Raw genomic sequence first — 41574 nt, forward strand, 5'->3', positions numbered from 1 at the left:
TGCCAACGCCGTTGCCGCTGACGGCTTCGACAAAACCCCTGGTGCTGCTGCCATCAGCTAACGGATAGCGGAGGCATCACAGCCCGGCTTCGGCCGGGCTTAGTCGTTTCTGGGGGAAAGGAAATGTACACGTACATGATCGTTCCCAGGCGCAGCAAAGGAACGCAGCCCGTGACACTGTGAGGCTTGTCGGATCGCCGCACCGCCGCGAAGCTTTTGAAGCGGACGCAGAGCGTCCAGAAAGGCATTCCCACGCAGAGCGTGGGAACGATCCAAAGGCATTCCCACGCAGAGCGTGGGAACGATCCAAAGTCCATGTGGCGAGCGGGTTAGCCCGCTCGCCACAAGTACGCGGACATCTGACCATCGCATTTCACAACCCGGTACAGCACACTGTTCACCTGCACTTCCACCCAGCCCGCGGAACCCGAACCATGTCCGACGATATCCACTGCTACGAACCCGCCAACGGCCACGGCCTGCCTCACGATCCGTTCAACGCCATCGTCGGTCCGCGCCCCATCGGCTGGATTTCTTCGCAGGACGCCGAAGGTCGACTGAACCTGGCGCCCTACAGTTTTTTCAACGCCTTCAACTACATCCCGCCGATCATCGGATTCTCCAGCGTCGGCCGCAAAGACAGCCTGAACAATATCGAACAGACCGGCGAATTCGCCTGGAACCTCGCCACCCGTCCATTGGCCGAGGCGATGAACCAGAGCTGTGCCGCCGTGCCAGCCGCGGTCAACGAGTTCGAGCTGGCCGGCCTGACGCCCGCCGCCTCGAAGATCATTCGCGTGCCGCGGGTACTGGAAAGCCCGGTGTCCTTCGAATGCAAGGTCACCCAGATCATCCAGTTGCAACGCGCCGACCAGGCCCTGGTACCCAGTTGGCTGATTCTCGGCGAAGTGGTTGCCGTGCATATCGCCCGGCATCTGCTCAAGGACGGCATCTACGACACCGCCGCCGCCGAACCGATCCTGCGTGGCGGCGGTCCGGCGGACTATTTCCAGTTGGGCCCGCAAGCCCTGTTCAAAATGTTCCGCCCACGCACCTAAGACCCCGCCCATCAAGGTAGAGCGCGCGCTCCTGGAGCTGGCCGTTTTTGCAGTGAGGCGCAAACTTGTGGGAGCCGGCTTGCCGGCGATGGCGTCCGCACAAGCGGCGCCGGGCTCAAGGCCCTTATCGCCGGCAAGCCGGCTCCTACAAGGACCGCGCCCAGCAGAGGATCAGTTGCAAACCTGAGCGACAGCCCAGGACAACCCACCCTCGGCATCGACGTCGATCAGCCGCGCCAACGCCTGCTCGGCGGCCTGATCGGCTTCGAGAGCCGTCTTGAACGTCTGGTCTTCAAGGATTTTGTGGAAACGCGGGGCATCGAAACCACCCAGGGCCTTTACCGCAATTGCTGCGCTATAACCGGCCTCACCGCGAACTGCTGCTGAAACTGCTTCGAACTGTGCAAACTCTTTACGTGCCATGCCTGTCCATCCCGGCCAATTGATCGGCCGGCATTCTAAGTCAGCTGGCCAACTTCTGCAGGGAACCTGCGCTGGACAAATGAAAATCGCACTGGGCACGGGTCGCGGACACATCGCTGAAAGTGTGGAAGTCGAGGCTGTTGACCACCATGTCCTGCACCAGCTCGGCAAAGACCTGCATCGCCGGGGTGTTGAAATAGGCGGTCATCGCCGGTTGGTTGACCCAGAAACCGGATACCAGCCACAGATCGGCATCGGCCAGGGAGTGTTGCAGGGAAAACTGCAGGCAGCCGGGGGCCTGGCGGGAAGGTTCGATCAGGCTGCTCAGACGCGAGCCCAGCTCGGCGGAACGCCCTGGGCGTGCGCGAACAAAGGCCATATGACTGACGGGGATATGCTTGGACATGCTCGGCTCTCCCGAAGAGATAGTTGTACTCGCTCGATCAGCCGGGGGACTGACCGCGACAGGAGCAGAGATTAAGGCTTCAGGCGAGAGGTCGTTAGTCGATTCCTGTCGGGTTCTTGCACAATCCTGTCGGCGCGCGATGTTGGCGCTGCCAACCGCACGCTTCTGCTGTGCCAGACGATTCAGAGTTTTAAGCAAGCGCCCCCCTCTCGCCGGGCAGTCATCTGGCTGTCATAGAGGATCAAGGCAGGATCAGGCAAGAATTGCGCAGGATTCGGCTGGCGGTCCGACTTGCCCAAACTTAAGCTATGAGCCGTTGAAAGTGACACTCTCCGAGGGGATTCTCCATGCCATTGTCCGTACATCCGCAAGAACCGATCCCCCCGGAGATGGAAAAGCAGCGCCTGGAACTGGCCGATATCATTCGTCGCCACACCGGCGAAGATGGCAGCTATCAGACCGCGGTCGGCTCATTGGTACTGGGCCGGCACAGCCATCCCTACGACTTCGCCCCCGTACTCGCCCAACCGGCGCTGTGCGTCATGGCCCAGGGCCGCAAGGAAGTACGCCTGGGTGACGATCACTTTATCTATGACCCGCTGAACTACCTGGTGGTCTCGGTTTCCATGCCGATGAGCGGTCGGGTGATCAATGTCTCGCCAGAAGAACCGCTGCTGTCCCTGCGCCTGGATATCGACCCGGCCGAAATCAGTGCCTTGATCGCCGAAGCCGGTCCCATGGGCGTGCCCAGCCGGCCGACCGGACTCGCACTGTATGTCGAGCGCGTGGATACGCAGATGTTCGACGCGCTGTTGCGTCTCTCCCGGCTGATCGACAGCCCGAAGGATATCCCCATGCTCGCGCCGCTGATCCGCCGGGAGATTCTCTATCGCCTGCTGCGCAGCCCGCAGGGTTATCGCCTGTATGAAATCGCCGTCGCCAACAGCCAGGGACACCGGGTGAACCAGGCGATCAAATGGTTGAACGGCAATTTCGAGCAGCCGTTGCGTATCGACGACCTGGCGCGGGAAGCCAACCTCAGCGTGTCGACCCTGCACCATCGGTTCAAGGCCATGACCGCCATGAGCCCGCTGCAATACCAGAAGCAGCTGCGGCTACAGGAAGCCCGGCGGTTGATGCTCGCCGAAGGGTTGGACGCCTCGGCGGCGGGGTATCGGGTCGGTTATGAAAGCCCCTCGCAGTTCAGCCGCGAATACAGCCGGCTGTTCGGGGCTCCACCGTTGCGCGATCTGGCGCGACTGCGCCAGATCGTCTAGGCGCCAGCCCCGAGCATCCGACAGGCCTCGGCCGGAATCGTCACCGAAACCGCATGCCCCACGTCCAGGCCGATGCCCTGGCAGGGCGTGCTCAGCGCCGTGAGCGAAACGCCGGAACACTCGACGATGGTTTCAATCGTCGAACCGATATCCCGCACGAAGGTCACCGTGCCGAGCAGGCGATTGCTCCCCGGCGTCGCCTCGGGCGCGGACAGTTGCAGGTCTTCCGGACGCACCAGCATGCGCACCTGCTTGCCGGCCGAGAGCCCGGCGCTGCCCGGCACCTCGATGCTCTCGCCCCCCGGCAGGCCGACCCGGCCGCCGCCCAGCACGGTGGCCGCAAAGATATTGCCCGAACCGATAAAGTCGGCGACGAACTCATTGGCCGGGTGCCGATAGATCTCGATAGGCGTGCCCACCTGCTGCACCCGATGCTCGCCCAGCACCACCACGATATCGGCCATGGTCATGGCTTCACGCTGGTCGTGGGTGACCATGATGGTGGTGATGTTCAGGCGCTGTTGCAGTTGGCGGATTTCCACCTGCATCGATTCGCGCAACTTGGCGTCCAGCGCCGACAGCGGTTCATCCAGCAGCAGGATCTTTGGCCGTGCGGCAATCGCCCGGGCAATCGCCACCCGTTGACGCTGCCCGCCGGAGAGCTTGGATACCGGCCGGTCGATCATCTCGCTCAATTGAATCAGTTGCAGCAACTCGACCACCCGCGTCTGTTGCTCGGCCTTGCCGACCCCGCGCAGTTTCAGCGGATAGGCGATGTTCTCGCCCACGGTCATATGGGGAAACAGCGCCAGGGACTGGAACACCATGCCGAAGTTACGCAGGTGTGCCGGCGTCTGGCCGATGTCCTCGCCGTCCAGGCGGATCTCGCCGCCGCTGAGGGTTTCGAGGCCGGCGATCATCCGCAGCAAGGTGGTCTTGCCGCAACCCGAAGGGCCGAGGAAACACACCAGCTTGCCCTCGGGCAGATGCAGATTGACGTCCTTCACCGCGCAGGCCATGCCGTAGTGCTTTTCGACGTTTTCCAGAATCAGTCCAGTCATGTTGCTTACCTCAAGAAATCAGAAGGAAACGCCGCCTTCGCCCACCAGCTTCTCCAACGCCCAGATCAGGACGAAGTCGATCAGCACGATCAGCACGGCAAAGGAGAAAACAGTGGGGTCCAGGGACGAAACGGTGCGGCTGTACATCCAGATCGGCACCGTCATCACGTCGATGGTGTAGAGGAAATAGGTCACGGTGAATTCGTTGAACGAGACGATGAACGCCAGCAGCATTCCGGCGAGGATTCCCGACTTCATCAACGGCACCACCACATCGAGGATAGCCCTCTGCGGCGAAGCACCGAGCATCTGCGCGGCCTCCTCGACTTCACTGCCGATGGCCAGCATGGCCGCCGTGCAGTTCTTCACCACGAAGGGCAAGGCCAGGATCACGTGGGCGATGACCAGCCGCGAGAAGCTCATCTGGAACGGCAGGCTGTCGAACACCAGCAGCAACGCCAACCCCAGCACCACCATCGGAAACACCAGGGGCAGGGACATCAGTTGCAGAGCCACCGCCTTGCCGCGGAACTCGCAGCGCACCAGCGCATAGGCGGCGGGCACCGCCACCAGGGTCGCCAACACCATGGTCAGGCAGGCCACCAGCAGGCTGGTGGTCATCGCCTTGCCCAGGCTCAGCACATCGCTGGCATCCGGCGAGACGATGGTCTGCCAGGCCGCGCGATACCATTGCAGACTGTAGCTGCTGGGCGGGAAGTCGAGGTTCGAGGCACCGCTGAACGACATGACGATCATGGTCAGGATCGGCAGGACCGCCAGAAACAGAATGATCCCCGAAAGCATCCCGGCGAAGCGCCCGGTCTCCCCCGGCAGGATCGACAGGCGTTGGCGCGACAACAGGCTCATTGGCAGGACTCCAGCATCCGGCGTCGACGGCCGGTGACGTATTCGGACAGGGTCATGATCGCCAGCGTGGTGATGATCAGCACGACACCGGCCGCCGAGGCTGCCGGCCAGTTCATCAGCGGGGCGATCTGGTCATGGACCATCACCGCCAGCATCGGCACGCGCCGACCGCCCAGCAGCAAGGGCACGACAAAACTGCTGGCGTTGTAGGCGAACACCAGGGTCGCGCCGGTGATGATGCCCGGCAGGCTCATGGGCAGGACCACCTGGCGAAACACCTGGAAGCGGCTCGCACCAAGGGTCGCGGCGGCCTCTTCGTAGGTGCGCGCGACACCCCGCATGGCACTGGCGATCGGCAATACCGCCAGGGGAAAGGCGGTCTGTACCAGGCCCATCAATACACCGTTCTGGTTGTACAGCAGCATGATCGGACGCTTGATCAGGCCCAGGCCCAGCAGCGCCTGGTTGAGCATGCCGCCGGGGCCGAGGATCACCAGCCAGCCGTAGCTTTGCAGCAGCAGGTTGACCAGCAGCGGCAGGAGCACCGCGGCGAGAAAGATCCGCCGCAGCAACGGCGAGGTCAGGCGCGACATGGTGTAGGCCACGGGGATCGCCAGCAGCACCGCGATCACGGCGCTGAACAGCGCCAGGCGCAGGGTCAGCAGCAGCGACTTGAGGTAGTAGGGCTCCAGCAACTGCGCATAGCTGGCGAGGCTGAAACCGGTCCATTCGGCGCCCTTGGTGCCGACGCTCATGCGCAGCACCAGCAGGCTGGCAAGGATCAGCACGGCAAGAAACAGCATCGACGGCGAGAGGAAGAGCCAGGCCCGGGCGGTAGGCGAAATACCTGTTCGAGGGCGGGGCGGGGCCACGCCGACCGACCGGGTCAGAGGTTGGTGTTCCATAGAAAGAGTCTCGACTGAGAGAAATCATCAACAAGCCAGGTGTCTGGCGGACGCACCTGATCATCAGGATTGACATAATCCTTGTGGGAGCCGGCCTGCCGGCGATTGCGATGTCATATTCACCACCGCCATCGCCGGCAAGCCGGCTCCCACAGGTTTCGCGACGGGTCCAAAACCCGCACGAAACCTGCGTCTGGACCTCAGGAAGAAAAGATTTCCGTATACCGGCGGATCCACTGGTCATGCACCGTCGCCAGGAAGGCGTTGTCGTGCATGATGGCCTTATCGGCGATCTGTTCCGGCGTCAGGATGTATGGGCTCTTGCGCGCTTCGGCGGAGATGATCGCCTTGGCGTTGACCGGGCCGTTGAAGATATCTTCGGCCATCTTGCCCTGCACCAGCGGGTCGAGCGAATGGTTGATAAAGGCGTAGGCCAGGTCGGTATCGCCAGGGCGATTCTTCGGCATCACCGAGAGCATCAGGTCGGTGTAGAAGCCTTCCTTCATGCCGAACGTGGCACCCAGGCCGTAGGCCGGATCACGGATCTGCTTCGGAAAGAACGCCGGGGCATACAGACCGCCCAGGTCCAGCGAGCCGGTGCGGAACAGCTCGGCGATCTGGTTGGGGTTTTCCCCAAGGGTGACCACGCGGTCCTTGAGCTCGGCGAGTTTCTTGAAGCCCGGCTCGATGTTGTGCTCGTCACCACCGGCCAGTTTGGCGGCGATGATGATCAGGTCCATGGCCTCGGTCCAGTTCGGCGGCGGCAGGAACAGGTTGCTGGCGAAGTCCTTGTCCCACAGTGCCGCATAGCTGTCCGGCGCGTCCTTCACGGTGCGGGTGCTGTAGACCAGGCTGTTGCACCAGAGCAGGTAGCCGATGCCGTGGCCGTTGGCCCCGGTACGGTATTTTTCCGGCACGTCGACCAGGTTGGGAATGCGGTTCAGATCGGGCTTTTCCAGGAGCCCGGCAGCGGCCAGGCCTTCGGCGCCGACACCGGCCAGGGTGATGATGTCGTACTGCGGACGATCACCGCCGGCCTTGAGCTTGGCGACCATTTCCGAGGTACTGCCGGTGCGGTCGGCGATCACCTTGGCGCCGGTCTTGGCCTCAAAGGTCGCGGCGATATTGCGCAGTGCGGCAAGGCCGGTGTCATCGGACCAGGTCAGCAGCTTCAGGGTCTTGCCCTGGAAGCGGGTGTCGCTGGCATTGGCCCGGATAAACGGCATGCTCATGGCGGCCGCGGCCACCGAGGCGACGCCCACGGTCTTGATGAACTGCCTTCTGTTCAGGTCGTGCTGGCCCATTTCGGACTCCCTTTATTCTTTTAGGTATGAGGTCGGTCGCAACGCGTTCCGCCGGTCTTCGATCTCGCTGGAGCCCCCGTGGACCGTGGGTCGTAGCTGAGTCGGCGGGTTCATCCTGAGGTCGCCCGGAACCGGCAACAATCGAAAGTTTGTCATTGAAGCCATGCACCCGGCGCATGCCTCATTTCGAGGCATGCGTTGCCCTGTCAAGGACCAGGTCGAGGCACAAAAACACACAGGCACAACAACCCTCTGTGGGAGCCGGCTTGCCGGCGATGAGGCCCTTGAGGCTTACGCTGACTATTCGGCCGCCATCGCCGGCAAGCCGGCTCCTACAGGGTGTGCGGTGTCGTTAAAGTCCGCGGCCCTACAGGGCGCGGATCACGTGTTTGAGCTCCTGGAAGGCCTGCAGGCCCCAGGGCCCCAGCTCACGGCCGAGGCTGCTCTGCTTGTAGCCGCCCCAGGCGGTCTGCGGGAAGATCACCTGCGGCGCATTGATCCACACCAGCCCGGCCTGCAAGGCATTGGCGATCCGCTGGGCGGTCTCGTCACTGCTGCTGACCACGCTGGCCACCAGGCCGAACTCACTGTCGTTGGCCAGCGCCAGCGCCTCGGTCTCGCTGCTGAAACTGCGCACGCAAAGCACCGGGCCGAAAATCTCTTCACGCCACAACGCACTGTCCAGGGGCACTTCGGTGAAGATCGTCGGCCGCAAGAAATAGCCGCGCGCGAGTTCCGGCGGACGTCCGCCGCCACAGACCAGCCGGGCGCCGACACTCAGGCCACGGTCGATATGGCCCAGCACACGCTGGTATTGCGCCTGGTTGACCAGCGCGCCCATTTCCACCTCGGGGTCGAACGGGTCGGCCACGCGAATGGCATCGGCCCGTACGGCCAGGCGTTGCAGGAACTCATCGGCGATCTCTTCCGCCACCAGCACCCGGCTGGTGGCGGAACACATCTGCCCGGCATTGAAGAAGCCACCACCGCTGGCTAGCTCCACCGCGAGATCGAGATCGGCATCGGCCATCACCAGCAGCGCCGATTTGCCCCCCAGCTCCAGGCTCACGCCCTTCACGGTTTCCGCCGCCCGCTGCATCACCTGGACACCCACCGCATTGCTGCCGGTGAAGGAGATTTTCGCCACCCGCGGATCGGCCGCCAATGGCGCGCCGACGGCCAGGCCGGTGCCGCAGACCAGATTGAAGACCCCGGCCGGCAAGCCGCTGTCAGCGATGATCGCCGCCAGCTCGAGCTCCGGCAGCGGTGTGACTTCCGACGGTTTGAGCACCACGCAGCAACCGGCAGCCAGGGCCGGGGCCAGCTTCCAGGCGGTGGTGACCATCGGGAAGTTCCACGGCACGATCAGCCCCACCACTCCGCACGGCTCGCGGCGCACGTGGGCGGCAAAGGCATCGCTGGGCAACTCGACCGTTCTGTCCTGCTGCACGTCGAGGGTCTCGGCCAGGCCCGCGTAATACTCGAAGGTGGCAATCACATCATCGACATCAATGGCGGCCTCGAACAGCGGCTTGCCGTTGTTGCTCGATTGCAGGTGGACCAGGGTTTCGCGGCGCTCGCGCACGCCGTCGGCAATCCTGCGCAACACCGCGCCACGCTGTGTCCCGGTGGTCGCCGACCAACCGGCAAAAGCCCGGCTCGCCGCGCTTACCGCCTGCTCCACCGCCTGCTCATCGCCACCGGAAACACTGCCGAGCAAGGCCTCGGTGGCTGGATTGATCACCCGCAGCTGTTCGCTACCGGAGCGCCACTGGCCGTCGATGTAGAGACCGTCCTGATTCATGTGCGCTTTCATCACCAGGCCGCCCCTTCCATCCACAGACGCTGGTCGACTTCGATCAGGGTCGGTCCCTGGCGATCCGCGGCAGCCTCCAGGGCACTACGCAAGGTCTCGACGCCGGAGACGGCCTCGGCCACACACCCCAGGGCCCGGGCCACGCCGATAAAGTCCGGGGTATAGATATCCACGCCCACCGGGGTGATGGCGCGGTTGACCATGTACTTCTTGATCTCTTCGTAACCCTGGTTATTCCACAGCAGCACGATGATCGGGGTCCGCGCTTCCACCGCGCAGGCCAGTTCCGACAGGGTGAACTGCAGACCGCCGTCACCGATCAGGCACACCACCGGTGGCCGCTGGCTGCGCTCGCTGGCGCCGCCCAGCCAGGCGCCGATGGCTGCCGGCAAGGCATAACCGAGGGTGCCGTAACCGGTGGATGAGTTGAACCAGCGGCGCGGGTGCTCCGGGTTCAGGGTCAGGTTGCCGGTGTACACCGGTTGGGTCGAGTCGCCCACCAGCACCGCCTCGGGCAGCACCTCGAGAACGGTGTTGAGGAATTGCGTCTGGGCACGGGTCGACGCATCCCAGAGGCCGTCCAGTTCGGCGCGCAAGGCCGCCGTGCGTTGCGCGCCCCAATCGCCCTGGCGTTCAGCCAGGACCAGGCCTTCGACAGCCGCCAGCAGCGCCTCGGCCGCCGTGCGCGAGTCGGACACCAGCGCGACCTTGGGCGAATAGTTGCGTACAGTCTGGTCCGGGTCGATATCGATACGCAGCAGGGTACCGGGAATCTCGAAGCCGCCGGCAAAGGTGATGTCGTAGTCGGTTTCCGCCAACTCGGTGCCGATGGCCAGGACCACGTCGGCATCGGCCACCAGGGCGCGGGTGGCGACCATGGATTGGGTCGAGCCGATCAGCAGCGGATGGCGCGACGGCAGCATGCCCTTGGCATTGATGGTCAGGGCTACCGGCGCCTGCAACCGTTCCGCCAGGCGGGTCAGCGCGGCCGCCGCGTCGATGGCGCCGCCACCGGCAAGGATCAACGGATGACGCGCACCGGCGAGCAGTTCGGCCATGTCCGAGATCGCCGCGGGAGCGGCGCCGGCGGGGGTAATCCGCACGGGCCGGCTATCGAGCAGAGCGTCGGCATTTTCCACCAGCACATCGAGGGGAATCTCGATATGCACCGGACGCGGCCGCCCGGCCTGGAACAAGGCAAAGGCGCGGGCCAGCACCGCCGGCAGTTCGGCCGCCGACATCAGCGTATGGGAGAACGCCGCCACCCCCGCCACCAGGGCGCCCTGGTTCGGCAATTCATGCAGCTTGCCGCGCCCGCCCCCCAGTTGACTGCGCGACTGGACGCTGGAGATCACCAGCATAGGGATCGAATCGGCATAGGCCTGGCCCATCGCCGTGGTGATATTGGTCATTCCGGGGCCGGTGATGATGAAACACACCCCCGGCTTGCCGCTGGTCCGGGCATAACCGTCGGCCATGAAACCGGCGCCCTGCTCGTGACGCGGGGTGACGTGCTCGATGCTCGACGACGCCAGGCCACGATACAATTCCACGGTATGCACGCCGGGGATGCCGAACACCTGCTCGACCCCGTAGCCTTCCAGTAACTTGACCAATACTTCGCCGCACGTCGCCATCAGTTCCACCCTTCTTGTTCGTATAAGCCATGCTGTCGATGAGCACGGCGATAGGGTTATTGGAGCGTTTGGCCGATGGCGGGCACAAGGCAAAAATAGTCATACTAGGCATGTCCTGTCGTCATGCCTGAGCTGCCCTGCCATGAAACGTCCACCACCGCTGCCCGCCCTGCATACCTTCCTGGTCACCGCCCAGTGCTGCAACTTCACGCGCGCGGCCGAGTTGCTGCACATCACCCAGGGCGCGGTGAGCCGGCAGATCGCCGGACTGGAAAGCCACCTGGGCTATGCGCTGTTCCAGCGCCAGGCACGCGGCCTGAGCCTGACCGCCCAGGGTCGCGAGCTGTTTCCACGGATCCAGCAGGTGTTCAACCTGATCGACGAAGCGGTGGATCAGGTCGGCGCCCGCCGCGAAGCCCTGCAACTCAAGGCCCCGACCTGCATGATGCGCTGGCTGCTGCCACGCCTGTTGCAATGGCAGAAGGAGCGCCCGGACGTGCCCGTGGAGCTGACCACCACGGTGCAGCACGCCGTGGATTTCCGCCGGGAGGAATTCGATGCCGCCGTGGTCTATGGCGCGGCACCGGGCCCTGCGGTGGCCTCTCACCATCTGTTCGACGAACAACTGACACCGGTCTGCTCACCCCAACTGATAAATGGCCCGGTGCCCTTGAACAGCTTCGCCGACCTTGAGCAGCACATGCTCCTGCATCCCACGCGCGACCAGCGGGACTGGGAAGCCTGGCTCAAGGTGGCGGGTGCGCGGGTCAGCAATATCGGCAAGGGACAGCATTTCGACACCCTGGACCTGGCGATGAGCGTGGCCTCCCAGGGCACCGGCGTGGCGATTGGCGATTGGGCGTTGATCGGCGAGGACCTGAGCGCCGGGCGGCTAGTCATGCCGTTCGATTTGCGCGTGCGCACCGGGCAGGCGTACTACCTGGTCTACCCGGAGCGGGCCGGGACGGCGCCACAGTTGCGGGAATTGACGGAGTGGCTGGTGGCGCAGGCGGCGGCGCGCTCCGCCCCCTGAGAACCTGGCAGAGCCTGCCGGAACCCGCTCGCCAGTTGCCGCTGCTCAATGGTTGACGGTAAACGCCAGCATCATCGACAGCTGGCACATCGGTCGCCCGCTCTCGACATGCCACTGGTTGAAGGCGTCCTGGACGATTGCCAGGTCGCGCAGGCTGGTCGGTACCTTGTCGACGATCTTCTGCGCATTGAGCGCCGCCACCACGTCATAACTCGGCACGAAGGTGTCCTTGCCCACCATCCGCAGCAGACGCGGTGCCGACAGCCCGCCCAACTGATGCCCGTGCTTGGCCAGGTATTTCCACAGCCCGGTGATTTCGGTCACCGGCCAGTCGGCGATCAGGTTGCCGAAGCTGCCTTTCTCCCTGGCCACGTCCAGCACCATCTGCGCATTGCGTGGCACGCTCTTGAGTTTGCCCAGGTGGCGGATGATCCGCGCATCCTGCATCAACCGCTCCAGGTGTTCGGCGCCCATCAGCACCACTTTCTCCGGATCGAAACCGAAGAACACCTGCTCGAAGACCGGCCACTTGGCATCCACCAGGCTGTGCTTGAGACCGGCGCGAAAGACCCGCAGGGCAATCATCGACAGGTAGCGATCGTCACCCAGCTGACGCAGTTGTGCCGCGGTGCACGGCTCGGGCAACTCGGCCTCCAGGGCCGCCGCCGAACCGAAGCGGTTCAGGCAGTACTCGTGCAGCCATTTGTAGTCGCGCATGCCGCTTCCTTCAGAGATTCACGACATTGACGAAGCGCGAGGCGGCCGTTTCGTCGATACGCAGGTTGGTGAAATCGAACAGGTTGCGGTCGGCCAGCTGCGAAGGGATGACGTTCTGCAAGCCGCGGAAAATGCTCTCGGTGCGGCCCGGGGTCTTGCGCTCCCACTCCTGCAACATCTCCTTGACCACCTGGCGCTGCAGGTTTTCCTGGGAGCCGCAGAGATTGCACGGAATGATCGGGAACTGCTTGAGGTCCGAGTAGGCCTGGATGTCCTTCTCATTGCAGTACGCCAGCGGCCGGATCACCACGTTGCGTCCGTCATCCGCGCGCAGCTTGGGCGGCATGGCCTTGAGCGAACCGTTGTAGAACATATTGAGGAAGAAGGTCTCGACGATATCGTCACGGTGGTGACCCAGGGCCATCTTGGTCGCACCGATCTCGTCGGCGAAGGTGTACAAGGTGCCACGACGCAGGCGCGAGCACAGCGAGCAGGTGGTCTTGCCTTCCGGGATCAGTTCCTTGACCACCGAGTAGGTGTCTTTCTCGACGATGTGGTATTCCACGCCCAGCTCTTTCAGGTAGGCGGGTAATACGTGCTCGGGGAAGCCGGGCTGCTTCTGGTCCATGTTCACGGCAACGATATCGAACTTGATCGGCGCCACTTTCTGCAGGTGCATCAGAACGTCGAGCATGGTGTAGCTGTCCTTGCCACCCGACAGGCAGACCATGACCTTGTCGCCGTCCTCGATCATGTTGAAGTCGGCGACCGCCTCTCCCGCCAGACGGCGGAGGCGTTTCTGCAGTTTGTTCTGATTGACCGAAAGAGTGCCCATAGCCCTTGAAATCCGCGAGGTGTGTCGAAAAGGCGGCTATTTTACGCATAATCCTTGTGGGAGAGCAGCCCACTCCCACACAAGCCCGCTCACACAAAAACTGTGTGGCCACATAAGCCCGATGCAAATGCTACAACGCGATTACAACGCCTCCAGACAGTGCGATTTGCTCTAAAGCCCCGGATTCATTGGCCTCAGCCCTCTCTATACTGCGACATAAGGTCGCATACATATCCAGACCTCTGATTACTTTGGCCTCTTGGCCAGTAGGCGCTCCGCTGGGGGGCGACGGTAATAACAAAAGGAGTGACTGACATGATCCATCACGTCGTGGGACTGTTCACACACCCTGATCAGGAATGGCGGGAAATCCGTGGCGACGCCGAGGAAAGCATCGGCCACATGTACCTCACCCACACCCTGATCCTTGCCGCGATCCCCGCGGTTTCCGCCTTTATCGGCACCACACAGGTCGGCTGGGTCATCGGCAACCGGGCGCCGGTCATGCTGACCCAGGAAAGCGCGATCTGGATGACCCTCATGTCCTATATCGCCATGCTCGGCGGCGTGGCGGTGATGGGCGCCTTCATTCACTGGATGGCCCGCACCTACGATGCCAACCCCAGCCTGGCGCGCTGCGTGGCATTCGCCACCTATACCGCCACGCCGCTGTTCGTCGGTGGCCTTGCGGCGTTATACCCGCATATGTGGCTGGGCATGATCGTCGGCACGGCCGCCATCTGCTACACCGTCTACCTGCTGTATGTCGGCTTGCCGACGTTCATGAACATACCTTCGGATGAAGGTTTCCTGTTCTCCAGTTCGGTACTGGCCGTTGGGCTGGTCGTACTGGTGGCGATCATGGCCTTTACCGTGATTGTCTGGGGCCTGGGAGTCGGCCCGGTCTATACCAACTGATAACCAGAAACCTGCCGACACAGGCCGCCGCAAGGCGGCCTCTTTATTGCAGCATGACCATTCGGCGCCTGACGGATTCGGAATCGCCGGGGTTTGCGGCATACTCGACGTCTCTGGAGAGACGTACAGCATGCCCGAGCAACTCAACACCCGCGTCGAAGACTGTTTCCAACAAGCCGAATCCTTTTTCAAACGACCTTTCAAACGCCCGATCGTCAGCCTCAAGCTGCGCGGCCAGAAAGCCGGTGTCGCGCACTTGCACGAAAACCTGCTGCGCTTCAATCCGCAGCTGTACCGGGAGAACAGCGAAGACTTCCTGCGCCAGACCGTCCCCCACGAAGTCGCGCACCTGATCGCCCATCAACTGTTCGGTGACCGTATCCAGCCCCATGGCGAGGAATGGCAGCTGATCATGCGCGGGGTCTACGAGTTGCCGCCCAACCGCTGCCATACCTATGAGGTCCAGCGGCGCAACGTCACACGCTATATCTACCGCTGCCCCTGTGCCGACAGCGACTTCCCGTTCTCGGCCCAGCGGCACCGAATGGTGAGCCAGGGCCGGCGCTACCTGTGCCGACGTTGCCGACATACGCTGGTGTTCAGCGGCGAAACCCGCACCGAATAAACTCCAGACGACACGCTCCCTGCGATGAGCCCCGTCATGATCATTCCCACGCTCCAGCGTGGGCATGCAGCCCGTGACGCTCTGCGTCAAAGAAGCGGACGCAGAGCATCCATAGCGGCGTTACCACGCGGAGCGTGGGAACGATCGCCGTCCCCAGACGCCCCCCTGTAGAAGCCGGCGCCTACAGTTGTGCTCAGCCAATCACACCAGCGGTGCACAGTTCGGCAATCCGCTCACGGCTGTAGCCCAGCTCGCGCAACACCTCTTCACCATGCTCGCCCAGTTGCGCACCAATATGCCGGGGCGCCGGCAATCCCTCGGAGAACTTCAGCGGACAGGCCATCTGCGCCTGGCTGCCGCCATCGCCACGGGGCACCTGGACCACTACTTCACGGGCCTTCAATTGCGGATGCTCGACCGCTTCGGCCAGGCCGAGGACCGGCTCGACACAGGCATCGATACCGGCAAACAGCACGCATAACGCTTCATGGTCGTGCTTTTCGAACTCTATCTGCAGTTCCTGCTTGAGCCGCCGCTGCTGCCCGGGATCCGACGACAGGCCCTGGTGAATCAGCTCCGGTCGCCCCAGCGCGACACATAACGAGCGCATGAAATTCGGCTCCAGGCTGCCCACGGCAAACCAGCGGCCCTCGCGAGTACGGTAGTAGTCGTAGAAGCTGCCGCCATTGAGCATCTGATCCTCGCGCCCGGGCTCCACGCCACAGGCCAGGAAGCCGGCGCCGGACAAGGCATTCAGGCTGAATGCGCAATCGGTCATGCTGACATCGACATACTGCCCGAGCCCCGTCTGCTGCCGGGCGATCACCGCCGCCAGCAGGCCGATCACCCCGTGCAACGAACCGCCCGCCACATCCGCCACCTGCATTGCCAGCGGCAACGGCCCGCCATCCTGGCGCCCGGTGTAGCTGGCCAGGCCCGACAGTGCCAGGTAATTGATGTCGTGCCCGGCACGGTCACGGTAGGGGCCGGTCTGGCCGTAGCCGGTGATCGCCACATAGATCAGGCGTGGATTGACGGTCTTCAGGGTTTCATAACCCAGGCCCAGCCGATCCATGACACCGGGACGGAACTGCTCCAGCAGGATGTCATGCTCGCGCACCAGTTGATGCACGATCGCCACGGCCTCGGGCTGCTTCAGGTCCAGGGCCAGGCTGCGCTTGTTGCGATTGAGGTAGGCATGGGCGGCGGAAGTGCCCTGGTCATGGGGCGGCAGCACCCGCAGCAGGTCCAGGCGGCTGGGCGATTCGATACGCAGCACTTCGGCGCCCATGTCCGCCAGCAGCAACGAGGCGAATGGCCCCGGGAGCAATGTCGAGAAATCCAGAACCTTCAATGATGCCAGCGGACCTTGCATGGGCGCTCCGTAATCCAGGTCGATACTCTCCAGAGTAGGCAGCCCACCGCCATGCGGCAATTACCGCAACGCTCGGTTGCCCTGACGCAAACGCTCAGGGAACCTGTGCAGAGGCATAAAAAAACCCATCCGAAGATGGGTTTTTTCATTCAGCAGGCGATCTTACTTGACGCTTGGTGCCTGGCCTTCGGCCACACCCAGGTCGTCCAGCACACGCTCGTCTTCAATGCCACGACCGCCGGAAGCCAGTTCCGCGTGCAGCTTGTCTTCGTCCAGCTCCTTGACCCACTTGGCCACGACCACGGTCGCCACGGCGTTACCGACCAGGTTGGTCAGCGCGCGGGCTTCGGACATGAAGCGGTCGATACCGAGGATCAGCGCCAGGCCGGCAACCGGCAGGTGGCCGACGGCGGACAGGGTGGCGGCCAGAACGATGAAACCACTACCGGTCACGCCCGCAGCGCCCTTGGAGGACAGCAGCAGCACCAGCAGCAGGGTGATCTGGTGGGTGATGTCCATGTGGGTGTCGGTCGCCTGGGCGATGAACACGGCCGCCATGGTCAGGTAGATCGAGGTACCGTCGAGGTTGAAGGAGTAACCGGTTGGGATCACCAGGCCGACGACCGACTTCTTCGCGCCCAGGCGTTCCATCTTGATCAGCATGCGTGGCAGGGCCGATTCCGACGAGGAAGTACCCAGTACGATCAGCAGCTCTTCACGGATGTAGCGAACCAGCTTCAGGACGCTGAAGCCGTGTGCGCGGCAGATGGCGCCCAGCACGACCACCACGAACAGGATGCAGGTGATGTAGAAGCAGATCATCAGCTGGCCGAGTTGCACCAGGGAACCCACGCCGTAGGCACCGATGGTGAAGGCCATGGCACCCAGCGCACCCAGTGGCGCCAGTTTCATGATCATGTTGATGATGTTGAACATCACGTGGGCGAAACGATCGATGAAGTCCAGCACCGGCTTGCCGTAGGCACCCAGGCGATGCAGGGCGAAACCGAAGATCACCGAGAACATCAGCACTTGCAGGATGTCGCCGTTGGCGAACGCGCCGACGATGGTGGCCGGGATCACGTTCAAGATGAAGCCGACGATGCTCTGGTCTGCGCCAGCGGAAACGTAGGCAGCGACTTTCGAGGCATCCAGGGTGGCGACGTCGATGTGCATGCCGTTGCCCGGCTGGATCACGTTGACCACGACCAGACCGATCAGCAGCGCGATGGTCGAGACGATTTCGAAGTACAGCAAGGCGTAGCCGCCGGTCTTGCCGACCGATTTCATGCTTTGCATGCCAGCGATACCGCTGACCACGGTGCAGAAAATGATCGGGGCGATGACCATTTTGATCAGTTTGATGAAACCGTCACCCAGTGGCTTGAGGGCAACGCCGGTCTGTGGGTAGAAATGGCCGAGCAGGATGCCGATAGCGATCGCTACGACTACCTGGAAATACAGGGATTTGTACAGTGGCTGACGAGTCGTCATTGCAAAGTTCCTCAAGAGATCACACAGCTGTCATCCATCTGACAGATGCACAACCTGAAGCACGAACCCTCCTGCACTGGAGGGATTTGTTGTTTGTCGAACTGCGTGGGGCAGACCTCTCGCCTATCGCAAAGCCCGTGCCACTTTCGGAAAACTCCGACAAAGCCTTTAGCCATCAGCCCTTCACGGATTTTCTGTCGGCCAGCCCTTACAGCATAGATGGCGGATTTCCGCCCTTCCACCACTGACAGGCGTCGATTTTGGCGGATATCCGCCTTGTTCATGGCGCAACTCCCTGGCTAAGATCGGCCATTCAATGGACGGGACCGCCCCATGCGAGAACGCAGCATCGCCAGTCACTTCGCCCACGCCGCCCTGGAAGGCGCGCGACGGCGGGGCCATGCCTGTTCGGGGTTGCTGCAACGACTGGGAATCGCCCCCGAACTGCTGAGCGAACCGAAGGCACGCCTGGCTCCGGAGCAGTTCACCCAACTGCTGCAAGGCCTGTGGCTGGAACTGGACGACGAGTACCTGGGTTTCGGCCAGGGCCGCTGCCAGCGTGGCACCTTCGCCATGATGTGCCACGCGCTGATCCATTGCGCCAGCCTGGAAAAAGCCTTGAATCGCGGTCTGTTGTTCTACGGGCTGTTTGCCGATGCGCCGCACCTGAGCCTGGTCCGCGAAGGCGACAAGGCCCGTCTGATACTCTATACCTCGAACCTGTGGGACCCGGATCATTTTCTCTGTGAATGCCTGCTGGTGATCTGGCACCGCCTCGGCAGTTGGCTGATCGGCCAGCGCATCCGCCTGGAACAGGCCACGTTCGACTACCCGCGTCCCGAGCACGCCAACGAGTACGACCTGCTGTTTCCCTGCCCCCTGGAGTTTTCGGCGCCCCGCACCAGCCTGCTGTTCAGCAGCCGTTACCTGGGCATGCCGCTGTTGCAGGACGAACGGACCCTCAAGCAGTTTCTTGGCCGGGCACCGGCCGACCTGCTGGCCCGCCCCGACGATGGCGACAGCCTGAGCAGCCAGTTGCGCCGCCTGCTCAGCCGCGATGCCAGTCGCTGGCCCGACCTGGAGGCCGTGGCCCAGCACCTGCACATCAGCGCACAGACCCTGCGTCGGCACCTGCGCGAGGAAGGCACGAGCTTCCAGGAGCTCAAGGATCAGCTGCGGCGGGATATCGCCATCTACCACCTGGGACGCAGCGAGCTGTCATTGCAACAGATCGCCGAGCAGTTGGGTTTCTCCGAACCCTCGGCGTTTCACCGGGCGTTCAAGAAGTGGACGGGACTGACACCGGGCGCCTATCGCGCCCGGGAGTTGTAGGGGCTCAAGGCGCCGGGAAATGGATACGGAATGACGCGCCCCCCAGGGACGAGTCTCCCAGGGTCAGTTCGGCGTCATAGCTTTCGATGATGTCCTTGACCACCGCCAGGCCGATACCCTGCCCCGGGTGCTGGCGGTCAAGACGTTCGCCACGCTGGAGAATCCGCGCGCGCTGGTCCGGAGGCACACCGGGACCGTCATCCTCGACATACACCTCGATGCCCTGCAAGCCACGGCGCAGGCTGATGCGGATCTGGCTCAGGCACAGCCGATAGGCATTTTCCAGCAGGTTGCCGAGCAGTTCCAGCAAGGCGCCCTGCTCGATCGGCACATGGCTGAACTCGGGCACATCGATAGCCACCCGCACCTGCTTGTCGCGATAGACCTTGTCCAGGGTGTTGCACAGGCTTTCGAGCACCGGGCGCAGCTCGACCTGGTGCCGGACCAGGCCGCTCTTGCGCAGGCTGGCACGCTGCAACTGGTAACTGATCTGCTGGTTCATGCGCTCGATCTGGCTTTGCAGGATCCACGCCTGGTCGCGATCCTGCGGGCGCTGGGCCATGCCTTCGCTGACGCCCTGCAAGACCGCCAGCGGGGTCTTCAGGCTGTGGGCCAGGTCATCCAGGGAGTCGCGGTAGCGGCTGCGCTGTTCGCGCTCGCTGTGCAGCAGGCGGTTGAGGGAACCGGTCAGGCGCAGCAGTTCGCGCGGGTGCTCTTCACTGAGGCTTTGCAGTTCGCCGCTTTCAATCTGGTCCAGTTCCTGGCTCAGGCGTCGCAATGCCCGCAGGCCCCAGGTCAGGCCGATCCAGAGCAGCGCCAACAACACCGACAGCGCCGCGCCGAAGCCCAGGTAGAGCTTCTCGCGCAAACCGGCGAGGGTCATCTTGTATTCGCGCATCGGTTGCAGGGCGACAAAACTGTAGGCCGCGCTCTTGCCACCGAGCAGCTTGACCTCGACGTCATAGACAAAGAACTCGTGGCCGTTGTCCTCGCGAATCTTCGCGAACTCGTTGCCACGCCCATCATAACGCGGCTTGTAGTTGATGTTTTCTTCCTGGGTGGCCCGCGAGCGCCAGACCAGCCGGCCGTCGCGGTCGAAGATATAGCCGAGCAGGCGGCTGTCCGGCAGGTTGAATTGTTCGTCGGGAAGCAGCTCGGGCATCTGCAGCTGTTTCTTGTTATCCACCCGTGCCGCGGAAATCAGCGTGGTGACGTCCGAGGCCAGGCGTTGCTCGATGGAGTCCTGCAGCGCCAGGCTGAAAGCCCCCTGCATCGCCGGCAGCAGTGCCAGCATGAACAGAATCGCCAGGGTCGTGGCGGCCAGCATCAGCCGCACCCGTAGCGAACGAATCACCGGCAGCGCTCGTTGAACAGGTAGCCCAGGCCACGCACGGTATCGATCGGCTTGAAGCCTACGGGACCTTCCAGCTTGCGCCGCAGACGCCCGACCAGCACTTCGATCACGTTCGGATCACGCTCGTCGTCGTCCGGGTACAACTGCTCCATCAGGCGATCCTTGGCGACCACCTGCTGGTGATGGCGCATCAGGTACTCGAGGATCCGGTATTCGTAGGCGGTCAGTGCCAGGGGCTGGTCATCGAGGGACGCCTGCTTGCGATTGAGGTCCAGCAGCAGCGGCCCGGCGGTGATCGTCGACTGGGTGAAGCCGCTGGAGCGTCGCAGCAGGGCATTCATCCGCGCCTCCAGCTCCTCGAATTGGAAAGGCTTGACCACATAGTCGTCGGCACCGGCAGCCAGGCCCTCGACCTTGTCCTGCCAGTTGCCGCGGGCGGTCAGGATCAGGATCGGAAACACCTTGCCGCGCGCACGCAACTGGCGGATCAGGTCCAGCCCGCCCATGCCCGGCAGGCCAAGGTCGATCACCGCCAGGTCATGGTTGAACTGTTCGGTCTGGTACAACGCCTCTTCGGCATTGCCGACCGACTCGACCACATGGCCGCTGTCGGTCAATCGGGTCTGCAAGTGATGGCGCAACAGCGCCTCATCTTCTACCACCAGCAACTTCATAACGATCTCCAACGATCCGGGCATCGCCTCACCAATAACGGTAACTCAGTTCGGCCAAAGTGTTTCGTAAAAGATACGGCAAACCAGCGGCTGCAGACCCGGCGCATCATCACCGATACAGAGTACCCAAGTGGCCCTGAACTCCCCCTGAACACAGGCTGAACCGCACCTGAATCGGATCCGCCCCTACCCAGTCCGGGCCGGACCCGGCAAAATGCCCGGTATGAACCCGCTCCCCGCTCTCCCCGCCTGCTGCACACCGCTCGACGAACATTGGCCGCTCCCCGTGGCCGTGCCGCATAGCGTGCTGCTGGGCACCCACTTCAACCCGGGCCAACTGGCCCCGGACGATTTCCAGCGTAGCCGGATCGAAGCGCCGGCGAGCATCCAGCGCTCGGTCGCCAAGCGCCAGGCTGAGTTTCTCGCCGGACGCCTCTGCGCCCGCGCCGCCCTGCGACAACTGGACGGCACCGATTGCGTACCGCCGATCGGCGAAGACCGTGCCCCCGTCTGGCCCGAGCATGCCTGCGGCTCGATCACCCACAGCAGCGGTCGCGCGGCGGCCATCGTTGCCGACAAGCGACACTGGCGCGGCCTGGGCATGGACCTGGAAAACCTGCTGTCCCACGAGCGCGCCGAGCGCCTGGCCGGGGAAATCCTCGTTCCTGACGAGCTGCAGCGCATGGCCGCAGGCCCCGTGGAGCAGATCGCCCTGCGGGTAACCTTGACCTTTTCCGTCAAGGAAAGCCTGTTCAAGGCCCTCTACCCGCTGGTGCACAAACGCTTCTATTTCGAGCATGCCGAGGTGCTGGAATGGGATGAGCAGGGCCATGTACGCCTGCGCCTGCTGACCGACCTGTCCGGCGAATGGCACCATGGCGTCGAGTTGCAGGCACAGTTCGGCCTGCGGGACGGGCACCTGCTGAGCCTGGTCAGCATCCCGGCCTGAGACCCGCCGCCTACTTCTCTTGATGTCGCGGCCAACTGAGGCTGAAGCAGGCTCCGCCGAGATTCTTGCTCTTGCCGATCAAGGCACGTCCGTCGTGCCAGTGAATGATCCGCCGCACGATGGACAGCCCCAGGCCATGGCCGCCCGAGGCTCGCGTACGGCTGTCGTCCAGGCGCATGAACGGCGTGAAGATACGCTCCCAGGCACTTTCCGGCACACCGGGGCCGTCATCCTCGACATCCACTCGACAGCGCAGCTGACCGACCTGATAGCTGATGGTCACATGTGACTGGGCATGCCGCATGGCGTTGCTGACCAGGTTCTGCAAGGCACGGTGCAGGTAACGCGGCTCCGCCTCGACCCAGGCATCGTCACAGTCGGCCGCCGACAGGCAGATACCCCGCGAAACCCGCACATCCGCCCGCAACGGCGCCAGTTCGCCGATCACCTGGTTGACCAGGGCATCGAGATCGATCCGCTGGAAGTTCAGCGCCGGCGAGCCCTGCTCCAGCCGTGCATAGGTCAGCATCTCGTCCACCAGGCGGTCGAGGTCCTGGATATCGTTGTCCATGCCTTCCATATACTTGTTGCGGGCCTGCGCGGTGGTCGCGTCACCGATCATCTCCAGGCCGAAACGCAGGCGTGCCACGGGCGTGCGCAGTTCGTGGGACACCGCCCGCACCAGTTCGCGCTGGATCATCAGCGAGCGCTGCAAGTGCTCGGCCATGTCGTTGAAAGCGCCGGCCAGGCGCCCGATGGAGTCCGCCCCACCGGCCGGCACACGGGTCTCCAGGCTGCCCTGGGCGAGCCGTGTGGCGGCCGACGCGAGGCCACGCAGGCGGCGCTCCAACTGACGGACCAGCAGGTAGACGATCAGGCCGATCAGGCTCAGCCCCAGCACGGCGATCAGCACCAGCCACTGGGGCGGGTACGGGTTCATCTGGTACAGCGGGCCGATTTCCAGGACCCAGGGAGTTCCCGCCACGCCGGCAAACACCCGGATCGAGTCGCCGCCCTTGCCCAATGCCATGACCGTATCGCCTTCGGTGATGCGCCGGCGCTGGTCCTCGTCCATGTCCGCCTGTTCGAGGGTGACCAGGCGCATGTCGAAGCCGAAGCCCTTGTCATGCTTCAGCGCGGCCAGTCGGGCCGGCTGCTCGGCCACCGGATAACGCACCAGCTCATCGGCCAGCAGGTAGATGGTCGCTCGTGCCAGTTGCTCGCTGATCTGCTGCACATCCCCGGCCAGCAGCAGTTGCTGCTCGTCACTGACCAGGCGATAGACCCGCGCGGCATAAGGTCCGCTCTGCACCACCAGGGCCTGGCCCCGCAGCACCCGGGTGCGCTGGCCGAGATCGAGATGGGCCTCGCCGATCGATTGCAACGACAGCGGAATCCCCAGCAGGCGTTCCCACACCGCCAGGGCCCGACGACGCTCGATATCGGCCATGGGCTGCAGGTTGTCGGCCATCAGCGAAAAGGTCCCGTGGGCCAGCCGCTCGCGGTACTGCTCGCCACGCACCTCATTGAGCAGGTGCAACGCCAGCACCCCGAGCAAGGCCACCAGCACCAGGGCCGCGCACATGCCGCCGTAGATGCGCAGGAAGATCGAATTCACGGCGCCAGGTCTGCCGCCGCTTCGGGCACGAACAGGTAACCCTTGCTGCGGATGGTCTTGATCAACCGCGGATGCTCGGGGTCATCGCCGATCTTCGGGCGGATGCGCGAGATGCGCACATCGATGGAGCGGTCCTGGCCGTCGTAGCCGATTCCCCGCAGGGCCGTGAAGATCTCTTCCCGGGAGAGGATCCGCCCGGCATTGGCCACCAGCAGCCAGAGCAGATCGAATTCGGCGCTGGTCAGTTCGATACCCGCCTCGTTCAGCCAGGCTTCGCGCAAGGCGTCATCGATCACCAGCGGCCCGAACTGCAGGCGCCGCACTTGCGGGGGAACGACTTCAGCCGGCTCGCTGCGGCGCAGCAAGGCCTGGATGCGCGCCAGCAACAGGCGCGGACGCACGGGTTTGCACACATAGTCATCGGCCCCCAGGTCCAGGCCCTGGATCTGATCGAGGTCGTCGGTGCGTGCCGTGAGCATGAGGATCGCGCCGTCATACACATCGCGGACCTTGCGGCAGATGCTCAGGCCATCCTCGCCGGGCAGCATCAGGTCGAGAATCACCAGGTCCGGCTGCTCGCGCACGATCCGCTCGGCCGCCAGGGCGCCATTGCCTTCTATGGAGACCCGCAGGCCATTGCCTTCCAGGTACTCGCGGGTCAGCTCGGCCAGACGCTCGTCATCCTCGACTATCAATACCTGCCAGGCCTCTTGCTCCACGGGTTACCTCTGCTTGCAAATCTCGGTTGGGAAAGGGTCCGCTCGTCTTTTTGTCATGATGGCAGCGGATAATGAAAGTATGCGATCGGCCGATTGTAGCAACGGTGCGGCAATAGCACACACGCCAGGATTTGCACTCGGTGACGGGCATTTTCTGTGATAGGGTTCGCGCCCGCAAAAATCCGTCCCGGCCCGCTCCGGGAGGTAAAAAACAGTGACAAACGGTCCGGTCCAGTGCTGCCGCGGCCTACACGCGCTTTCAGGCTTTCATACACAAATTACGCACAGTTTTATCCACAGGTAGCACGTTGCAATCCCCCCCTAAAACGCATTATCTTGTAGCTCGGCGGCTAAAAAACCCTAGATGTAGGGTTTTTCACCCAAAAACCCAAACACATTTCGGACGAGAAACTCAAGCTCTTTTCTTGCTTCCGAGGGGTTGAACTAAACAGATTTTCAGAAGACCAAACCGCGCGTGCGGATGGCAGCTGTTTTCCCCTTCTGCGCGGGAAAACGGTACGGGTGTTGCAGTACGAGACTGTCACCCACCAGGAATTCGGTAGCGGGCCATGGCCCGGTGCCAGTGAAACTTCGGCAAGGAAGCGGCGCCCACAGCCCCCTTCCTCCTGTCCCGAAGTGGTTATGCCCGACGACGCTCGTCGGTTGTAGTGCTTCAGGACGGAACGGTGGGCACCTTCGTGGTGCCCAAACAAACATAAAGAACGTGGAGACACCCATGCAAACCGACACAACTCGCGAGAACCCGCAGGGCACCGTGCCGCAGGCTTCCGATTCGAACCTGGATCTGTCTGCTACCGCGCCGGGCCAACTGCGTGTGATCAAGCGTAACGGCACTGTCGTTCCTTACACCGATGACAAGATCACCGTCGCCATCACCAAAGCGTTTCTTGCAGTTGAAGGCGGTACCGCCGCTGCCTCGTCGCGTATTCACGACACCGTTGCACGCCTGACCGAACAGGTTACCGCGACCTTCAAGCGGCGCATGCCTTCGGGCGGCACCATCCACATCGAAGAAATCCAGGACCAGGTCGAACTGGCCCTGATGCGTGCCGGCGAACAGAAAGTCGCCCGCGACTACGTGATCTACCGCGATGCCCGCTCCAAGGAGCGTGCGACCCGTTCGCCTGCCGAAGAGCCGGTCAACGCCCACCCGTCGATCCGTATCACCCGCGCCGACGGCAGTGTCGCGCCCCTGGACATGGGCCGCCTTAACACCATCGTCAGCGAAGCCTGCGAAGGCCTGGAAGAAGTCGACGGCGACCTGATCCAGCGCGAAACCCTGAAGAACCTCTACGACGGCGTGGCCCTGAAAGACGTCAACACCGCCCTGGTGATGACCGCCCGCACCCTGGTGGAACGCGAGCCGAACTACTCGTTCGTGACCGCACGCCTGCTGATGGACACCCTGCGCGCCGAAGGCCTGAGCTTCCTCGCCGTGGCCGAGAGCGCCACCCACCACGAGATGGCTGACCTGTACGCCAAGGCCCTGCCGGCCTATGTCGCCAAGGGTATCGAGTTCGAACTGCTGAACCCGGTCCTGGCCGAGTTCGACCTGGAAAAGCTGGGCAAGGCGATCAACCACGAGCGCGACCAGCAATTCACCTACCTGGGCCTGCAGACCCTGTACGACCGTTACTTCATCCACAAGGACGGTATCCGTTTCGAACTGCCGCAGATCTTCTTCATGCGCGTGGCCATGGGCCTGGCGATCGAAGAGAAGCAGCGTGAAGATCGCGCCATCGAGTTCTACAACCTGTTGTCGTCCTTCGACTACATGGCTTCGACGCCGACCCTGTTCAACGCCGGCACCCTGCGTCCACAGCTGTCGAGCTGCTACCTGACCACCGTGCCGGACGATCTGTCGGGCATCTACGGCGCGATCCACGACAACGCCATGCTGTCGAAATTCGCCGGTGGCCTGGGCAACGACTGGACTCCGGTGCGTGCACTGGGCTCGTACATCAAGGGCACCAACGGCAAGTCCCAGGGCGTCGTGCCGTTCCTGAAAGTGGTCAACGACACCGCCGTGGCGGTCAACCAGGGCGGCAAGCGCAAGGGCGCGGTCTGTGCCTACCTGGAAACCTGGCACATGGACATCGAAGAGTTCATCGAGCTGCGCAAGAACACCGGTGACGACCGTCGTCGTACCCACGACATGAACACCGCCAACTGGATCCCCGACCTGTTCATGAAGCGCGTCTTCGATGACGGCAAGTGGACCCTGTTCTCGCCATCGGAAGTGCCGGACCTGCATGACCTGACCGGCAAGGCCTTCGAAGAGCGCTACGAGTACTATGAAGCCCTGACCGAGTACAACAAGATCAAGCTGTTCAAGGTCGTCCAGGCCAAGGACCTGTGGCGCAAGATGCTGTCCATGCTGTTCGAGACCGGCCACCCATGGCTGACCTTCAAGGACCCGTGCAACCTGCGCAGCCCGCAGCAGCACGTGGGCGTGGTCCACAGCTCGAACCTGTGCACCGAGATCACCCTGAACACCAACAAGGACGAAATCGCCGTCTGCAACCTGGGCTCGATCAACCTGCCGAACCACATCGTCAACGGCCAGTTGGACACCGCCAAGCTGCAGCGCACCGTGAACACCGCCGTACGCATGCTCGATAACGTGATCGACATCAACTACTACTCGGTGCCACAGGCGAAGAACTCCAACTTCAAGCACCGTCCGGTCGGTCTCGGCATCATGGGCTTCCAGGACGCGCTGTACCTGCAGCACATCGCCTACGGTTCCGACGCTGCCGTCGAGTTCGCCGACAAGTCCATGGAAGCGGTCAGCTACTACGCGATCCAGGCTTCCTGCGACCTGGCCGACGAGCGCGGCGCCTACGAGACGTTCCAGGGTTCGCTGTGGTCCAAGGGCATCCTGCCGCTGGATTCGCAACAGATCCTGATCGAAGCCCGTGGCCAGAAGTACATCGATGTCGACCTGAACGAAAGCCTGGACTGGGCCCCGGTCCGTGCCCGCGTGCAGAAAGGTATTCGTAACTCCAACATCATGGCCATCGCACCGACCGCGACCATCGCCAACATCACCGGCGTATCGCAGTCGATCGAACCGACCTACCAGAACCTGTACGTGAAATCGAACCTGTCGGGCGAATTCACCGTGATCAACCCGTACCTGGTTCGCGACCTGAAGGCGCGTGGCCTGTGGGACTCGGTCATGATCAACGACCTGAAGTACTACGACGGTTCCGTGCAGCAGATCGAACGCATCCCGCAAGAACTCAAGGAGCTCTACGCGACTGCATTCGAAGTGGAAACCAAGTGGATCGTCGATGCCGCCAGCCGTCGCCAGAAGTGGATCGACCAGGCCCAGTCGTTGAACCTGTACATCGCCGGCGCTTCGGGCAAGAAGCTCGACGTGACCTACCGCATGGCCTGGTACCGTGGCCTGAAGACCACCTACTACCTCCGTGCCCTGGCCGCGACCAGCACCGAGAAGTCGACCATCAACACCGGCAAGCTGAACGCTGTTTCCAGCGGCGGCAACCACGGTGACGATTCGGTCCTGGCCGCACCGACCGTATCGGCCCCCGCCGGTCCGGCGCCGGTGCCAAAGGCCTGTGCCATCGACGAGCCGGATTGCGAAGCGTGCCAATAAGCTGAGCGGGTAAGCGCCTTCGGGCGTGAACCTGGAAGCCCCCGTCAGACCCCGGGTCTGGCGGGGGCTTTCTTTTGCCTGGGTAAAAGCCATCACGGGGCATTGGCCGATCATTCAAAACAACAGGCACAAAAAAGCCCCGATCAAGGGGCTTTTCTGGCGAAGCATTTTCAGCCGAGCAGCATCAGGTCATCTGGATGATGGTCTGCATGATGGTGCTCTGGGTAGAGATGGTCTTGGCGTTGGCCTGGTAGTAGCTCTGGCCCTTGATCAGGTCCACCAGCTCGCTGGTCAGGTCGACGTTGGAGCCTTCCAGGTTACCGGAAACGATCGAACCGTTGGTCCCCACCTCACCGCCGTCGTAGGCAGGCTGGCCCGAAGCGAAGGTCTGTACCCAACTGGTACCGCCTTTCGGCTGCAGGCCCTGTTCGTTGGTGAAGCTCGCCACCGCGACCTGGCCGATGGCCTTGTGCTGGTTGTTGCTGAAGTTGGCGAAAATGGTGCCGGTGCCATCGATGCTGATATCGGTGATCTGGCCGGTGGCATAACCGTCGCTGATGATGTTGGCACGGGAAGTATCAGCGTTGAACTGGGTGGTCTTCGACCAGTCGGTGGCGATACCGGCCACGTTGGCACCCGCACCGTTCGCCGCCCATACACCATTGGTCACCACGCCAGGAACCCAACCGGTGATGGTGATGCTGGTCTTGCCAGCAGTGCCGCCGATGCTGGTCAGCTTGCCGGACGAGTCAAAAACCATTGGCACAGGCACAGGGTCGGTCGCGGCCGGTGGAACGGTAGGCGGTACTGTCGGAACTGTTGCCGCCGTACCGTTCGGGTTACGACCGTCGATCAGCGTATAGACGTTCCAAGTGTTGGCGCCGGTCTTGACCACATACTGGTCCAGCGAGTGCTTGTTACCCTGGGTGTCGTAGATATCGGAGCTGAATGGCTTGGTGTAGCTCGCCTGGTTCGACGGGTCGAACGGCGTGGTTGCCTGGTCGATCACCGGCGACTTCGAGTCGAGGTTGATCGTTGCCCCTACCGAGGTGCTGGTCTGCGGCGGCAGGTTTGACACGTCGATGCGCAGGTCGGTCAGTACGCCCGGAATGATGTTGCCCTTGGAGTCGGCGGCAAAACCTTGCAGGCGGGCGGTACCGTCGGAGTTGGTGATGTAGCCGTCCTTGTCGGTCTTGAAGGTACCGGCACGGGTATAGCTCAGCGAACCGTTGCTGCTCAGGGTGAAGAAGCCGTTGCCCTGGATGCCCATGTCCAGCGCGTTGCCGGTGGCGTTCATGCCACCGTTGCCGAAGTTCTGCGAAACGTTGGCCAGGTTCACACCGTTACCGATGCTCTTGGAGGACACACCCAGCTTGGTCGCCGAGTAGACGTCTTCGAACTCCGCTCGGGAGGACTTGAAGCCGGTGGTATTGACGTTGGCAATGTTGTTGCCGGTGACGTCGAGCTGTTTCTGGGCCGCATTGAGACCGCTCAAACCGATATTAAAAGACATAACTCACTCCTTTGTTTCGCGTTGGTCGGCTCTTACAGGCCAATGGTCTGGACTTTGGACAGAGCAATGCTGCCCAGGCCCGCCAGGTTAAGCATCATTTCGCCGCCGTTCTGACCCAGGCTTACGCTGCTGACGGTCGCCGGCAGGTTGGTGACCATGGCGGTCGCCTTGCTGTCGATCTGCGAGGTGGCGTTGAAGGTGTAGGTACCGTTGGCCAGCAAGGTGCCCGAATCGTCCTTGCCGTCCCAGGCGAAAGCGGCGTTGCCGGCTTTCTGGCTGCCCATGTCGATGGTCCTGACCACCTTGCCGGTGGAGTCGGTGATCTTCAGGGTCAGGTTGTCCACGGAACTCGGGATCGTCACGGTACCGGTAAACGGCTTGCTGGTATCGACCACGGCCTTGTCGGTCGGCACGATGACCGAGCGACCGACCAGCGACGAAGCCTGCAGCGCCTGGGACGACTGGAACGCGCCAGCGATATTGTTCACGCTGGTATTGAGCGTGGTAATGCCTTCCAGGCTGCTGAACTGGGCCAGTTGGGCGACGAAGGCGCTGTTGTCCTGTGGATCCAGCGGATTCTGGTTCTTGAGCTGGGTCACCAGCAATTTCAGGAACGCGTCCTTGCCCAGGGTCTGCCCGCCGGTGGCACCGCCGATGGCGTTGCCCAGTGGATCGGTGTTGCTGTTGTTCGCCACCTTCTGGTTGGAGGCGTTGATGATGTCGTTAAGGCTGGGACCGCTGGTGGAATCGGAAACACTCATGGCTGTCGCCCCTTATCACTGACCCAGGGTCAGGACCTTCTGCATCATGGTTTTGGCGGTGTTCATCATTTCCGCGTTGGTCTGGAACGAGCGGCTGGCGGAGATCATGTCGGCCATCTCCTCGACCACGTTGACGTTCGGGTAGTAGACATAACCCTTGGCGTCGGCCGCCGGATGGTTCGGCTCGTAGCGGGCTTCCAGGTTGCTCTGGTCCTCGACCACGCCCATCACCTGGACGCCCTGGCCGGCTGCATTCTGATCCTGGAACAGCGAATCGCTACCGCCGCTCTGGCCGTTCTGGAACATGGTGGCGAACACCGGGTGGCGCGCACGGTAGGTCTTGTCGATGCTCGACGAGACGGTCTCGGCGTTGGCGATGTTACTGGCGACGGTGTTCAGGCGAGTGGTCTGGGCACTCATGCCACTACCGGCAATGTTGAAAACGCTGGCGAGGGACATGGCTTACTCTCCACGCAGGGCTGATACCAGCCCTTTGAATTTACTGTTGAGCAGGGTGAAGCTGGCCTGGAAGTCGACCGCGTTCTGCGCATAGTTCGATTGTTCGATCTGCGCATCCACGGTGTTCTGGTCGATCGACGGCTGCATCGGCGTGCGGTACTGCAACGCCGCATCGCCATCGCTCAGGCCCTGGGCTTCGATATGGCGGCTGTTGGTGGTATTGAGGGCGAAGGTGCCGTTCTTGGCCTTTTCGCTCTGCTCGGCGAGCACGGAGGAAAAGTCCATGTCCCGCGCCTTGTAGTTCGGGGTGTCGGCGTTGGCGATGTTGTTGGCCAGCACTTCGGCACGTTGGGCGCGGAAGCCCAGGGCTTTCTCATGGATACCGAGCGCTTTATCGAAGCTGATGCTCATGTCGGGAAACCTTCAAGAGTTGACCTGATCGTTGAAACAGGCTTTTCGTTGCTAGAGCTGTAGCAAGCCCCATGCCAATTTCTCAAAGGCCGTAAATCAAGGCTTTGCGGGCAGGTCAGCCGCGGCAATGACAAAAAAGCGGCAAAGCATTTCCGCCGCGCGTCAGCAAAGCGGCAAGGTTGGCGGCAACATAAGCGGCAAAAAAAAGGAGCCCATGAGGGCTCCCGCTTTTGTCCCGGGCCTGTTGTCTACTTGGCCTGGTAAATGATTCCCGGGCTGCATTGCACCATCTGGTAATGGTCAGGCAGGCCGTTGAGGGCCTCGGAGGCGCCGAGAAACAGATAGCCGCCCGGCTTGAGGGTGCCGTGAATGCGCATCAGGATGTCTTTCTTCACCTCGGCGGAGAAGTAGATCAGCACGTTGCGGCAGAACACGATGTCGAACTTGCCCAGGCTCGCGTAGCTGTCCAGCAGGTTGAACGAACGGAACTCGACCCGACTCTTGATCGGCGCCTTGACCGCCCAGCGGCCCGGCCCCTTGGGGTCGAAGTAGCGCTGCAGGCGCTCGGGCGACAAACCCCGACCGATGGCCAGGCTGTCGTACTCCCCCGTCTTGCAGTTGGTCAGCATAAGCCCCGACAGGTCGGTGGCGACGATCTGCGCTCCCGCCTTCAACTGGCCCATGTTGGTCCGCTCGAACTCGTCGATCGACATCGAGATCGAATAGGGCTCCTGCCCCGATGAACAGGCAGCCGACCAGATACGCAGGCGCTGCCCCGGGCTGGCCTTGATCGCTTCCGGCAACACCTTGCCTTTCAGCACTTCAAACGGATAGGTATCACGAAACCACAGGGTTTCGTTGGTGGTCATGGCATCCACCACCTGCTCGCGCAAACCGCTACGCGGCTGGGTCTGGATCCTCTGGACCAACTCGCCCAGGGATTTGATGCCTTGCTGTTCCATCAGTTTGTTGAGACGGCTGGAAACCAGATATTGCTTGTTTTCACCGAGCAGAATGCCACAGGCCTTTTCCAGGAAGACCCGGAACTGTTCAAAATCCAAATTACCCGTAGACAATGATGCCGCCTCTTAAATCGTCTGTACCGCCGGGGACGAAAGTACCCGGCCGTTATTCTGCTGCCTTGATCCGGTCAACCACCCGGGATGCCAGGTCATCAGGACGGAACTTGGCGAGGAAGTCATCGGCACCGACCTTCTTCACCATCGCCTGATTGAAGACACCCGACAAGGAAGTATGCAGGATGATATGCAACTTTTGCATGCGAGGATCGTTGCGGATCTCCGCTGTAAGGGTATAGCCGTCCATTTCGGGCATTTCGATGTCGGAAATCATCATCAGGAACTCTTCTTCCGGCTTCTTGCCTTCCTCGACCAGCTTGCGCAGGTAATCCAGTGCCTGCCGGCCGTCGTTCAACGCCACCACTTCGACACCGACCGTCTGCAGGCAACGCGTGACCTGCTTGCGCGCCACCGACGAGTCATCGACCGTGAGCACCCGCAACGATACCGCCTTGCTTTGGGTCTCGACATCCACCACGCCGAGGGAAATCGACTCGGACGTGGGTGAAACCTCGGCCAGGATCTTCTCGACGTCGATGATCTCCACCAACTGGTTGTCGATCCGCGTCACCGCCGTCAGGTAGTGATCGCGCCCGGTGCCCTTGGGCGGCGGATGGATCTCTTCCCAGTTCATGTTGACGATGCGCTCCACCGACGTCACCAGGAACCCCTGGGTCTTGGTGTTGTACTCCGTAATGATCACAAACGGATTACTCTGGTCCTTGAGTGCACCGGAGCCCGTGGCCATCGCCAGATCGAGGATCGGGATGGTTGCCCCACGAATATTCGCCACACCGCACACCACCGGATTGGACTTCGGCATCAGGGTCAGCTTGGGGCATTGCAGCACCTCGCGTACCTTGAAGACGTTGATTCCATACAACTGCTGGCCGTCGAGACGGAACAACAGCAGCTCAAGGCGATTCTGCCCCACCAGTTGCGTACGCTGGTTCACCGAATCCATTACACCAGCCATGCCTGACCCCTCTCACCAAAGCTTCAGATCCGATGCACATTCAAGAGTAAACGGCACGGGCCTTGCTTTTTATACTGTTATGAAAGCACAAACGACATTTTTTCGACGCCTGACATCACAGTACCGCAGATTGCTCTGGGTTTTGTCGGCTTTATGCTGTCTGAACCCCAGCGGCCCTGCCCTTGCGGAATCGGCGACCCTGCCTGATCAGCTTATCGGCGTGACCCAAGGCTTTCTTGAGTTCACCGTAGAAGACTACCTGGCTACCAGTCAAACCGAAGGTCGTTATGAAATCCAGGTCAATCAACTGGATCCGCGCCTGCGCATGGCCGCCTGCGACAAGGAATTGACAGCCAGCCTGGAGAGTCCCGCGACGCCGATTGGCCGGGTCACCGTGAAAATCCGCTGCGAGGGCACCTCGCCCTGGACCGTGTTCGTACCGGCCCAGGTCAAGCTGTTCCGCGACGTGGTGGTGACCACCCGCCCGCTCAAGCGTGCCGGCATCATCGAACCGGGCGACGTGGCGCTGCGCGAGCGGGATATCAGCCTGATCAACCAGGGCTTCCTGACCTCGCCCGACCAGGCCATCGGACAGAAACTTGTCCGACCAATGGTCATGGATCAGGTCATCACCCTGGTGCATCTGGAACAGGCCGAAGTGGTCCGCAAGGGCGACCAGGTGGTGATCAGTGCGACGAGCGGTGGCCTGGTAGTGAAGATGCCGGGAGAAGCCCTGTCCAATGGCGGGCTCAACGAACAGATCCGCATCAAGAACCTCAACTCGCAACGTGTCATCAAAGCCCGTGTCACCGCACCCGGGCAGGTGGAGGTAGCTTTATGAATACAAAAGCCGCCTTGTAGATAACTGGCGCGAAGTCGCCGCTTTTCCTAAACTGTGCCCCATACAGGGATACAGCCGACACGTGCAGACTCATTCTCAGATGAGCCTAAAGTTTTTCCGGGTATGGCCGAAAACAAGGCAAGCGTCCAAATACCCAGAGGTTTTTTATCATGGTCATCGATTTCAGTCGTTTGAATAACGCCCCGTCACTGACAGGCAGCACGCGCACCAGCGCCAGCAAGGAAGCCGACAGTGCCGGCAAGTCCGCGTCCGTCAACAGCCAGGCCGACTCGGTCAGCCAGAGCGGGGAATCGGTACACCTCAGCAATGAGGCTCAGCAGTTGCAAAAAGTCACTGACAAGCTGCAGGAGCAGCCTGTGGTCAACAGCGCCCGTGTGGCCGAGTTGAAGCAGGCCATTGCCGACGGCAGCTACAAGGTCGACAGCAACCGCGTAGCCAGCAAACTGCTCAACTTCGAAGCCCAGCGCTAGGCTCCGGCCCGCGCCAGGCTTTTGGACGCTTAAAACCCAAGGCCAGCCATGCACGACACCACTCTACTGCAACTGATCACCGAAGATTTTGCTCCAGCTCAAGACCTGCTTGAGTTGCTGCGCGCCGAATCACTGGCGCTCCACGGGCGCAACATGTTCGAGCTGGAAGATATTCTGGCGCGCAAGCAAGCGCTGATCATTCTGCTGGAACAGCATGGCCGCAAACGCAGCCAGATCCTCGCCAGCCTCAATCTACCCACCAACCGTGCCGGCCTGGAACAATTGGCCGCGCAGTCGAGCGTGGGCGACGAACTGTTGAGCCAGAGCGACGTGCTCACCCAGCTCCTGGCCGATTGCCAGACAGCCAACGAGCTCAACGGTCGCAATATCCAGGTTCAGCAAGCGACTACCGCGAACCAGTTGAAGATCCTGACCGGCGGTGAGCCTCCCGCGCTCTATGATGCCCGTGGTTCGACCGCCAGGCTTGCGAAGCCTCGCCCACTCAGTCAGGCTTGAAACCGAACTGGTGCGCGCTCTATCCAAGGCGCGCAACATGCTGGCAAAATGCTGGCTTTTGCGTGTAGTCGTATTTTGTCTGGAGATTGATGAACCGTGTCCAATGCCCCAAGCGCGGACGATGCTCCGCAGCCACCCAAGGTGCTAACCACGCCCCTGGAAATTGCCGCCAACCTGCGGATGCTGCAGGAAAGCCATGACCCGTTGATCATCACGTTCCACGAACGCAGCCAGCGCTTCCAGAGTTTTGTGATCGATGTCAATCGGGAGGCCGGCACCCTGGCCCTGGACGAAATGATTCCGCGCGACGGCGAACGCTTCCTGTCGGCAGGCGAGTCATTCCGCGTCGAAGGTTTCCACGAGGGCGTACGCATCACTTGGGAACAACCCCAGCCGATGACCGTCGACGAAACCAACGGCTGCTACCGCGGTACGATTCCCGAAGAAGTGGTCTACCACCAGCGTCGCAATGCGTTCCGCGCCGCCCTGAAACTGACCGCGCTGGTGAATGTCGAACTCAGTGGTGAAAAGCTCAAGGCCCCGGTCACCGGCAAGCTGCTGGATATCTCCGCCAGCGGTTGCAAACTGCGTTTTGAAGGCGATATCTCCGACCGCCTGCAACTCGGCCAGGTCTACGAGCGCTTTATCGCCGCCCTGCCCTTCGGGCCGATGACCGCCCCGGTGGAATTGCGTCACCTGCATTTCGAAGAAAGGATCAACACCACCTTCGCCGGCGTGCGCTTCCACAACATGAGCGGCCTGGTCCAACGCCAGGTCGAACGTTTCGTCTACCAGTTGCAACGTGAAGCACGGCGTTTCGACAAGGACGACGACTACTGAGTCAACCGCCTTCCCCTCTCTCGGAAAAATGCAAAAAAACGGGCCACCTTCATCAGGTGGCCCGTTTTTTATCCGTGCCGTCAGTTGCTCGACTTGTGCGCCGGTTCCGGGTCCGACTCATCAACCTCGACAACCACCTCGGCCTCTGGCGTCGGGGGCACCACACTGTCGCACATCTGGTCCAGCACGATCTGCTCGTCAACCCGCGGGTCAAGGGCCGCCCCCAGGGGCGACATGGCTTCAGGCATGACCACGTGCTGCAACGGCGCATCTTCGACCTGGTGCAGGTTGGTCACGGCTTTCGGCCGGATGCGCCAAACCAGGATCAACGCGAAGAAACTGAAAAACGCGTAGAGCATATGGCTGCCGAACAGCTTCATCAGGATGCCCGCCGCCAACGGCCCCATGCTCGCGCCGATGCCATAGGTCATCAGCAGCATGGCGGTCAGCGACACCCGCCGATCACCCTCGATATGGTCGTTGGAAAACGCCACCGCCAGCGGGTACAGGCAAAACTGCAACAGGGATACCACAAACCCGGAGATGAACAACACTTCCAGCGGCGCCGTGGAGAATATCGCCAACGGCAAGGAGGCCAGGGCCAACAGGAAGGCGACACTGCGGATCAGCACCGCCCGATCATAGCGATCGGAGAGCCAGCCCAGTGGCCACTGCACCAGGAAGCCGGCAAAGATGCAGCAACCCATGAACAGACCGACCTGCTCGGTGGAAAGCCCCTGCTGGGATGCATAGAGCGGTGCCAGGCCATAGAAGGAGCCGACGATGATCCCCGCGCCCATCACCGTGGTCAGCGACTGCGGCACGCGCTTCATGAAGAAACGTGGCTCCAGTGGCGCCGGATGCAGGGGCGCCGGGTGAATTCGCCGGGTCATTGCAACCGGCACCAGACACAGTGCGAAACACAATGCGACCAGCATCAGTAGTTCCAGCCCGAGGGCCGGGTGCATGACCAGGATCAGTTGCCCCAGTACCAGACCGAGGTAGGAGGCGATCATGTAGCCGCTGAAAACCACACCCCGCTGCTTGGCCTCGGCCTGCTCATTCAGCCAGCTTTCGATGACCATGTACTGGCACATCATGCCCAGGCCCACGATCATCCGCAGGAACAGCCAGGCCGGCAGCCAATCGATCAGTCCATGGCCCAGCACCGCCGCACCGACGATCCCGGCGCAGGTGGCGTAGGCACGGATATGCCCGACCCGAGCAATCAGCCGGTGACCGATCTTGCCCCCCAGCACCAGGCCGAAGTAGTTGGCCGCCATCAGCGCCCCCACCCACAGGCCGTCGACATGGTCGGCTGCCAGGCGCAAGGCCAGGTAGGTACTGAGAAGGCCCGAGCCGATCAACATCATCAGCGAGGCGAAATAAAGCGCTCGAAAGGATTTCCAGATATGGCGCATCGGCGTTCCGAGCGGCTCCTTGAATGAGGTTTCGGACTATCGAGAAGATAGCCCGACTATAAAGCCAGGCGTAGTAATTTTTACAGTGCCTGGGGTCTACGCCTGGGCGGCTAAAACACGCCGCTCCCAGGGGGTAATTTCATCGAGGAAACTGGTCAGCTCCATGGACTTCGAAGCGATATAGCCTTCGATGAACTCCTTGCCGAACAGATCCTTCGCCAACTGGCTACGTTTCAGACGCTCCAGAGCAGCGTGCAAGGTACATGGCAGCGACAAAGAATCCGGAACCTCGAATTCGCCCTGGATGGCAGCCGTCGGTTCCAACTCCTGTTCGATACCGTGCAGCCCGGCGGCCAGGCTCGCGGCGATTGCCAGGTAAGGGTTGGCGTCCGCTCCAGGCAGGCGGTTTTCCACCCGCCGCGCCACGGGCGAGCTGGCCGGAATGCGCAGGCCCGCTGCCCGGTTGTCGTGGGACCAGCAGGCATTGTTCGGCGAAGCGAACGGGTGGCACAGGCGCTGGTAGGAATTGACGTTCGGCGCGAACAGCGCGGTGAAGTCCGCCATTCCCGCCTGCTGTCCGCCGATAAAGTGGCGGAACATCGCGGTCGGCTCGCCAGCCGCATCGCTGAAGACATTTCGCCCGCTGCCGATCTCCACCACGCTCTGGTGAATATGCATCGAGCTACCCGGTGTCTTCGCCAGTGGCTTGGCCATGCAGACCACGGTCAGGCCATGCTTGAGGGCGACCTCCTTGAGCAGGTGCTTGAACAGGAAGGTCTGGTCGGCCAGCAACAGCGGATCACCATGCAACAGGTTGATCTCGAACTGGCTGACGCCCATTTCATGCATGAAGGTGTCGCGCGGCAGGCCGAGCGCCGCCATGCACGCATAGACTTCGCTGAAGAACGGCCGCAAGCCATTGTTGGAACTGACGCTGAAAGCCGAATGACCGTCCTCGCGACGACCATCAAGGCCCACTGGCGGCAGGAAGGATTGAGTCGGATCGGGATTGGGGGCGAAGACAAAGAACTCCAGTTCGGTCGCCACCACCGGCGCCAGACCACGCGCCGCATAGCGGGCAATCACTGCCTTGAGCTGGCCCCGGGTCGACAGGCGGGAACTCTCGCCCGTCAGTTCGTCCGCGTCGCAGATCGCCAGGGCTCGGGGCTGCGGACTCCAGGGTAGGCGATGGATCTGCCGCGGGTCGGCATTGAGAGCCAGGTCGCCATCGTCGCTGCCATAAAAGCGCGCCGGCGGGTAACCGCCCATGATGCACTGCAGCAGTACCCCGCGAGCCATCTGCAAGCGCCGCCCCTCGAGGAAACCTTCGGCGGTCATTACCTTGCCGCGCGGTACGCCATTGAGGTCGGGCGTGACACATTCAATTTCATCAATGCCGGTCAATCGCTGCGCGAGTGAACTCTGGCCATCGGTCGTCATGACTCAATCCTTGTTGTTGTACAAGCCGCGAACGGCGTCCCGTACAAAATACGCATCACCTGTTCGGGATTTCAAGCAGGGGCGAGGAAAAAGCCTGGTTCAGGGGAGATAGAGACTGAACAATGCACCACCCAGGGTGCCACCATTGCCGATCTCGATGCGTCCGCACACGCCGTTGCGTTCGTGCAGGGCGGCAATACGTGCCGCGAAATACAGGCCCAGGCCGGTACTGCCCGTGGCGGGATTGATGCCCTGCACATAGTCCGCCTGCCGTTCGAGCATCTGCGCCGGGTAGCCCGGCCCATCGTCATTGATCGTCAGCACCAATTGTTCGCCCTCTTCGCGCAAACTGATCAGCAGGGCATGACAGGCATAACGAATGGCATTGGTGACGATATTGCCCACCACCGAACCGATCAGTTCCCGATCAAAGAAACCCAGCGGGCTGAAATCATCGACCTCGTAACTGGCAACGATCCCGCGGCTGCTCAGGACCTCCTGGCGGCACGCCAGTTGCGCCTCGATGAAATCGTCCATTTCGTGGTAGTTGGGGCGCAACGGTAATTGATTGACCCCCAGCTTGTACAAGCCCAGCAATTGCACGAGCATGCTGTTGAGATGGGCGAATTCATACTCGATGACCGCGTGCTCGGGGATATCGCGCTGGGACTCGGGCAGGCGGCTCTGCCACTGGCCGTGGGCTTGCATCAGCATCGCCAGCGAGTTCTTCATGTCGTGCACGGTCGAGGCGATCACCGTGGAAAAATCCAGCCCCTGGTCATTGCCACTCATTCGCCAAACGCCCGGATGCGCAATTTCTGATACCTCTCATAGCGTGGATCGGTGTCAGGCATCTTGCCGACCATTTTCAGGCAGGCACGACATTCTTCGAGGATCGCCGCGTCGGCAGTCTTCTGAGCGGTCACCAACAGGGCCTGCGCGGCGTTGAGGGCGATACTGATGTTTTTCGGTTGCAGGGCCAGTGCTCGCCGGAACAGATCCTGCGCCTCTTCCAGGTTGCCGCCCTTGTAGCTGCGTACCCCCTGCACGTTGAGATCGATCGCGGCCTTGCCGCCGCCGAGGATTTCCGGATCGTCGGTCAGTTTGGCGATCCCTTTCATCACTGTCGGGTCGTCGCCGTAGATCTCCACGCAGTTCTTCAGCATCGAGGCACCGGCATCGACCTGACCCAACTGCTGCAGTTGCTTGGCCACCAGCAAGGCAGCCTCGGCACTCATGAAGTTCTCCATGCCTTCAAGACGCGCCATCGCCTGCTCGGTCAGCTTGTCAGCGGTTTCGGCATCATTGAGCAGCAGGCTGGTGGCCTTCATCAGTCGCGCACGCACCTGCAGCCCCGGATCGTTGGCGTTTTCCTTGGCGACAGCGCTGAGGGTCTGGTTGATCTCCAGACGCGTACGCGTATCCAGGCCCCGGTCGCTGCCCTTGCTGATCAACGCATGGGCCAGGCCAAGGTTACTTTCGGGGTCCTTGAAGCGTGATTGCTCCCCCTGGGACACGGCCTGGCGATAGGCTTTCGAGGCACTCTCGAAATCTTCGTTGGCCATGGCCAGCTTGCCCAGCAACGACTGGCGCCGAACCGCCAGCGGAGACAGCCGTACGGCCTCCTCCAATACACTCTGGGCACGCTTGGTATCGCCCTGCTGCATCAGCACATCGGCAAGCCCATCGTACAGCGCCGGCATCATCGGAAAGGCCTTGAGCGCGGTTTCGTAGAGTTCCCGGGCCTGGGTGATCTGGCCGCGCTTGTAGAGCAACTGCCCGAGCATCGCGTAAGCCCATGGCAACGGGCGATCATTCAGGATGCCATTGAGAAAACGCTCCAGCGGCTCATTCTGGTTGAGCGCGCGCATCGCATCGGCGCGATAGCGCAAGCACAGTGGCGCAAAGCGGGTGTCCTGCTGGGTCAGGCGGGTACAGGCGGCCAACACCTCGACCGGTTTATCACGGTCGAGTGCCTGCATGATCGGCTTGAGCAGGTTCTTGCGCTGGACCAGCTTCTCCAGGCGCTGGGCGAGGCTGGCACGGTTGAACGGCTTGGTCAGGTAGGCATCGGGCTCGTGCTCCAGGGCACTGAGCACCATGGCCTGGCTGCTTTCGGCAGTGACCATCACAAACACGCTTTCATGACTGATCAGCTTGTCGACCATCAGGTCTTCAAGCACCTGCTGGCCGTTCTTCTTGCCATCACCGAGATGGTAATCATGCAGGACAAAGTCGTAGCGCTTCTGCGCGCACATGCGCAGCGCCTGCTCCCCGGTGTCGGCGGTGTCCACTTCCTTGACGCCCAACTCACGCAGCATGGACCTGACTGAGCTGCGAAAATCGGAGAAATCGTCGACGATCAGAAAGCTTTTTTGGTGATACGCCAGCATCGAGATTCCTGTCATGGGAAATAGAAGATGAGCCCGGGGCAATCACTGGAACGGGTTCAGCTTCACTGCCACTTTCGCGTGCAGATAATAAATAGAGGCAAAATGATATCAATCGATTTTACACCAACCCGGCGATTTCGTTGAGCAGCTCGTGCGTTGGTCTGCGATTCAGAGCTGTCCAGGCGCCGGCGGTTCTTCCATACCGCTACTCAGGATATCGCCCGCCAGGGGCTAAACCTGAGGGTGAAGATATCGAATTAAACGTTTCCTGTGGGAGCCGGCTTGCCGGCGATACGATCGTTCCCACGCTCCGCGTGGTAACGCCTCTCTGGACGCTCTGCGTCCGCTTCTGTGACGCAGAGCGTCACGGGCTGCATTGCCCACGCGGAGCGT

Annotated in this window: 39 protein-coding genes; 12 read left to right on the top strand and 27 right to left on the bottom strand. The window is 62.0% G+C overall.

Annotated elements, in window-relative coordinates; translation table 11 throughout:
- The first annotated feature begins 434 nt into the window (after positions 1–434).
- Complete coding sequence (locus tag HX851_RS37920; protein WP_177064663.1) at positions 435–1058, top strand: flavin reductase family protein; 624 nt, start codon at positions 435–437, stop codon at positions 1056–1058.
- 171 nt (positions 1059–1229) lie between these two features.
- Here HX851_RS37920 and HX851_RS37925 read toward each other — a convergent pair whose 3' ends face one another.
- A complete protein-coding gene (locus HX851_RS37925; RefSeq protein ID WP_177057284.1) occupies positions 1230–1481 on the bottom strand; it encodes a hypothetical protein in 252 nt (83 codons plus the stop codon).
- 40 nt (positions 1482–1521) lie between these two features.
- On the bottom strand, positions 1522–1887 hold the full coding sequence (locus tag HX851_RS37930) for an antibiotic biosynthesis monooxygenase family protein (RefSeq protein ID WP_177057285.1): 366 nt from the start codon (positions 1885–1887) through the stop codon (positions 1522–1524).
- Between the two features lie 347 nt (positions 1888–2234).
- Here HX851_RS37930 and HX851_RS37935 point away from each other — a divergent pair, with 347 nt between their 5' ends.
- On the top strand, positions 2235–3164 hold the full coding sequence (locus HX851_RS37935; RefSeq protein ID WP_177057286.1) for an AraC family transcriptional regulator: 930 nt from the start codon (positions 2235–2237) through the stop codon (positions 3162–3164).
- On the opposite strand, the gene HX851_RS37940 is transcribed toward HX851_RS37935, so the two are convergent.
- The 6 genes from HX851_RS37940 to HX851_RS37965 form a co-directional block, all read right to left on the bottom strand.
- Positions 3161–4225 (bottom strand): ABC transporter ATP-binding protein, encoded by a 1065-nt coding sequence (locus HX851_RS37940; protein ID WP_177057287.1) that lies wholly within the window; start codon positions 4223–4225, stop codon positions 3161–3163. The genes HX851_RS37935 and HX851_RS37940 overlap by 4 nt on opposite strands.
- Positions 4226–4243: 18 nt before the next feature.
- Positions 4244–5092, bottom strand: coding sequence for an ABC transporter permease (locus HX851_RS37945; RefSeq protein ID WP_177057288.1), 849 nt, complete (start codon positions 5090–5092; stop codon positions 4244–4246).
- Positions 5089–5997: an ABC transporter permease gene (locus tag HX851_RS37950; RefSeq protein WP_177057289.1), complete on the bottom strand. Its 909-nt coding sequence runs from the start codon at positions 5995–5997 to the stop codon at positions 5089–5091. Before HX851_RS37950 ends, HX851_RS37945 begins: the two co-directional genes overlap by 4 nt.
- A gap of 200 nt (positions 5998–6197) precedes the next feature.
- Positions 6198–7301: an ABC transporter substrate-binding protein gene (locus HX851_RS37955; protein WP_177064661.1), complete on the bottom strand. Its 1104-nt coding sequence runs from the start codon at positions 7299–7301 to the stop codon at positions 6198–6200.
- Between the two features lie 367 nt (positions 7302–7668).
- Positions 7669–9105, bottom strand: coding sequence for an aldehyde dehydrogenase family protein (locus HX851_RS37960; RefSeq protein WP_177057291.1), 1437 nt, complete (start codon positions 9103–9105; stop codon positions 7669–7671).
- Positions 9106–9116: 11 nt separating this feature from the next.
- Positions 9117–10754 (bottom strand): 5-guanidino-2-oxopentanoate decarboxylase, encoded by a 1638-nt coding sequence (locus tag HX851_RS37965; protein WP_177057292.1) that lies wholly within the window; start codon positions 10752–10754, stop codon positions 9117–9119.
- A 142-nt stretch (positions 10755–10896) separates the two neighbouring features.
- On the opposite strand from HX851_RS37965, the gene HX851_RS37970 reads away from it, so the two are divergent.
- A complete protein-coding gene (locus HX851_RS37970; RefSeq protein WP_177057293.1) occupies positions 10897–11787 on the top strand; it encodes a LysR substrate-binding domain-containing protein in 891 nt (296 codons plus the stop codon).
- A 45-nt stretch (positions 11788–11832) separates the two neighbouring features.
- Here the strand turns inward: HX851_RS37970 and HX851_RS37975 are convergent, their stop codons facing one another.
- Both HX851_RS37975 and ttcA read right to left on the bottom strand, forming a co-directional pair.
- Entirely contained in the window at positions 11833–12504 is a 672-nt protein-coding gene (locus HX851_RS37975) for a DNA-3-methyladenine glycosylase I (protein WP_177057294.1), read from the bottom strand.
- A 10-nt stretch (positions 12505–12514) separates the two neighbouring features.
- Positions 12515–13339 carry a tRNA 2-thiocytidine(32) synthetase TtcA gene (ttcA, locus tag HX851_RS37980; protein WP_177064659.1) on the bottom strand — a complete coding sequence of 275 codons (825 nt, stop codon included), beginning with the start codon at positions 13337–13339 and terminating at the stop codon, positions 12515–12517.
- 315 nt (positions 13340–13654) lie between these two features.
- Here ttcA and HX851_RS37985 point away from each other — a divergent pair, with 315 nt between their 5' ends.
- Complete coding sequence (locus tag HX851_RS37985; RefSeq protein ID WP_017124010.1) at positions 13655–14257, top strand: Yip1 family protein; 603 nt, start codon at positions 13655–13657, stop codon at positions 14255–14257.
- Between the two features lie 130 nt (positions 14258–14387).
- Positions 14388–14882: a SprT family zinc-dependent metalloprotease gene (locus HX851_RS37990; RefSeq protein ID WP_177057296.1), complete on the top strand. Its 495-nt coding sequence runs from the start codon at positions 14388–14390 to the stop codon at positions 14880–14882.
- A gap of 193 nt (positions 14883–15075) precedes the next feature.
- On the opposite strand, the gene HX851_RS37995 is transcribed toward HX851_RS37990, so the two are convergent.
- The 3 genes from HX851_RS37995 to HX851_RS38005 form a co-directional block, all read right to left on the bottom strand.
- Positions 15076–16257, bottom strand: a complete 1182-nt coding sequence (locus tag HX851_RS37995; protein ID WP_177064657.1) for a CaiB/BaiF CoA transferase family protein — start codon at positions 16255–16257, stop codon at positions 15076–15078.
- Between the two features lie 162 nt (positions 16258–16419).
- Positions 16420–17751, bottom strand: coding sequence for a dicarboxylate/amino acid:cation symporter (locus tag HX851_RS38000; protein ID WP_017124013.1), 1332 nt, complete (start codon positions 17749–17751; stop codon positions 16420–16422).
- Between the two features lie 11 nt (positions 17752–17762).
- Positions 17763–18035, bottom strand: coding sequence for a hypothetical protein (locus HX851_RS38005; protein WP_177057298.1), 273 nt, complete (start codon positions 18033–18035; stop codon positions 17763–17765).
- Between the two features lie 49 nt (positions 18036–18084).
- Here HX851_RS38005 and HX851_RS38010 point away from each other — a divergent pair, with 49 nt between their 5' ends.
- Complete coding sequence (locus tag HX851_RS38010) at positions 18085–19083, top strand: AraC family transcriptional regulator (protein WP_177064655.1); 999 nt, start codon at positions 18085–18087, stop codon at positions 19081–19083.
- A gap of 4 nt (positions 19084–19087) precedes the next feature.
- Here the strand turns inward: HX851_RS38010 and HX851_RS38015 are convergent, their stop codons facing one another.
- The gene (locus HX851_RS38015) at positions 19088–20437 is read right to left on the bottom strand and encodes an ATP-binding protein (RefSeq protein ID WP_177057300.1); all 1350 of its coding nucleotides are present in this window, start codon (positions 20435–20437) and stop codon (positions 19088–19090) included.
- Positions 20434–21111, bottom strand: a complete 678-nt coding sequence (locus HX851_RS38020) for a response regulator (RefSeq protein WP_177057301.1) — start codon at positions 21109–21111, stop codon at positions 20434–20436. The genes HX851_RS38015 and HX851_RS38020 overlap by 4 nt, the downstream gene beginning before the upstream one ends.
- A gap of 223 nt (positions 21112–21334) precedes the next feature.
- On the opposite strand from HX851_RS38020, the gene HX851_RS38025 reads away from it, so the two are divergent.
- Positions 21335–22060, top strand: coding sequence for a 4'-phosphopantetheinyl transferase family protein (locus tag HX851_RS38025; protein WP_177057315.1), 726 nt, complete (start codon positions 21335–21337; stop codon positions 22058–22060).
- 10 nt (positions 22061–22070) lie between these two features.
- Here HX851_RS38025 and HX851_RS38030 read toward each other — a convergent pair whose 3' ends face one another.
- Together HX851_RS38030 and HX851_RS38035 are read right to left on the bottom strand one after the other, a co-directional pair.
- Positions 22071–23678 carry an ATP-binding protein gene (locus HX851_RS38030; protein WP_177057302.1) on the bottom strand — a complete coding sequence of 536 codons (1608 nt, stop codon included), beginning with the start codon at positions 23676–23678 and terminating at the stop codon, positions 22071–22073.
- A complete protein-coding gene (locus HX851_RS38035; protein WP_177057303.1) occupies positions 23675–24397 on the bottom strand; it encodes a winged helix-turn-helix domain-containing protein in 723 nt (240 codons plus the stop codon). Before HX851_RS38035 ends, HX851_RS38030 begins: the two co-directional genes overlap by 4 nt.
- A 736-nt stretch (positions 24398–25133) precedes the next feature.
- Between HX851_RS38035 and HX851_RS38040 the strand changes: the two genes are divergently transcribed.
- Complete coding sequence (locus HX851_RS38040) at positions 25134–28040, top strand: ribonucleoside-diphosphate reductase subunit alpha (protein WP_177057304.1); 2907 nt, start codon at positions 25134–25136, stop codon at positions 28038–28040.
- Positions 28041–28224: 184 nt separating this feature from the next.
- Here the strand turns inward: HX851_RS38040 and flgE are convergent, their stop codons facing one another.
- The 6 genes from flgE to HX851_RS38070 form a co-directional block, all read right to left on the bottom strand.
- Positions 28225–29553 (bottom strand): flagellar hook protein FlgE, encoded by a 1329-nt coding sequence (flgE, locus tag HX851_RS38045; protein WP_177064653.1) that lies wholly within the window; start codon positions 29551–29553, stop codon positions 28225–28227.
- 32 nt (positions 29554–29585) lie between these two features.
- Entirely contained in the window at positions 29586–30314 is a 729-nt protein-coding gene (flgD, locus tag HX851_RS38050; RefSeq protein WP_017124022.1) for a flagellar hook assembly protein FlgD, read from the bottom strand.
- Between the two features lie 15 nt (positions 30315–30329).
- The gene (flgC, locus tag HX851_RS38055; protein ID WP_177064651.1) at positions 30330–30773 is read right to left on the bottom strand and encodes a flagellar basal body rod protein FlgC; all 444 of its coding nucleotides are present in this window, start codon (positions 30771–30773) and stop codon (positions 30330–30332) included.
- A gap of 3 nt (positions 30774–30776) precedes the next feature.
- Positions 30777–31184 (bottom strand): flagellar basal body rod protein FlgB, encoded by a 408-nt coding sequence (gene flgB / locus HX851_RS38060; protein ID WP_017124024.1) that lies wholly within the window; start codon positions 31182–31184, stop codon positions 30777–30779.
- Positions 31185–31432: 248 nt separating this feature from the next.
- Complete coding sequence (gene cheR / locus HX851_RS38065; protein WP_177064649.1) at positions 31433–32260, bottom strand: protein-glutamate O-methyltransferase CheR; 828 nt, start codon at positions 32258–32260, stop codon at positions 31433–31435.
- 52 nt (positions 32261–32312) lie between these two features.
- Complete coding sequence (locus HX851_RS38070) at positions 32313–33239, bottom strand: chemotaxis protein CheV (protein WP_177064647.1); 927 nt, start codon at positions 33237–33239, stop codon at positions 32313–32315.
- A gap of 79 nt (positions 33240–33318) precedes the next feature.
- Here HX851_RS38070 and flgA point away from each other — a divergent pair, with 79 nt between their 5' ends.
- The 4 genes from flgA (at position 33319) to HX851_RS38090 (ending at position 35927) form a co-directional block, all read left to right on the top strand.
- Positions 33319–34080: a flagellar basal body P-ring formation chaperone FlgA gene (gene flgA, locus HX851_RS38075; RefSeq protein ID WP_042934496.1), complete on the top strand. Its 762-nt coding sequence runs from the start codon at positions 33319–33321 to the stop codon at positions 34078–34080.
- 170 nt (positions 34081–34250) lie between these two features.
- Positions 34251–34571 (top strand): flagellar biosynthesis anti-sigma factor FlgM, encoded by a 321-nt coding sequence (gene flgM, locus HX851_RS38080; protein WP_177057306.1) that lies wholly within the window; start codon positions 34251–34253, stop codon positions 34569–34571.
- Between the two features lie 48 nt (positions 34572–34619).
- Complete coding sequence (locus HX851_RS38085; protein ID WP_177064645.1) at positions 34620–35087, top strand: flagella synthesis protein FlgN; 468 nt, start codon at positions 34620–34622, stop codon at positions 35085–35087.
- Between the two features lie 96 nt (positions 35088–35183).
- Positions 35184–35927 carry a flagellar brake protein gene (locus tag HX851_RS38090; protein WP_177057308.1) on the top strand — a complete coding sequence of 248 codons (744 nt, stop codon included), beginning with the start codon at positions 35184–35186 and terminating at the stop codon, positions 35925–35927.
- A gap of 80 nt (positions 35928–36007) precedes the next feature.
- Here HX851_RS38090 and HX851_RS38095 read toward each other — a convergent pair whose 3' ends face one another.
- The 4 genes from HX851_RS38095 to HX851_RS38110 form a co-directional block, all read right to left on the bottom strand.
- Positions 36008–37348, bottom strand: coding sequence for an MFS transporter (locus HX851_RS38095; protein ID WP_177057309.1), 1341 nt, complete (start codon positions 37346–37348; stop codon positions 36008–36010).
- 96 nt (positions 37349–37444) lie between these two features.
- Entirely contained in the window at positions 37445–38686 is a 1242-nt protein-coding gene (locus tag HX851_RS38100; protein ID WP_177057316.1) for a glutamine synthetase family protein, read from the bottom strand.
- 201 nt (positions 38687–38887) lie between these two features.
- The gene (locus HX851_RS38105; protein ID WP_177064643.1) at positions 38888–39580 is read right to left on the bottom strand and encodes a sensor histidine kinase; all 693 of its coding nucleotides are present in this window, start codon (positions 39578–39580) and stop codon (positions 38888–38890) included.
- Positions 39577–41181 carry a tetratricopeptide repeat-containing response regulator gene (locus tag HX851_RS38110; protein WP_177057311.1) on the bottom strand — a complete coding sequence of 535 codons (1605 nt, stop codon included), beginning with the start codon at positions 41179–41181 and terminating at the stop codon, positions 39577–39579. Before HX851_RS38110 ends, HX851_RS38105 begins: the two co-directional genes overlap by 4 nt.
- Positions 41182–41574 lie beyond the last annotated feature (393 nt).

The sequence above is a fragment of the Pseudomonas gingeri genome (assembly GCF_013385635.1).
Taxonomy (GTDB): Bacteria; Pseudomonadota; Gammaproteobacteria; order Pseudomonadales; family Pseudomonadaceae; genus Aquipseudomonas; species Aquipseudomonas gingeri_A.

Bases quoted from the DNA above. Each gene is read 5' to 3' on its own strand.
- HX851_RS37920 (WP_177064663.1), top strand. From the start codon at position 435: ATGTCCGACGATATCCACTGCTACGAACCCGCCAACGGCCACGGCCTG.
- HX851_RS37925 (WP_177057284.1), bottom strand. From the start codon at position 1,481: ATGGCACGTAAAGAGTTTGCACAGTTCGAAGCAGTTTCAGCAGCAGTT.
- HX851_RS37930 (WP_177057285.1), bottom strand. From the start codon at position 1,887: ATGTCCAAGCATATCCCCGTCAGTCATATGGCCTTTGTTCGCGCACGC.
- HX851_RS37935 (WP_177057286.1), top strand. From the start codon at position 2,235: ATGCCATTGTCCGTACATCCGCAAGAACCGATCCCCCCGGAGATGGAA.
- HX851_RS37940 (WP_177057287.1), bottom strand. From the start codon at position 4,225: ATGACTGGACTGATTCTGGAAAACGTCGAAAAGCACTACGGCATGGCC.
- HX851_RS37945 (WP_177057288.1), bottom strand. From the start codon at position 5,092: ATGAGCCTGTTGTCGCGCCAACGCCTGTCGATCCTGCCGGGGGAGACC.
- HX851_RS37950 (WP_177057289.1), bottom strand. From the start codon at position 5,997: ATGGAACACCAACCTCTGACCCGGTCGGTCGGCGTGGCCCCGCCCCGC.
- HX851_RS37955 (WP_177064661.1), bottom strand. From the start codon at position 7,301: ATGGGCCAGCACGACCTGAACAGAAGGCAGTTCATCAAGACCGTGGGC.
- HX851_RS37960 (WP_177057291.1), bottom strand. From the start codon at position 9,105: ATGAATCAGGACGGTCTCTACATCGACGGCCAGTGGCGCTCCGGTAGC.
- HX851_RS37965 (WP_177057292.1), bottom strand. From the start codon at position 10,754: ATGGCGACGTGCGGCGAAGTATTGGTCAAGTTACTGGAAGGCTACGGG.
- HX851_RS37970 (WP_177057293.1), top strand. From the start codon at position 10,897: ATGAAACGTCCACCACCGCTGCCCGCCCTGCATACCTTCCTGGTCACC.
- HX851_RS37975 (WP_177057294.1), bottom strand. From the start codon at position 12,504: ATGCGCGACTACAAATGGCTGCACGAGTACTGCCTGAACCGCTTCGGT.
- ttcA (WP_177064659.1), bottom strand. From the start codon at position 13,339: ATGGGCACTCTTTCGGTCAATCAGAACAAACTGCAGAAACGCCTCCGC.
- HX851_RS37985 (WP_017124010.1), top strand. From the start codon at position 13,655: ATGATCCATCACGTCGTGGGACTGTTCACACACCCTGATCAGGAATGG.
- HX851_RS37990 (WP_177057296.1), top strand. From the start codon at position 14,388: ATGCCCGAGCAACTCAACACCCGCGTCGAAGACTGTTTCCAACAAGCC.
- HX851_RS37995 (WP_177064657.1), bottom strand. From the start codon at position 16,257: ATGCAAGGTCCGCTGGCATCATTGAAGGTTCTGGATTTCTCGACATTG.
- HX851_RS38000 (WP_017124013.1), bottom strand. From the start codon at position 17,751: ATGACGACTCGTCAGCCACTGTACAAATCCCTGTATTTCCAGGTAGTC.
- HX851_RS38005 (WP_177057298.1), bottom strand. From the start codon at position 18,035: ATGAACAAGGCGGATATCCGCCAAAATCGACGCCTGTCAGTGGTGGAA.
- HX851_RS38010 (WP_177064655.1), top strand. From the start codon at position 18,085: ATGCGAGAACGCAGCATCGCCAGTCACTTCGCCCACGCCGCCCTGGAA.
- HX851_RS38020 (WP_177057301.1), bottom strand. From the start codon at position 21,111: ATGAAGTTGCTGGTGGTAGAAGATGAGGCGCTGTTGCGCCATCACTTG.
- HX851_RS38025 (WP_177057315.1), top strand. From the start codon at position 21,335: ATGAACCCGCTCCCCGCTCTCCCCGCCTGCTGCACACCGCTCGACGAA.
- HX851_RS38040 (WP_177057304.1), top strand. From the start codon at position 25,134: ATGCAAACCGACACAACTCGCGAGAACCCGCAGGGCACCGTGCCGCAG.
- flgE (WP_177064653.1), bottom strand. From the start codon at position 29,553: ATGTCTTTTAATATCGGTTTGAGCGGTCTCAATGCGGCCCAGAAACAG.
- flgD (WP_017124022.1), bottom strand. From the start codon at position 30,314: ATGAGTGTTTCCGATTCCACCAGCGGTCCCAGCCTTAACGACATCATC.
- flgC (WP_177064651.1), bottom strand. From the start codon at position 30,773: ATGTCCCTCGCCAGCGTTTTCAACATTGCCGGTAGTGGCATGAGTGCC.
- flgB (WP_017124024.1), bottom strand. From the start codon at position 31,184: ATGAGCATCAGCTTCGATAAAGCGCTCGGTATCCATGAGAAAGCCCTG.
- HX851_RS38070 (WP_177064647.1), bottom strand. From the start codon at position 33,239: ATGGCTGGTGTAATGGATTCGGTGAACCAGCGTACGCAACTGGTGGGG.
- flgA (WP_042934496.1), top strand. From the start codon at position 33,319: ATGAAAGCACAAACGACATTTTTTCGACGCCTGACATCACAGTACCGC.
- flgM (WP_177057306.1), top strand. From the start codon at position 34,251: ATGGTCATCGATTTCAGTCGTTTGAATAACGCCCCGTCACTGACAGGC.
- HX851_RS38085 (WP_177064645.1), top strand. From the start codon at position 34,620: ATGCACGACACCACTCTACTGCAACTGATCACCGAAGATTTTGCTCCA.
- HX851_RS38095 (WP_177057309.1), bottom strand. From the start codon at position 37,348: ATGCGCCATATCTGGAAATCCTTTCGAGCGCTTTATTTCGCCTCGCTG.
- HX851_RS38100 (WP_177057316.1), bottom strand. From the start codon at position 38,686: ATGACCGCCGAAGGTTTCCTCGAGGGGCGGCGCTTGCAGATGGCTCGC.
- HX851_RS38105 (WP_177064643.1), bottom strand. From the start codon at position 39,580: ATGAGTGGCAATGACCAGGGGCTGGATTTTTCCACGGTGATCGCCTCG.
- HX851_RS38110 (WP_177057311.1), bottom strand. From the start codon at position 41,181: ATGCTGGCGTATCACCAAAAAAGCTTTCTGATCGTCGACGATTTCTCC.